Annotated in this window: 43 protein-coding genes (2 of these 43 running past the window's edge); 32 read left to right on the top strand and 11 right to left on the bottom strand. The window is 48.8% G+C overall.

Translation table 11 applies throughout. The features are described 5' to 3' along the window. The 8 genes from DWX33_RS06155 to DWX33_RS06120 all read left to right on the top strand — a co-directional run. Positions 1 to 2398: the 3' portion of a SusC/RagA family TonB-linked outer membrane protein gene (locus tag DWX33_RS06155; protein ID WP_122380024.1), read on the top strand. Its footprint begins 908 nt before the window's first position; only the last 2398 of its 3306 coding nucleotides appear in the window; its start codon lies beyond the left edge, outside the window; the stop codon is at positions 2396 to 2398. Between the two features lie 4 nt (positions 2399 to 2402). Then, positions 2403 to 3998, top strand: a complete 1596-nt coding sequence (locus DWX33_RS06150) for a SusD/RagB family nutrient-binding outer membrane lipoprotein (RefSeq protein ID WP_122380023.1) — start codon at positions 2403 to 2405, stop codon at positions 3996 to 3998. A 90-nt stretch (positions 3999 to 4088) separates the two neighbouring features. Continuing rightward, positions 4089 to 4490, top strand: a complete 402-nt coding sequence (gene nikR, locus DWX33_RS06145) for a nickel-responsive transcriptional regulator NikR (RefSeq protein WP_005857797.1) — start codon at positions 4089 to 4091, stop codon at positions 4488 to 4490. A 92-nt stretch (positions 4491 to 4582) separates the two neighbouring features. Further along, positions 4583 to 6454: a TonB-dependent siderophore receptor gene (locus tag DWX33_RS06140; protein ID WP_122380022.1), complete on the top strand. Its 1872-nt coding sequence runs from the start codon at positions 4583 to 4585 to the stop codon at positions 6452 to 6454. A 131-nt stretch (positions 6455 to 6585) separates the two neighbouring features. After that, positions 6586 to 6981 (top strand): response regulator, encoded by a 396-nt coding sequence (locus DWX33_RS06135; RefSeq protein ID WP_009275015.1) that lies wholly within the window; start codon positions 6586 to 6588, stop codon positions 6979 to 6981. Positions 6982 to 7104: 123 nt separating this feature from the next. Beyond that, positions 7105 to 9219: a KamA family radical SAM protein gene (locus DWX33_RS06130; protein WP_122380021.1), complete on the top strand. Its 2115-nt coding sequence runs from the start codon at positions 7105 to 7107 to the stop codon at positions 9217 to 9219. A 71-nt stretch (positions 9220 to 9290) separates the two neighbouring features. Then, entirely contained in the window at positions 9291 to 9833 is a 543-nt protein-coding gene (locus DWX33_RS06125; protein ID WP_057326475.1) for a ferredoxin domain-containing protein, read from the top strand. A 6-nt stretch (positions 9834 to 9839) separates the two neighbouring features. Then, positions 9840 to 10808: a hypothetical protein gene (locus tag DWX33_RS06120; RefSeq protein WP_122380020.1), complete on the top strand. Its 969-nt coding sequence runs from the start codon at positions 9840 to 9842 to the stop codon at positions 10806 to 10808. Between the two features lie 151 nt (positions 10809 to 10959). On the opposite strand, the gene DWX33_RS06115 is transcribed toward DWX33_RS06120, so the two are convergent. The 5 genes from DWX33_RS06115 to mfd all read right to left on the bottom strand — a co-directional run bounded on the left by DWX33_RS06115 (position 10960) and on the right by mfd (position 21589). Next, on the bottom strand, positions 10960 to 12255 hold the full coding sequence (locus DWX33_RS06115) for a Na+/H+ antiporter NhaC family protein (protein ID WP_005863068.1): 1296 nt from the start codon (positions 12253 to 12255) through the stop codon (positions 10960 to 10962). A 56-nt stretch (positions 12256 to 12311) separates the two neighbouring features. Continuing rightward, positions 12312 to 14900 (bottom strand): DUF5686 and carboxypeptidase-like regulatory domain-containing protein, encoded by a 2589-nt coding sequence (locus tag DWX33_RS06110; protein WP_122380019.1) that lies wholly within the window; start codon positions 14898 to 14900, stop codon positions 12312 to 12314. Between the two features lie 179 nt (positions 14901 to 15079). Next, positions 15080 to 15907: a DUF6261 family protein gene (locus DWX33_RS06105; RefSeq protein WP_122380018.1), complete on the bottom strand. Its 828-nt coding sequence runs from the start codon at positions 15905 to 15907 to the stop codon at positions 15080 to 15082. Between the two features lie 390 nt (positions 15908 to 16297). Then, the gene (locus DWX33_RS06100; protein WP_122380017.1) at positions 16298 to 18199 is read right to left on the bottom strand and encodes a long-chain fatty acid--CoA ligase; all 1902 of its coding nucleotides are present in this window, start codon (positions 18197 to 18199) and stop codon (positions 16298 to 16300) included. 27 nt (positions 18200 to 18226) lie between these two features. Continuing rightward, entirely contained in the window at positions 18227 to 21589 is a 3363-nt protein-coding gene (mfd, locus tag DWX33_RS06095) for a transcription-repair coupling factor (RefSeq protein WP_008779688.1), read from the bottom strand. Positions 21590 to 22070: 481 nt separating this feature from the next. Here mfd and DWX33_RS06080 point away from each other — a divergent pair, with 481 nt between their 5' ends. The 22 genes from DWX33_RS06080 to DWX33_RS05975 all read left to right on the top strand — a co-directional run bounded on the left by DWX33_RS06080 (position 22071) and on the right by DWX33_RS05975 (position 51275). Continuing rightward, positions 22071 to 22559, top strand: coding sequence for a Dps family protein (locus tag DWX33_RS06080; RefSeq protein ID WP_005863058.1), 489 nt, complete (start codon positions 22071 to 22073; stop codon positions 22557 to 22559). A gap of 135 nt (positions 22560 to 22694) precedes the next feature. Then, positions 22695 to 23378, top strand: a complete 684-nt coding sequence (locus DWX33_RS06075) for an outer membrane beta-barrel protein (protein ID WP_034531327.1) — start codon at positions 22695 to 22697, stop codon at positions 23376 to 23378. Positions 23379 to 23532: 154 nt separating this feature from the next. Next, the gene (locus tag DWX33_RS06070) at positions 23533 to 24021 is read left to right on the top strand and encodes a Dps family protein (protein WP_008772444.1); all 489 of its coding nucleotides are present in this window, start codon (positions 23533 to 23535) and stop codon (positions 24019 to 24021) included. A 165-nt stretch (positions 24022 to 24186) separates the two neighbouring features. Beyond that, positions 24187 to 24984, top strand: a complete 798-nt coding sequence (locus DWX33_RS06065) for an IclR family transcriptional regulator (RefSeq protein WP_122380016.1) — start codon at positions 24187 to 24189, stop codon at positions 24982 to 24984. 17 nt (positions 24985 to 25001) lie between these two features. Next, on the top strand, positions 25002 to 26777 hold the full coding sequence (locus DWX33_RS06060; RefSeq protein WP_122380015.1) for a YncE family protein: 1776 nt from the start codon (positions 25002 to 25004) through the stop codon (positions 26775 to 26777). A gap of 11 nt (positions 26778 to 26788) precedes the next feature. Next, positions 26789 to 27883, top strand: a complete 1095-nt coding sequence (locus tag DWX33_RS06055; protein ID WP_122144209.1) for an endoribonuclease L-PSP — start codon at positions 26789 to 26791, stop codon at positions 27881 to 27883. A 34-nt stretch (positions 27884 to 27917) separates the two neighbouring features. Further along, the gene (locus tag DWX33_RS06050; RefSeq protein ID WP_008779695.1) at positions 27918 to 28676 is read left to right on the top strand and encodes a hypothetical protein; all 759 of its coding nucleotides are present in this window, start codon (positions 27918 to 27920) and stop codon (positions 28674 to 28676) included. A 110-nt stretch (positions 28677 to 28786) separates the two neighbouring features. Continuing rightward, a complete protein-coding gene (locus DWX33_RS06045) occupies positions 28787 to 32773 on the top strand; it encodes an SUMF1/EgtB/PvdO family nonheme iron enzyme (protein WP_022192620.1) in 3987 nt (1328 codons plus the stop codon). Between the two features lie 116 nt (positions 32774 to 32889). Continuing rightward, the gene (gene ccsA, locus DWX33_RS06040) at positions 32890 to 35337 is read left to right on the top strand and encodes a cytochrome c biogenesis protein CcsA (RefSeq protein WP_022192621.1); all 2448 of its coding nucleotides are present in this window, start codon (positions 32890 to 32892) and stop codon (positions 35335 to 35337) included. Positions 35338 to 35355: 18 nt separating this feature from the next. After that, positions 35356 to 35670, top strand: a complete 315-nt coding sequence (locus DWX33_RS06035) for a hypothetical protein (protein ID WP_005857750.1) — start codon at positions 35356 to 35358, stop codon at positions 35668 to 35670. A gap of 41 nt (positions 35671 to 35711) precedes the next feature. Then, complete coding sequence (locus DWX33_RS06030; protein ID WP_122380014.1) at positions 35712 to 36728, top strand: dihydroxyacetone kinase subunit DhaK; 1017 nt, start codon at positions 35712 to 35714, stop codon at positions 36726 to 36728. Between the two features lie 9 nt (positions 36729 to 36737). Beyond that, the gene (locus DWX33_RS06025; protein ID WP_005863034.1) at positions 36738 to 37352 is read left to right on the top strand and encodes a DAK2 domain-containing protein; all 615 of its coding nucleotides are present in this window, start codon (positions 36738 to 36740) and stop codon (positions 37350 to 37352) included. Positions 37353 to 37421: 69 nt separating this feature from the next. Then, positions 37422 to 38294 (top strand): 3-hydroxy-5-phosphonooxypentane-2,4-dione thiolase, encoded by an 873-nt coding sequence (gene lsrF, locus DWX33_RS06020; RefSeq protein WP_005863031.1) that lies wholly within the window; start codon positions 37422 to 37424, stop codon positions 38292 to 38294. 147 nt (positions 38295 to 38441) lie between these two features. Then, positions 38442 to 39326: a hypothetical protein gene (locus DWX33_RS06015; RefSeq protein WP_008772435.1), complete on the top strand. Its 885-nt coding sequence runs from the start codon at positions 38442 to 38444 to the stop codon at positions 39324 to 39326. 52 nt (positions 39327 to 39378) lie between these two features. Next, positions 39379 to 40698 (top strand): MFS transporter, encoded by a 1320-nt coding sequence (locus tag DWX33_RS06010; protein ID WP_005863027.1) that lies wholly within the window; start codon positions 39379 to 39381, stop codon positions 40696 to 40698. A 19-nt stretch (positions 40699 to 40717) separates the two neighbouring features. Beyond that, positions 40718 to 41716 (top strand): glycoside hydrolase family 130 protein, encoded by a 999-nt coding sequence (locus DWX33_RS06005; RefSeq protein ID WP_048928218.1) that lies wholly within the window; start codon positions 40718 to 40720, stop codon positions 41714 to 41716. Between the two features lie 119 nt (positions 41717 to 41835). Further along, positions 41836 to 42177, top strand: a complete 342-nt coding sequence (locus DWX33_RS06000) for a hypothetical protein (RefSeq protein ID WP_005863025.1) — start codon at positions 41836 to 41838, stop codon at positions 42175 to 42177. A 149-nt stretch (positions 42178 to 42326) separates the two neighbouring features. Further along, positions 42327 to 44003 (top strand): sodium:alanine symporter family protein, encoded by a 1677-nt coding sequence (locus DWX33_RS05995; RefSeq protein WP_197735326.1) that lies wholly within the window; start codon positions 42327 to 42329, stop codon positions 44001 to 44003. Positions 44004 to 44139: 136 nt separating this feature from the next. Beyond that, on the top strand, positions 44140 to 45858 hold the full coding sequence (locus DWX33_RS05990; RefSeq protein WP_005863022.1) for a phosphoethanolamine transferase: 1719 nt from the start codon (positions 44140 to 44142) through the stop codon (positions 45856 to 45858). Between the two features lie 17 nt (positions 45859 to 45875). Then, positions 45876 to 48362: an ATP-binding protein gene (locus DWX33_RS05985; protein ID WP_022192628.1), complete on the top strand. Its 2487-nt coding sequence runs from the start codon at positions 45876 to 45878 to the stop codon at positions 48360 to 48362. A 370-nt stretch (positions 48363 to 48732) separates the two neighbouring features. Next, positions 48733 to 49905: a DUF418 domain-containing protein gene (locus tag DWX33_RS05980; protein ID WP_122380013.1), complete on the top strand. Its 1173-nt coding sequence runs from the start codon at positions 48733 to 48735 to the stop codon at positions 49903 to 49905. A gap of 50 nt (positions 49906 to 49955) precedes the next feature. Then, a complete protein-coding gene (locus DWX33_RS05975; protein ID WP_122380012.1) occupies positions 49956 to 51275 on the top strand; it encodes a sigma-54 dependent transcriptional regulator in 1320 nt (439 codons plus the stop codon). Positions 51276 to 51291: 16 nt separating this feature from the next. Here the strand turns inward: DWX33_RS05975 and DWX33_RS05970 are convergent, their stop codons facing one another. From DWX33_RS05970 to DWX33_RS05955, 5 genes are all read right to left on the bottom strand, one after another. Continuing rightward, complete coding sequence (locus tag DWX33_RS05970) at positions 51292 to 51735, bottom strand: N-acetylmuramoyl-L-alanine amidase (RefSeq protein WP_044545188.1); 444 nt, start codon at positions 51733 to 51735, stop codon at positions 51292 to 51294. Then, entirely contained in the window at positions 51729 to 51839 is a 111-nt protein-coding gene (locus DWX33_RS22350; RefSeq protein ID WP_153188314.1) for a smalltalk protein, read from the bottom strand. Before DWX33_RS22350 ends, DWX33_RS05970 begins: the two co-directional genes overlap by 7 nt. 49 nt (positions 51840 to 51888) lie before the next feature. Next, positions 51889 to 52335, bottom strand: a complete 447-nt coding sequence (locus tag DWX33_RS05965; protein WP_022192632.1) for a DNA-binding protein — start codon at positions 52333 to 52335, stop codon at positions 51889 to 51891. Between the two features lie 97 nt (positions 52336 to 52432). Then, positions 52433 to 52654 (bottom strand): DUF4248 domain-containing protein, encoded by a 222-nt coding sequence (locus DWX33_RS05960; RefSeq protein ID WP_022192633.1) that lies wholly within the window; start codon positions 52652 to 52654, stop codon positions 52433 to 52435. Positions 52655 to 53059: 405 nt separating this feature from the next. Next, positions 53060 to 55246 (bottom strand): VapE domain-containing protein, encoded by a 2187-nt coding sequence (locus tag DWX33_RS05955; protein WP_122380011.1) that lies wholly within the window; start codon positions 55244 to 55246, stop codon positions 53060 to 53062. 111 nt (positions 55247 to 55357) lie between these two features. On the opposite strand from DWX33_RS05955, the gene DWX33_RS22345 reads away from it, so the two are divergent. Continuing rightward, entirely contained in the window at positions 55358 to 55498 is a 141-nt protein-coding gene (locus tag DWX33_RS22345; RefSeq protein ID WP_154396232.1) for a hypothetical protein, read from the top strand. Here DWX33_RS22345 and DWX33_RS22760 read toward each other — a convergent pair. Beyond that, the gene (locus DWX33_RS22760; protein WP_227793754.1) at positions 55463 to 55741 is read right to left on the bottom strand and encodes a hypothetical protein; all 279 of its coding nucleotides are present in this window, start codon (positions 55739 to 55741) and stop codon (positions 55463 to 55465) included. The two genes, DWX33_RS22345 and DWX33_RS22760, sit on opposite strands and share 36 nt — an antisense overlap. 179 nt (positions 55742 to 55920) lie before the next feature. Between DWX33_RS22760 and DWX33_RS05945 the strand changes: the two genes are divergently transcribed. After that, positions 55921 to 57671 carry the 5' portion of an LruC domain-containing protein gene (locus tag DWX33_RS05945; protein ID WP_122380010.1) on the top strand. 502 nt of this gene lie beyond the right edge of the window, so only the first 1751 of its 2253 coding nucleotides appear in the window; the start codon lies at positions 55921 to 55923; its stop codon lies off the right edge, out of view.

Below are 57671 nucleotides of genomic sequence, written 5' to 3'. Positions count from 1 at the left end.
CTCTAATCTAAATCCTGATGATATAGAGAGTTTGAGTGTCTTGAAAGGGGCTTCGGCCTCTGCGTTGTATGGGGGACAAGCGGCGAACGGTGTGATCTTGATCAAAACGAAAAGAGGTAAGGCCGGGGTACGGAATATTCATTTCTCCTCGTCGCTGACTGTTGATCAAGCGATCAGTCTCCCCAAGTTTCAGAATGAGTTCGGACGGATGGAAGGGGCGGAAACTTGTTGGGGAGACCGGGCTTCTCTTCCGGTCTATGACCCTGTCGGCGATTTCTTCCGGACGGGTATTACCGCTATTAACTCATTGATATTTACGGCAGGGAATAGCCATGTGCAAAATTATTTTTCGTATGCCAATACGACCGCACGGGGCATCGTTCCTAAGAATAATTTAAGCAAGCATAATTTTAATCTCCGTGAAAGTTCTTCTTTCTTTGATGATCGTTTGATCTTGGAGGGGCAGGTAAACTTGATACTCCAAACAATCAAAGGAAAACCTACGGCCGGGGGATTTTATATGAACCCGTTACAAGGTTTATACACGTTTCCTAGAGGGATGGATATGGCACCTTATAAGGAGAACTTTGAGGTATATAACGAGAAACGGAATATGAACGTCCAGAACTGGTATACTACGATTACTGATTTTGAGCAAAATCCTTATTGGTTGGTCAACCGTACGGAAAACGAGGACAAACGTGCCCGTGTGTTGGCGTTGGCTTCCGCTAGTTTCAAGGTGACAGATTGGCTTACATTACAGGGCCGTGGAAATATCGATTATGTGAATGATAAGTATCAGCAGGAAATATACGCTTCTACCTCTCCGGGTATCGCCGGTGAGAACGGGCGTTACATTTATTACACCTACCAGACTACGTTGCTCTATGGGGATTTGATGGCCAAATTGAATAAAAGCTGGGGTGATTTCTCCTTGAACGCCGCTATCGGTACGAGCATAACGGACACACGCACCAGTGCGTTGAGGCTGGATTCGAAAACGGCTTCCTTGTATTATCCGAATGTCTTTACGATCGCTAATATTAACATGTCGTCCAGTGCCTACATCGAGGAGTCGGATGACGCACGCCGGCAAATGCAATCCTTTTTTGCTATGGCGCAGTTGGGATATAAGGAAAGCCTTTACTTAGATGTGACCGCACGTAATGACTGGTCATCTACCCTTGCGTTTACGGAACGTAAATCAAGAGGTTTTTTCTATCCTTCAGTCGGTCTTTCTTGGATTATCCCTAAATCCTTTTCGATGCCTTCCTTGATATCTTTTGGGAAAGTACGGGCTTCTTGGAGTAAGGTGGGTAATGATATACCCTTATTCGTTAGCAATACGGTAGGCCATATCGCCGCGGGCGGGATTCCCCAGCCGAATGATACGGCTCCGTTCGGTACCTTGAAGCCGGAGATGAGCAGTTCTTTTGAAATAGGTACCGAATGGAAATTCTTTGATTATCGTATGGACGTGGATATTACGTTCTATAAGACCAATACGAAAAATCAACTCTTCTCTTTACCTTCTTCCGCTGGAGCCGCATACAAGTATTATTTTGTGAATGCGGGAAATATACAGAATATGGGAGTGGAATTGACGTTCGGTGCGGTTCCTATCTTAACGAATCAGTTTAAATGGAATACGACACTCAACTTTTCCCGGAATAAAAATGAAGTAAAGAAACTACATGATGATTTGGCTAGCTTTATTCAAGGAGATGAAGGATTCTCCTCTAGCTATACGATGCGTTTGGTGGAAGGTGGCTCGTTTGGTGATATCTATGGGAAAGCTTTTGAGCGGGATAAATATGGTGCGATCGTGTATGGTCGGGACGGCTTGCCCCAAGAGATCGGCAGCGGGAATACGGCTAAGGTGGGGAATTGCAATCCGGCGTTCTTATTGGGTTGGGGAAATAGTTTCACGTATAAGGATTTCTCGTTCTATTTCTTGATTGACGGGCATTTTGGGGGAGATGTGCTGGCCCAGACTCAGGCTGTGCTTGACCAAACGGGAGTGAGTAAGGTTTCCGGAGAGGCCCGTACGATGGGGTATGTGGATTTGGAAGGGCATCATATTTATAACATAAAAGGATTTTATGAGCAGGTGGGAGGACGAAACGGTGTGACTGAATATTATATGTACGATGCTACCAATATCCGTTTGCGGGAGTTATCTTTGGGATATACGCTACCGAAGAGATTGCTGGGGAGAAAACAATTTCTCAAAAAGGCGGAACTGTCTTTTGTCGCCCGGAATCTATTCTTTATTTATAAAAAGGCTCCATTTGATCCGGATGCCGTGCTTTCGGCGAGCAATAGCAATCAAGGGATTGATATATTCGGGATACCGACTACGAGAAGTGTCGGCTTTAATGTGAAACTTTCATTCTAAGCGTATGAAGACGAGATTTCTGAATAAGATGGCAGCTCTGTTGGCTGTATTACTCCTTTTTTCCTGTACGGGTAAATTCGAGGAGTATAATACCGATAATACGGGTTTTACCGATGAGCAGAAAACGTATGATTATAATACGTTCGGTGTCTGGCTAAAGGTAGTCCAGATGGGGATTTATTTTAATTATGATTGGGGGAGTGGCAAGAACTGGCATTTCCAGACGATGCAAAATCTGAATGCGGATATGTTTTCCGGTTATATGCATGATTTTAAACCCTTCAACGCAGGATTGGGGAATACGGTCTATAATTTGCAGGATGGCTGGAATGGTACGATGTGGGATAATACGTATGGATATATCATGACGGAGATAAAGCAGACGGAAGATCATTCCCGTGATAAATATCCGGCTTTCTATGCGATCGCTAAAATACTGAAAGTAGAGATCATGCATCGGATCTCGGATTATTATGGCCCGATTGTGTATACAAAGTTTGGGGAGTCGGATGCCGGGGTAATGCCGGATTCCCAGAAAGACGCTTATTATGCTTTTTTCCAAGATTTGGGGGAGGCTATTCACCTGCTGTCTGAATATGATGGAGAAGAAACCTTTTCTCGTTTCGATATGATTATGCCGGAGAATTACAGGACGTTTGGGGAATGGATGCGTTTCGCCAACTCATTACGTTTGCGCTTGGCGATTCGTATCGCTATGGCCGACCCTGATAAGGCAAGGGATGAGGCGCATAAGTCGCTGACACATCCAGCCGGTTTGCTGGAGGAGGCTTATGAGGTCGTTGCGGTTTCTACCGCCGGAACCGGCTACTCGAATCCGCTGGGGGAGATCAATAAGGCGTGGGGAGAGGTTTTTATGAACGCTAATATGGAATCGATCCTTAAAGGATATAAAGACCCTCGATTATCCCGTTATTTTGAGCCTGCTACCGGACAGGGATATTCCGGGGAGTACCGGGGAATCCGGCAAGGGACAGGATTTAATCATTCCCGCTATAGTGAGCATTCGAGAAGCACGATTACCCAGAAAACGGACGCTATCTTAATGACGCCTGCGGAAGTTTGGTTCTTACGTGCGGAGGCAGCCTTGCGGGGCTGGTCCGGGGAGGACGCCGGGACTTGCTATGAGCAAGGCGTACGATCATCGTTCAATCAATGGAGGGTAGGAGAGGCGAACGCTTATTTACAAAGTGATCATGTAGCCGCCGATTTCGTGGATACGTTTACTCCCGACTATTCTGCGAAGGCGCTTTGCTTGGTGTCTCCGGCATGGGATGAAGAAGCCTCTAGGGAGACCAAGCTGGAGAAGATCATTACCCAAAAATGGATCGCTTGTTACCCCGAGGGCTGTGAGGCTTGGGCGGAGCAGAGGCGTACCGGTTATCCCCGTTTGTTCCCGGTTTTGGTGAATAAAAGCAATGGAAAGATCGATACGCGAACGATGATTCGTCGTTTGAATTTCCCGGTTAGCATTATTTCCGGTAACCCGGCTCAATATTCCGCCTTGTGTGAGTATTTGGGAGGTCCGGATACCGGAGGTACCCGCTTATGGTGGGATACCGGAGTGAATTTTCGTGATTAGCGACTGATTTTTCCTCTTCCTGCCAATATAATACCGAGATTCCCCTAAAAAATACTACCTTTGACATCGAAAATTATAAAAAAAGGGTTTATGTCTTTAAAACGTTTTGGTGTCTCTTTGGAAGACAATCTGTTGGAATCATTGGATCAATATGTGAATGAGAATGGCTTCGCCAATCGTTCACAGGCGATTCGTTTTCTGATAGAGAAGAATGTAGCCGAACGTAAATGGCAATGCAACCATATCGTAGCCGGGACGATCGTGATCATGTATGACCAAGTCAAGAAAGAGATCTCCTTGAAAATCACGGGTATCCAACAAAATTATAAGGATGTGATCTTGTCGTCTTCCCAGTATTATATCAATCAGAATTTTTGCTTGCATATAGTGACGGTGATGGGAACGGCTCACCGCTTGACAGAATTGTCGGATAAGTTGACGACAATCAAAGGCATTAAGCATGGTAAGTTGGTGATGAGCCGGGCGGATTAATGCTTTTTTTTGCAGGCTTGGTAACACGTTTTCTGGTGAACGTGCCACTACGGGATGTTTAAAATGATAAATATTATAGATGTAAGTAGTATATGAGAAAAGAACTTTTACTAGTTTCCGGACTGTTGATAGGCTCCATGGCGTTTGCGATAGATCCGGCAGAGATTGACAGTCTGATCAATTTGAAAGGGGTGGTGGTTTCCGCCAACAAGATCCATGTGAACCGGAACAGTGTGCCGTTATCTATCTCGGTCATCGAACGGGAAGAGATTGAGGCTAGCAGTGAATCGGCGTTGCTTCCCGTATTGTCGGAGCGAGTACCCGGGCTGTTTGTCACGGAAAAAGGGATTACAGGTTTTGGCGTCTCCGAGGGAGCGGCCGGGACGGTTAATATCCGGGGTGTCGGACAGAGTAATAAGGTCTTGATGTTGTTCGACGGACAGCCTCAATGGGCCGGTATATTCGGCCATTCGCTTCCGGATACCTATGTGGCTTCGGACGTGGAAAGGGTGGAGGTGATCCGTGGCCCGGGTTCCTTGTTATACGGCTCGAACGCTATGGGAGGTGTCGTGAATATCATTACCCGCCAGCATAATCGGCCGGGACGACGTACACAAGCCCGTATCATGTACGGCTCGTATAACACCCAGAAATATATGATTAATAATGGGTACAATATCGGTAACTTTAGTAGTTATATCTCATTGAATCATGACCGCACGGATGGACATCGTCCGGATTCGAAGTTCCATATCACGAATGGTTTCGCTAAGTTAGGATATAAGATTGATGATCATTATAAGGTGACGGGAGACGTAAGCTTAGCTAAGTTCAAGAACCAGAACCCGGGAGAGATAACAAATCCGCTTATCGATAATATAATGAATATCCTGCGAGGTACTACCTCCTTCGCTTTAGAAAATAATTACGGGAAGACAAGTGGTGCCCTTCGTGCTTTCTACAACTGGGGCCATCATAGGATTGATGATGGGTATAATCCGGGCGGGACGCCTAATCCTTATCTGTTTTATTCGGACGATCATAACGCCGGTTTCTTGCTTTATCAGTCTTTCCGCTTGGTGAAAGGGAATAGTTTTACGGTCGGCATCGATTATAAGAACTGGGGTGGTCACGCATGGCAGGATAGTATCAATGGTAACCAGAATGAGTTGGTGAATAAGACCGTGAACGAGGTAGCCGGATACGTTATCATGCAGCAGGATCTGTTTGACAAGGTAAGCTTGAACGCCGGGGTTCGTTATGAGCATAACAGTATCTTCGGCGGCGAGTGGATTCCGCAGGCCGGCTTCACGGTACGTCCGTTCGAGGGGAACGTGATAAAGGCTTCTTTGTCGAAAGGCTTCCGGAGTCCGAATATACGGGAGATGTACATGTTCCCGCCTCAGAACCCAGATTTGAAACCGGAGCGCATGATGAACTACGAGGTATCCATCGGGCAGACATTTTTGGACGGCAACTTGTTTACGGAGTTGACTGCCTTTTTTATCGACGGGCAGGATATGATCGAGACGACACGTATAGACGGACGGCCTAAGAATGTCAATACGGGTACTTTTACGAATAAAGGTATCGAGTTCGATTCCCGTTACCAGATTCTCAAGAATTTGAGCCTCGATATGAATTATAGCTATTTGCATACGAGCAAGGCCCTGCTGGCGGCTCCGGCACATAAATTTTTCGCTGGCGTGATGTATGCCCCGGGACGTTTCACTTTCAACGTGAACGTACAATCCATTTTCGACCTTTATATCGATACGGCGGACAAGGTGAAAGAGGATTACACGGTTTTGAACGCGAAGGCAGCCTACCGTTTCGGTACACGTGATAAAGGCTTGAATCTATTTGTCAAAGGAGAGAATTTAACGGCTACCCGTTATTCCATCAACGAAGGATTCCCGATGCCGAAGGCGATATTTATGGGAGGTATAGACGTAACTTTCTAGCATGGGTGGAAAAAGAACTTCCCCGAATACTCATATCTCCTTGAATTTTATGTCTACTTTCTAATATTTGTTTTATCTTTGCTTCATCAGAGTTTATTTGATTTTGATTAAAAGAATAAAACGTTATATATATGGATGTGAAAAATGATTTGGGTGGAGGAAAGCCCACGTTGCTAATCGCGGAGGATGAGGAAAGTAATTATTTACTTCTGAAGACCATTTTACATAAATATTGTAATTTGATCCGTGCTAAAACTGGTTTGGAAGCTTTGGCTCTCTTTAAGGAAAACGAGGTGGACTTGATCTTGATGGATATAAAGATGCCTGAGATGACGGGTATCGAGTCCTTGAAGGAAATCCGTAAGCTATCGAAAGATATCCCCGTAATCATGCAGTCGGCTTATGTATTCGACTCTGATATGGAAGCCGCTAAAGAAGCCGGGGCTTCCGGTTTTATCACGAAGCCGATCAATCTAAAGGTATTGAAAAATACGATATCGCAGTATTGTCCGTCGATCGTATGGTAAGGATTTATTAAGATGTTTTAGATTTGTATAAACGGCATTTTGCCGTATTTTTTGTTATTTTTGTAGAAAATCGTCAAGAGGGCGCTTTACAAATGTATTCTAATCTACAAAAATGACATGCTTATGATAAAAAAAGAACATCTTGTATCCGACATTTCTAAACTAAAAAAAGTATATAATCAGAGCTTCCCTTGGTTAGTGACCTTAGCGGAAGAAAGTGAGAACGCAAAGTATTTTAAGGATGCTTTGCGTTCTCTTATTTTATCCCGGCTCACGGAAAAGGAAAGTACCCAAGAAAACGTAGGAATGGCGGTGGCGAGACGTATCCTTCTTTTGATTGAGCATGATGATACTTTCGTGGACGAGCTGTCTACGGGCGAGCGTCTTCCGGTGCGGACGGTCACTTATCTTTGGCAGTTCCTGACCGGCCATTTGGAAAATGAGGTCTCTCCTGATTTATTCATTGACCTATACCATCAGTTTGATTTATTGGAATATCCGGTTGAGATCCTACCGGACCGGGCATTGGTGAAAAGGCAGATGAGCCGCTGGCCGACCGGGCTCGACCCGGAGGTAATCGCTATCCGTGAGAGGAACAAGGAGCGTATCATCTCTTGCTTGATCAAGAAGATAGAAAGACGCCATAGCCCTTCGTCACGTTTTCAGTTCGCCGAGGGCATCTCCTATGAGGAGAAAGAGGCCCGGGTACGTGAATGGTGGAATACCGCTCGTTTCCATTTGTCGATGGCGATCAAGAGTCCTACGGAATTGAACTTCTTTTTGGGATATTCCCTGTCGGACGAGACGATGAGCTTATTGGCCCGTGCCAAAAAGAAGGGGATGCCCTTTTTTGTGACTCCTTATTATCTTTCCCTATTAAATATAGAACATGAGGGGTATGACGACGCTACGGTGCGATCGTACATCATGTACTCGAACGAGCTGGTAGATACGTATGGAAGCATTAAGGCGTGGGAAAAGGAAGACATGGTCGTTGCCGATGAGCCGAACGCGGCGGGTTGGCTATTGCCGGAGGGACATAATATACACCGGAGGTATCCGGAGGTGGCGATCTTGATCCCCGATTCGATGGGGCGTGCCTGCGGTGGATTGTGCGCTTCTTGCCAGCGCATGTATGATTTCCAGAGCGAGCGGTTGAATTTCGATTTCGAGGCTCTGAAGCCTAAGGAGAGTTGGGACCGGAAGTTACGTCGTCTGATGCGTTATTTTGAGGAAGACGCCCAACTGAGGGATATCTTGATAACGGGCGGGGATGCCTTGATGAGCCAGAACGCTACCTTGCGTAAGATATTGGAGGCGGTATATAAGATGGCGGTGCGGAAACGGAAGGCGAACGAGAGCCGTCCGGAGGGCGAGAAGTACGCCGAGTTGCAACGGGTACGGCTAGGTTCCCGGTTGCTGGCTTATCTTCCGCTGCGTGTGACCGATGAGTTGGTCGGTATATTGAGGGAGTTCAAGGAGAAGGCTTCCGCTATCGGCGTGAGCCAGTTCTATATACAAACGCATTTCCAGTCTCCACTAGAGGTGACACCGGAGGCGAGGCACGCTATCGAGGCGATCTTGGCGGCGGGCTGGACGATCACGAATCAGTTGGTATATACGGTTTCGGCTTCCCGTAAGGGACATACGGCGAAATTACGGCAGACCTTAAACGCCCTTGGGGTGGTTTGCTATTATACGTTCTCCGTGAAAGGATTCCTGGAGAATTATGCGGTTTACACCCCGAATAGCCGCTCGTTGCAAGAGGCTCGTGAGGAGAAGATCTTCGGGCAGGTGCCGGAGGAGAAACAGGCGGAGTTGTATGATATGATCCGTAACCAACGTCCTTTAGGCAAGCGTTTGGTTCGTTTCCTGAAGGAAAACGGGTTGTTGTTCGCAGGTACGGATCGTAATGTATTGAACTTGCCCGCTATTGGTAAGAGCATGACTTTCCATACCATAGGCCTGACTTCCGAGGGAAAGCGGATTCTTAAGTTCGATCACGACGGGAGCCGTCGGCATAGCCCGATTATCGATCAAATGGGTGAGGTTTATATCGTGGAGAATAAATCCGTGGCCGCTTACCTTAGGCAATTGAAGGAGATGGGCGAGGATGTCAATGAGTACCGTACGATCTGGAATTATTGCGAGGGAGAGACGGAGCCTCGCTTCAGTATTTATGAATACCCGGCTTATCCCTTTAAGGCCACGGACCGAATGACTAATCTTGAATTATGAATTCTATCCTCATATGTTTGCCTTGGTTTCGTATATTTTGCTTAATTTTGTTTCACTGAATTTAGAAGGATATGATACAGAACGAAAGAGAAATCAGGCATGAGCTTGTGTTACAGGCCGCACGCCGTATGATGACAGCCGCTCGCACGGCTCCTAAAGGCAAGGGTATTGATATCATAGAGATAGCGATGGTGACGGATGGGGATATCTTGCGCTTGTCCGATGAGATGATCCAGATAGCGGCCGAGACCGGATTCAAGTTCCTGCTCCGTGACGCCGAGAATATAAAGAGTGCCGATGCCGTGGTGATTATCGGTACCTCCCAGAAAGTACAAGGCTTGAACTGCGCCCATTGTGGTTTCGATACCTGCGTGGAGAAGCCGGACTTGGTTCCGTGCGCTATTAATTCCGTCGATCTGGGTATCGCTATCGGCTCGGCTTGCGCTACGGCGGCGGACCTGCGTGTGGATACTCGTGTCATGTTCAGCGCCGGCTTGGCGGCCCAACGACTGGGGCTGTTGGGAGACTGTAAATGCGTGATGGCGATACCGGTCAGCGCCTCGTCGAAGAACCCGTTTTTTGATCGTAAACCGAAAGAAGAACCGAAAAACTAGAAACAAATGAGTGACTCTATTCTAAAATTCGCGAATAAGCTGGAGATACGTTATTCCTTTAATAATAAATCCAATTATATGGATGCCATGACCAAGCACCGGTGTGAGAAGGAGATTCTTACGCTGATACGTTCCTTGGCGGATATGCTGGACGTGAAGCTGACGGTTTACAACGAGCCTTACGATAAGGAGGGTGGTTTCCGTGAGAAGCTGGGCGTGGCTGGGGAGAGTAGCCGCTCTATCTCTATCGTGTTGAACTTGGTGATGCAGATATTGACCCGTCCTTCTTTGTCGGTGGGTGGACAGCCGCTGATGGATCGTACGCCGGCGGACGAGGAGGAGATGCAGCGTGAGCTGTTCAAGTTACGCCGTGAACTACGGCTGAAGACTGCGGGGGCTACGCCTTCACACCGCTTGATCGACCTGTTGAACGCCTCGCCCCGTTTCTGTAAGTGTAAGTCTAATTTCTACGAGGCTTTGAAAGGGTATCCGAAGGTGACGAAAATCTCGGTACGTGAGTTGAACGAGAAGGATCGTAACCGTTCCGGTTCGCTGGAGGTGAAACGGGACCAGTTCGATTATTTTATCTTGCGTAGCGACGATCTGCCTACGGTCAAGGATAATAAGGCCACGATAGAGATCATCTCGCCGGTACTGAAAGATAGTAAGTATCGGTGGAAAGGTATCTACAACAAGGGAGGCGAGACGATCGATTTCTATATGCAAGATGAGGATTTCAAGAAACAGATGTTCGAGGACAAGATCTCGTTCACGAGCGGCATGTGCATCGATTGCGTCTTGGAGATCGCCCGCCGTCTGTCGGAGCTAGGAGAGGTGGTCAACGTGAGCTATACCGTGACTACGGTGATACGTACCCGTTTCGATAAGATGGAGATCGTCACCCCTCAAGGCAAGCGGCATCTTCGTAAACTGGAAGCCGCGAAGAAGCAGCTTACGCTGGATTTGTTCGGCTAATCCGACAGCGGTATTCCCATCGCTCCCAAACACTACCGTGTTCCCACCTGAACACAGTAGTATTCATCAGCGAACACAATAGTATTCAATCCCGGACACAATAGTCTTTTTGCTTTGAATACTATTGTGTTTTTTCGTAAGGACGGGCAGCCTATACGAGTGTATATTTCCTCGGGTAATTGAATAAGATCGCCAATAAGGCGCCTGCTCCCAATAGATACGGGTAGTAAAGATATTGCATGATCTCGATAGGGGAGACATGCCCGAGTCCGGCGGCCATCAACATCTGGGCGCCGTAGGGGATGATTCCCTGTACGAAGCAAGAGAAGATATCCAATAGGCTGGCGCTGCGGCGGGGATCTATCTTGAACCGGTCCGCTATATCTTTGGCGATCGGGCCGGCCATGATGAGGGCGATCGTATTGTTGGCCGTGCAGAGGTTGGCGAAACTTACCAAGGCCGCTATGCTCATCTCGGCCCCCTTGGAGGAATGGATGCGGGAGGTAAGCTTGCGGATGATCCAGTCGATACCCCCGTTATAACGGATCATCTCCAACATGCCTCCTGCCAGAAGCGTCACGATAATCAGCTCGCCCATATTCGTGATACCTAGTCCCATGGAGGCGTTCCAGCCCCAGATATCGAAGCTACCGGTCCACAGACCTACTATACCGGACAGGACGATCCCGATGAATAGCACCAGCATGACATTGATCCCGCAAACGGCGGTTACCAATACCACTAGATAAGGGATCACCTTGACCCATTCGATCGGGGCCGGAGCGTAAGCGTTCTCCACGCCGCTTCCCACCAGCACGTATATCAATCCGGTCAGGATCGCTATCGGGAGGGCGATACGGATATTCACCTTGAACTTATCGGACATCTGGCAACCCTGCGTGCGGGTAGCTACGATAGTCGTATCGGATATGAACGACAGGTTATCGCCGAACATGGCGCCGCTCACCACGACACCCAGCATAAGGGCGTCCGGCATCCCCGTCTTGTCCGCTATACCGACGGCTACCGGGGCCAAGGCCACGATCGTGCCCACCGACGTACCTACCGAGATGGATATGAAGCAAGCGGCTAGGAAGATTCCGGCCGCCAACAGGTTACCGGGCAGGATGGACATCGCCAGATTCACGGTAGCGTCTACGGCACCCATCGCCTTGGCGGTCTGCGCGAAGGCCCCGGCGAGGATGAAGATCAATACCATCAGCATGATATTACTGTTGGCCGCCCCCCGGCAGAACTGCTCGATGCGGTTGCTTAATTTGCCTCCCTTGGAGATCGCTATCGCTACGATCGAGGAGATGACGAAGGCTACCGTTATTGGCATCTTATAGAAATCTCCCGCCACGATAGATACCACCAAATAAGTCAATAAGAATACCACCAGCGGTGTCAACGCCCAAGCGTTCGGTCTGCGTTCCAACTCCCCCATTTTTTCTTATCTCTCTTAAATTAACTGTCAACTGTCAATTCTCTACGTCCTTTCTCTTAGAAGGAGAACCGCAGCGCTATACGCACGCCCCCCTTCTTGATATTCGGTTGGTCCAGATACGTCAACCGGCGGTAATAATCGATCCGTAATATCTTGAAGATGTTCTCCAGACCTACGCTGGCCTCCAGGTAAGGCGTACGGCCCATCGGCGAGGTTCCCTCGGGGAAGCGGTATAGTCCCGTCGGGTCCAAGGCCGGGTTATTCTTATCGGTCAGTCCTCCGTAGAAACCGCTGAACGATATCACCTCACGCAAACGTAGCCACTTCACGCCGGGAATACGGTTTAAGATCCATCCCTTCATATAATACGTGAAGTAGAACGAAACATACTGGTCGCTTACGAACTCCAGCGCACGCATCATGTTGAAGGCTTGCGGCTGGATCGTGATGGACTGGTTGGTATTCGGCATGATGAGCAAGGGGAAAGGAACCTTGTCCCATACCTTGCCCGCCGTCACCAAGGCGTCGATATGTCCGAAGGAAGAGAGCCAGATCCGTTTCTCGGCGCTGATCTCCGTATGGTTGTAGTTGAAGTCGCCCCCCAACACGTTCTTCAATCCCATTTGATGGGATAGCTTGAATACGGGAGCGTCTTTCGAGAGGTTGAAAAGCGAGTTCTTACCCTCTCGTCCGTTATAGGCACGCTCGCCCGGGGCGAAACGAAGCTGGGTCCCTAGCTCCGTGTTGGTGAAACTCTTTAGGTTCGTCAATGTCCCGTCGGCGTCGTAACGGTCGTAGCGGAGCGTTCCGGCCGCCTCGTTGTTCTCGTTCCGCGCCCAAGTGGTAAGGGTCAGGCCATTCAGCCATTCCTTCTGGTACTGGAGCATGGTCTTGCGGATGTATTGCATCATGGTGACGGGCTCGCCCACCTTCCATGCCACGAACATATTATCCTTGCTGGTGAAGAGGAAGTCCTGACCAGGCGTATATACGTCGTACTCTTGGATCGCGGAGATGTTGTTCACCGGGCTTTCTCCCTCGTGATATTTCTTCTTGTTCACGCTATACGTCAGCTTGGCGTTATACTTTAGCTTACGGTCGTTTACGCCATAGGCCAGATAACCGCTACCGAACCAGTGCGGGTTGAGGTTTGCCGTCGTCATACCTCCCACACGCATGCGGAAGCCCTCCAGATGGTTGGCGCTGAAAGTGGTATTCATCGGTCCGAAATCGAACTTGCTCTTATCCTTGTCCGCCGTAGTCGGGATATAACCGGTGATCAATATCTCGGCGGTCTTGATGATCACGTTGAAAGCCGGTACCTTGCGGAGTTGCGCCAGCAAGTCATCCAAGGCGCTCTCTTTCTCTTTCAAGGGGACATGGCGGTTGTGTATCCAGAAGGTGTCGGTCTGGGCGGTGGCGTCGGGCAACTCATGGATCGGGCCGAGAAGGCCGAAGATCGAGTCGGCGTTCTGCACGTCGAACTGATACTTATCGAAATTCCTTAGCTGGTGGGCATAGAGCTGTTGCGCCCCTTTTACGATATAGAAATTAACGTAGGTATTCTCGTTGGCGAGCACCCAAGTGCTATCCGGCATCCGCTTGAACTCTTGCTCGATCCGGAGCTTGTCCACCCAGTTGAGGTTGATGTTCGCCGGGGTGTTCAAGAGGAATTTCTTGACGGCGTAATTACCGTCCAGCGTGATGTACAAGCGGCCCGTGAAGCCGTAACTCTGGCTGTTTACGGGCACGAAGGCGAGATCCACACATTTATCTCCGGCAACGTCCACCGTATCCATGATATAATATTTGTAATAGGAGACGGCCAGCGTGGAAGACAGCGGGCTCACGAAACGGTTCAACAAGATATTGATATTGTTGTCGAAGATATTGACGCCCTTGAATATCTCCTCAAGGTTGGCGGTGATGGCGCCTCCATCGTCCAAGGTCTTGTCGATACCCTGCTGGCGCTTGGCCTTGGTGATCGTCTTCTCCGCCTTGGGATGTTTGCGGTAGTATTGGTCGGAGATCGTCTCACGGACGGAGATCGTCAGGATCGGTTTCCCGTTGAACTCCGAGGTATCCAGATAGTTCTTGATGAACTTGAATTTCTTCAGGAACTTATTCTTCTCGAGATTGGGGTTGAAGTCGTCCAGCGACATGCTGAGCTTCTCGTACACCTCGCTTTGGTACTCGTCCTTCGCCTCGATGCGGTTGTCGTTCTTATGCTCTATGACTTTCTTGATCAGTTCCACGGCGGGGTTGTCCTTGCGGGAATATTTCTCACGTTTAGGCTTGACGACTACCTCGGCAATCTCGAACGAGGTAGGCCGGAGGAGCACGTTGAGGGCGTTGTTCTTTTGCCCCGCCTTTAGGTTTACGACCTTATTGTCATATCCAAGCGAGGATACGACCAGCCGGGTAAGCCCTTTGTCATTCTGGAGGCTGAAAGCCCCGTCATCGTCGGTCATCGCCCCGATCGTCGAGTTCTCGAACATGACGGATACGTAGGATAGGGGTTCCCCGCTTACGGAGTCTCTCACGATTCCGGACGCGGAAGTTATGCTCTGGGCGTATAGGACGGAAATGCCGGTCACGAATTGTAACAGGACTAGCAAAGTGATATAGCGAATAGATCTTATCATGTAAATGTCTCGTTATTCCTTCACGGATAATACTGTTGGCAAAGGTATGTTTTTTTCGTGGGAGGGAGGGGGGAGAGGCTATTAATAATCATTAATCACCGGGTTTCCCACCGCTCGATGGGAAACCCGGCGGTAGAAAACGCGAGCTTCATTATTTAACGAAAAAGATCTTCATTATTTTATATCTCTGATGGCGAGTCGCTGTCGGTAGCGGGCTTGTCGCCTTCTTGTTTCTTGGCGGCTGCGGCCCTCGCCTGCGCTATGCGTTGGTTGTAGAGGGCGTTCATCTCGTCGACCAGCGCGTTGAGGCGGCTGATGAAGGCGGCGGTCTCTTGAGTGGGCTTCACCACGCTTTGCGCAAAGGCGTAGGTGGACATCTCGTCGTATTCCTCGTCCATGCGTAGGCGGATTTTCTTGGCGCTCTCTAGGGGGTCGTCCGCCTTGGCGTTGGCGCGTTGCTCGGTGAGCGTGGCGTATTGCTTGTTCTTTTCTTTCAGCGCTGCTACTACTTCGGTGAGGTTGATCGCCGCCAGCGCCTCGGGCATCCCGGCCTTGTCGAGGTCTACTAGCAAGCCCTCGATGGCGGCCGTCTCCTGCAAGTTGGCGAGGCGTGCGGCTCCGATGTAGGGCTTCACGGGAAGGTATAGCTTCTCGGCCGCCGTGCGTTGCGCCGCCAGCGGGCTTTTCGTCATTTGGGTAATAGTGGAAGTAATGAAGATCAAGAGATCATCCCTCTCCTTGTCGAGGGCGGACATCTGCGCGGTCTCCTCGCTGGCCGAGGATTGGTTCACGGCGTCGGTCAACAGGGCGAAATCGGTGGCGAAGGCCGTACGAAGTTCTTGGGGGATGCCCAGCGGGTCGTTCGGGTCGAAGCTGATCTCGTCGGGAGATTCCGAGTCGCCTCCGCCACCTGCGAGCAGGTTCCCGTAGCGGGCCATGAAGGTTCGGTACTCGGCGTTGTTCAATTTCGTGATGTTAATGTCTTTTACTTTTGTAATCTTTTCCATTTTCTTGTTGATTTAGATCCATGATCAGGTTTAATACTGGCTAAAGGTAAGACAAATCGGTGGATATAGCTCTGGAAACTACCGTATTTTTCGCGGATTCGACCTCGCGGCAGGTGAAAAGTCGAATCTTGGGAAAATACGGGGCTTACATCGGGCGCGAAACGGAATCTTGGGGAAATGCGAGACCTCGCGGCGGGTGCACGGTCGAATCTTGGAAAAATACGGGGGGTACATCGGGTGCGCGGTCGAATCTTGGGGAAATGCGGCACCTCGCGGCAGGTGCGCGGTGGAATCTTTAGAAAATACGAGGCCCAACCTTGGTGGCCGGGCCTCGCGATAAATAGGGAGCCTTACCCGGGGGCGCATGGAGTAGGCGAGCACGCCGCGTCTCTACAACGCCTCCTTGTTCCACTTGTTCAGCGGGTTCTTCCCCTCGGGGGTATAGAGCTGGGCGATACGGGCGGCGTAGGCTTTCTCTACCTTGCCCCGGACGATCTTCATGGTGCTGTTTACCATGCCGTTTTGCTCGGTGAAAGGCTCGGGGAGGATGGCGAAGGTGGTCGGCAACCAACGATCCGGGAACATACTAGACAGGTCGCCTCCCTTGCGGAAACGGTCGATCTGGCGCTGGATGATACGGATGGCCTCTTCCCGGCCTTGATCGCTCGTAAGGTCCAGATTCTGGTGGGCCAGATGCTTCCTCAACCGTTCTTTGTTAGGGACCAACAGGGCGGTCGTGTACGGACTCTGGTTATTGTACAGGATCAGCTGGTCGATGCAAGAGGAATGCTCTACCAAGGCTTCCTCTATACCCTCCGGACTGTATTTCTCCCCGTCGCTTCCGATCAGCAGGCTCTTGAAACGCCCCAACACATAAAGAAGCCCGTCACGCATATATCCCATATCCCCGGTGTACAGCCAACCTTCCTTTACGGTATCGGCCGTCGATACCGGGTTCTTCCAGTAGCCGGCCATCACGTTCTCTCCCCGGATGACGATCTCGCCTTTCTCCCCCGGAGGAAGTACGTTGCCGTCCATGTCGCAGATCTTTAGGTCGAGGGGCCGCACCAATACGCCGCTACTGCCGAAGGTATGGCGGCGGGGGCCGTTGGTCGAGATGATCGGTGTCGCCTCGCTCAGCCCGTATCCTTGGTACATCGGGATTCCCAAGGCGTAATAGAACTTCTGCAAGTCCTTATCCAGCAAGGCGCCCCCTCCGATAAAGAACTTCAGTTCGCCCCCGAAGTTCTCACGGACTTTCGCGAACAATAGCTTGTCGAACAAACGGACCAGTGGCTTCAAGAGGACGCGGAAGCCTTTTCCTTCCTCCTCGTCGCTATCCCCGTTATAGATATAACCGATCCGTAAGGCTAGGTTGAAAAGGCGGGCGGCGTTCTTGCCTCGCGCCCGGATACCCTGCTCGATATTCTTCTTGAAGTTCTTCGCCAAGGCGGGGACGCTCAGTATCAGGTACGGCTTGAACTCCTTTATATTGATAGGGATATTCTTCAAGGTCTCCATACCGGTACGCCCTACCTGCACGGTAGCTACCGAGGCTCCCTTCGACATGAAGATGTAGAATCCTACCACGTGGGCGAAGCAATGGTCCAGCGGGAGTATCACCAACGTACGCCACGTATCGTCTATATCCACGCAAGTGAGCGCTTGCTCCACGTTCGCCGTATAGTTGCGGTGGGTGAGGATCACGCCTTTCGGATCGGCGGTCGTGCCGGAGGTATAGGTGATGGTGGCGTAATCATCGTTGCCCAGCGATTGCCCGATCGCCAAGAACTCCTCTAGCGGATGAATACCCAGATAGACCTTCCCCATCCGGCGTATCTCGGACAGCGGCATCTCACGGTCTTGGTATTCCGCTTGCTCGTCGAGTACGATGATCTTCCGTACGGCGGGGAGCTTATCCTTGATCGCCCGGATTTTCTTGAGTTGCTGGCCCGATACCATGATATATTTCACGTCGGCGTGGACGAGACGGAACAGGAGGTCGTTCGCCTCCTCCAGCTTGATCGATAGGGGCACGTTCGTCGCCCCGGCGTAGAACATGGCCAGCTCGCCGATGATCCACGCGTTGCGCCCTTCGCTCAGTAAAGCCATATTATCCCCCTTTCGCACACCCAGCGATATGAGGCCGGCGCCTTCCTCATAGACGAGGTCGCGAACCTCGGCGTAAGTGGTTGGCTCGAATCGCTTGCCCGTCTTCTCCCATAAAAAAGGATTACTCGGGAATCGCTTGGCTGAACTCTCAAAAAGGTCTATAATCGTTTTCTTTTCCATATCTTTTCGTGTTTGTAAGAGGATGTGTCAAAAGTTGGTTGAGTTTATTTTTTCCATCTCTTGCAGGTAGCCGCATGCCGCTTCCACCGTAGGGACGTTCTTGATCACGATACTTCGCTTGCCATTCTGCTCCCGGAGGTTGCATTCACGGGGATGCTTTTGGATGAAGCCCAGCAGCTTGCCGAACGCCTCGCTTTGGTAATACGGGCTGTCCGGGTTATTCACCAAGAAGAGGCTCATCTGCCCTTTCTTCAGGATCACCTTCTCCATACCCAGTTTCTTGGCCATGCGACGGAGGCGCACGATCCGGATCAACTCCTTGCCCTCCTTCGGTATCTTGCCGAAGCGGTCTTTCAGGCGCTCCGTAAAGGCGAGGATGTCACGTTCCTCCTCCATATTATCCAACTCCCGGTATAGGGAAATACGTTCCGAGTCGTTGGGGATGTAGGTGGGAGGGAACATCAATTCCAGATCGCTCTCGATATAGGTCTCCCGGACGTACTCGCTACCCGTATCCCGATGCCCTTCGGTGTTATCGGCGTAAAGATCGGCGAATTCCTCGCTTTTCAACTCGTCTACCGCCTCCTCCAAGATCTTCTGGTACGTCTCGTAACCCAGATCCGCTATGAAACCGCTTTGCTCGGCCCCCAACATATTGCCGGCCCCCCGGATATCGAGGTCTTGCATGGCGATATGGATACCGCTACCCAGCTCGGAGAAGTTCTCGATCGCTTGCAACCTGCGCCGTGCCTCCTGCGTCAGCGAGGTGAGGGGCGGGGAAAGGAGGTAGCAGAAGGCTTTCCGGTTGCTTCGTCCTACCCGTCCGCGTAGCTGATGGAGGTCGCTAAGCCCGAATTGCTGGGCGTTGTTGATGATGATCGTATTGGCGTTAGGCACGTCGATGCCGCTCTCCACGATACTGGTGGCTATCAATACGTCATACTCATAATTCACGAAATCGAGGATGATCTTCTCCAGCTTCTCCGGCTCCATCTGCCCGTGCCCCACGGCTACCCGTGCGTCGGGGACTTCCCGCCGTACCAAGGCTTCCATCTCGTAAATGTTCTGGATACGGTTGTTGATGAAGAACACCTGCCCGTTCCGGCTCATCTCGAAATTGATCGCTTCCCGGATGATATCGGGATTGAAACGCTCCACCTCCGTCTGCACGGGATAACGGTTGGGCGGTGGCGTGGTGATGCTGGAAAGATCCCGGGCCCCCATCAAGGAGAACTGTAGGGTACGGGGGATCGGGGTGGCCGTCATTGTCAAGGTGTCCACGTTCACCTTCAGCTGCCGAAGCTTCTCCTTGACGGATACCCCGAACTTCTGCTCCTCGTCGATGATAAGCAAGCCCAGATCCTTGAAACGTACATCCTTGCCGACGATCCGGTGGGTGCCGATCAAGATATTCACCTCGCCCTCTTTCAGCTCTTTCAAGGTAGCCTTGATTTGCGCGGCCGTACGGGCCCGGCTGATATAATCGATCTTGCAAGGGAAATCCTTCAAGCGCTCACAAAACGTCTGGTAATGCTGGAAAGCCAGTACGGTGGTGGGTACCAACACGGCCACCTGCTTATTGTCCGATACCGCCTTGAATGCCGCGCGGATAGCCACCTCGGTCTTTCCGAAACCAACGTCTCCACAAATCAACCGATCCATCGGACGGGTACTTTCCATATCCGCCTTGACCTCGGCGGTAGCCTTCATCTGGTCCGGCGTGTCCTCATAGATGAAGCTGGCTTCCAGCTCATGCTGCATGAAGCTGTCCGGCGTGTAGGCGAAACCCGTCTCTTGCTTGCGTTTGGAATAGAGGAGGATCAAGTCCCGGGCGATATCCTTCACCTTCGCCTTGGTACGTTCCTTCATCTTTTCCCAAGCGCCTGTGCCGAGCTTACTCAACTTAGGCGGCTCGCCGCTCTCTTTCCCCTTGTATTTCGATAATTTATGCAGGGAATGGATGCTGACGAATATAATATCGTTATTCTGATAAATCAATTTGATGGCCTCTTGCATCTTACCGTTCACCTCGGTGCGTACCAAGCCTCCGAACTGTCCTACGCCATGGTCGATATGTACGATATAATCCCCTTGCGAGAACTGGTTCAGCTCCTTGAGCGAAAGGGTAATCTTTCCGCTTCGTGCCTTATCGCTCTTCAAGTTGAACTTGTGGAAGCGGTCGAACAATTGATGGTCGGTGAAAAAGCAGATGCGTAGCGTATCGTCGGCGAATCCCTCGTGTATCGTGCGGTTTACGGCGGTGAAAGGGATATTGTCGCCCCTATCCTCGAAAATCATCCGGATACGGTTGGCTTGTTTCTCTTGATCGCTCAATATATATAATGTATAGCCCTCGTCGAGGTATTTATGGAACGACTCGCTCACCCGGTCGAAATTCTTATGATAGATCGGCTGCGTTTGCGTAGAGAAATGGATGGTAGCGTCCGCCGTTCCCATCGGCCGTGCCCCGAAATGAATGCGACGGAAATCCAAGACCTCCCGTAGGAAGTCCTCGCCCCGGACTAATTTCTTCCGCATCTGGTCGATATCGGCGAAGGATTCCTCGTCGGCTACCACCGGATCGTCGTTCCATACGCTTCCGATGCGCTCCTTGCACCATGCGAGATCTCTCGCCGCTATGCAGGTGTTCCGGGGAAGGGAGCCTAGCAAGGAAGTACTATCCTTGGCGTTCTTGCTCATCTCCGGTACGATATAGATGCTGTCCAGTTTCTCCTTGCTGAGTTGCGTCTCCACGTCGAACGTACGGATGGTCTCCACCTCGTCGCCGAAAAAGTCGATACGGTAGGGAAACTCGTTGGAGAAAGAGAAAACGTCGAGGATACTGCCACGGAGGGCGTACTGCCCCGGCTCATATACATAATCGACCTGCTCGAAGCCATACTCGTCCAGCACGTCGGAGACAAACATATTATCCAGCTTCTCGCCCACGCTGATCTTTAAGGTATTCTCCTTCAATACCTCCCGGGCCACGACTCGTTCCGCCAAGGCGTCCGGATACGTGACGATCACGAAAGAGGCGTCCGGGTCTTGCAACCGGCTGAGTACCTCGGTGCGCAGGATCTCGTTCGCCGGATCGACATGCCCGTACTTGATGGCCCTCCGGTAAGCGGATGGGAAGAAGTATACCTCATTGCTGGCGGTAAGTTGCATCAAGTCGTGATAGAAATAGCCGGCTTCCTCTTGGTCGTTCAACACGCACACATAACTTCCCCTTCCTTTCGTAAAAAGAGAGGCGATCGTCATTGCCGGACCCGAGCCATTCAGTCCCTTTAGGAATATATTGCGGGACGTATCGTTTTTCAGTAAGGTGTCCAGCGCCGTCACTTGCGGGTGAGCGGCATATAGTTTCAATAATTCTTGTACTTCCAAAGCGAAATCTTGTTTCCGCAAAGGTAACCTTTTTGCTTAAGTTTTTATAGGTGTTCGTCCGGTTTCTTTCTTTATCAAGTAACTTTTACGGCTCTCTAAAACCACAGCGATAATTCGAGTAGGGGATTTTGGGGGAAATGCTTTTGGGCCCCCTGAAAAAGGGAGACTTATCGTATATTTTTATGTATGTTCTAGTTCCTTGCCGTATGATTCTGTAAAAAGTCGTACGTGTTTCCCGAAAAACATGTACGACTTTTCAAAAAAACACGTACGTGTTTTTCGAAAATGATAATCGTCTTTTTAAAATGTTAGTATCCAATTATTTATGTATTCATGTCATTTGCATACTTATTGTATGGAATAGTTTAATAAATTTCCTCTATCTTGATATAAAAATTATCTGTTTGACAGCTACTTATACTTGCCGTATCTTTGTGGTACAAGAAAAGCAAAAAGTATAACAAATTAAAAAGTAGCAATTATGAGAACATTAGATTATATCCACTTAGACGCATCAGCGGTAAGTAACGTAGTAGCAAGCTTGAAACAATTATTGGCGGATTACCAAGTATTCTATACGAACCTTCGTGGTTTCCACTGGAATATCAAGGGACACGGTTTCTTCGTTCTTCATGGTAAATTCGAGGATATGTACAACAACGCTGCCGAGAAGGTTGACGAGTTGGCGGAACGTATCCTGATGTTGGGAGGCGAGCCGGAGAACAAGTTCAGCGAGTACCTGAAAGTAGCCCGTGTAAAAGAGGTATCAGGCGTATCCTGTGGTGACGAGGCGTTAAAGAATATTCTTGATACGTATGGTCATTTGATCGATGAGGAACGTAAACTTCTTTCCTTGGCATCCGGGGCGGGAGATGAGGCTACGGTCGCTTTGATGAGCGATTATCTGAAAGAACAAGAGAAGTTGGTTTGGATGTTAGTAGCATATTCAACTTGCGATTGCAAGAAGTAAAAAAGGTGATTCATTGCGTTTGGAGAAGGTCGGAAGTGATTCCGGCCTTTTTCTGTTGGTGCCAATAGGGGTTTTTTATTGTTTCATGTCTTATTCATATATGTCGTTCGATTATTTTATCAAAATAAAAAGTATATGAAAAGAGTTGTATTATTTGCGATGGTGTTAATGTTGGGTGTAATATCGGTACAAGCCCAGTGGTCGGTAGTTCCGGAAGCGGGTATGACAGTGATGAAGGCGGGTCCAATGGTTGATTGGAAACCGAGTTGGAAGATTGGGGTAGGAGTGGAATATCAGTTGAAGCCGGAATTTCTCTCTCTGAAGTCAGGTTTGTATTATACGCAAAGGGGATATAGTAATGACAAATTTCCCGGATATGGATATGGGTGTTATTGGTGGGCAGTGCCGGGACCTACTTATGATCCGTATGGATATGCGTATGATTACTCAAATAAGGTGACACGAAATTTCTTGCAATTACCGATTATGGCTAATTTCTCATTCAAATTAGCTGAGGATATTCGTTTGAATGTTGGAGTAGGCCCTTATATAGCCGTAAGCGTATTGGATAAAGGAATGTTCGGGGGATGGTCTGTCGCTTCGGAAGAATCCGCTAAGTTTTATACCCATGATCCCTGTGAAGGGCTTCGTGCTTTTGATTGGGGGATAAGTGCCACTGTAGGTGTGGAAATAAAACAATGCTTTATCAATTTTGGCTATGATGTATCGTTAGGTAAAGAGTATAAGGGAGGATCGATCGAGGCGAATTACCATACTTTGGCTCTTACCGCAGGATATAAGTTTAAATTGGGTAAATAGAAACCCAAGTTCTATCGCAAGTCTTCTTGCTGATCGTTTAAATATAGATTTTATCTATATATGTATAGGAATTATCTGTTTGACAGTTGTTTATATTTGCCATATCTTTGCAATATAAGAAAAACGAAAAGTATAACAATTAAAAAATAGCAGTATGAAAACATTAGATTATCTTCATTTAGACGCGTCAGCGGTAAGTAACGTAGTAGCAAGCTTGAAACAATTATTGGCGGATTACCAAGTATTCTATACGAACCTTCGTGGTTTCCACTGGAATATTAAGGGACATGGTTTCTTCGTTCTTCATGGTAAATTCGAGGATATGTACAACAACGCTGCCGAGAAGGTTGACGAGTTGGCGGAACGTATCCTGATGTTGGGAGGCGAGCCGGAGAACAAGTTCAGCGAGTATTTGAAAGTAGCCCGTGTAAAAGAGGTATCAGGCGTATCTTGTGGTGACGAGGCGTTAAAGAATATTCTTGATACATACGGTCATCTGATCGGTGAGGAGCGTAAACTTCTTTCCTTGGCATCTGAGGCAGGCGATGAGGCTACGGTCGCTTTGATGAGCGATTATCTGAAAGAACAGGAGAAGTTGGTCTGGATGTTAGTAGCCTACTCAACTTGCGATTGCAAGAAATAATAATAGTAGATTCATTGCGTTTAAAGAAGGCCGGAAGAGATTCCGGCTTTTTTGTTCTATGATATTTATGCTCTGCAACATACTTAACACCTTTTTACATATTTCGTATCTTGTTTAAATTCATCACTGCTATATTTGATTCAAATCTGAAACGCAATTTCAAATATGGAAAACACGCTACCAAATATGGAAAAAGTGGATGAGAACTATAAAGTGCCTAATTTAGAGAAGGGCATTGCAGTTCTTGAGTACCTTTCCTTGCGGTCGGCGGGGGAAACATTGCAAGATATTAAGTCGGCGCTCGATATATCGCAGACCACGGCTTACCGTATTTTGAATACATTGGTGCGGCTGGAATATCTTAATTTTAGTGAAGACACGAAACGCTATAAACTTTCCCGAAAATTATTGACTCTTGGTTTCAGATCCTTGAATGAACACAATCTTTTAGAGACCGTCTTGCCACATTTGCGTGATTTACGTGATCAAGTGAAAGAGACCGCTTGCTTTGGTGTCTTGGGAGATGAGAAAGGGATTTTTATCGAACAAGCGCAAGGACATCATACGTTCCGCTTCGTCCTGTCGCCGGGAAAGCCGTTTGAGTTGCATTGTTCGGCTCCCGGAAAGGCGATTATGGCTTATTTGCCGAAGACGGTGCGAGATCGCTACCTGTCCTACATGACGTTTACACGGTATAATTCCCGGACGATCACTTCTCGTGAGGCCTATTTGGAGGAATTGGAGAAGGTTGGTAAACAGGGATATGCCATGGATAATGAAGAGGAGCTGAGCGGCGTGATCTGCGTAGGCGCCCCGATCTTTAATTATACGGGATATCCTTGTGGAGCGATTTGGATCTCCGGCCCGAAAGACCGCTTATCGAAAGAGGTGGTGAAAAATACGGTGAAGGTGATCAAGGAGGTTGCCGGGGTGATCTCGAACGAACTAGGATTTAGAAAATAAGGAATACAAAATATACCATGAACACACGAAAATACTTGATAAAAAACTCATTGGTGGCTTGTCTTGTCGGCTGTTGCGTTTCTCTCGCTTCAGCCGGCAACCCACCTTTCTTTACTACGGATGCCGTATTAAACGCGAAGGGGGAGCTATTAATGACACAGAAAGGAACGAGACATCTGGATATCTTTTCAGCGGACGGTAAGAGCTTGCTTCATTCGTTTCCGTTTGATGAGATCCCGACCGGATTGCTTCCGGATGGGGATAAGGTGTATGTGACGACCTTCGAGAAGACTGGCCGTTTACAAGTGCTTTCCTTGGAATCGGGTAGGGTGGAATCGGCCATACCGACAGGATCGGGAGCCTGCCATCCGATGTTCGGACCGGATAAGAAACATATATATGTATGTAATCAGTTCGATAATTCGGTGGTCGAGGTGGATCCGGTGATGCGCAAGGTAGTCCGGAGCGTGAAAGTGTTGCGTGAGCCTAAATCGGCGGTATTCAGCAAGGATGGTAAATACATGTTTGTCACGAATTTCTTGCCCTCGCAGCGGGCGGACGTAGATGTGGTGGCCGCTTGCGTATCGGTAATCGAGATGGATGGGTTTACGAAAGTGAAAGATATCCAATTGGCGAATGGTAGCAATGCCTTACGGGGGATGTGTATCACGCCGGATGGGAAATATATATACGTGTCTCATAACTTGGGACGATTCACGGTACCTACTTCCCAACTTCAACAAGGTTGGATGAACACGAGTGCTTTCAGCGTGATCGATGTGGCGAAGCAGGAATTCGTTGGGGCGGTATTGGTGGACGAGCCGGATCGTGGCGCTGCCGGTATCTGGAGTATCGCTTGCGATGACAAGCATATCTTTATCACGCATAGCGGTACGCATGAGGTAAGCGTGATCGATCATCCGGCGATGTTGGCGAAGTTTGAGTCTTATAAGGATAAGAGCCGTCTGGATTACGACTTGAATTTCTTGTATGGACTTCGTGAGCGAGTTCCCTTACAAGGAAACGGTCCTCGAAATTTTATATTTTCGGGAGATAAGTTGATAATCCCTACTTATTTCGCCGATATTTTGAATATCGTCGATATAAATACATTGGAGGTAACGGCTACCGACATGAATCCGGGTCGTACGGAAACGCCGGAGAACAAGGGCGAGAAATATTTTAACGATGCGAATCATTGTTATCAAGGCTGGCAGAGTTGTAATGGTTGCCATCCGGGGGATGCCCGTACGGACGGGATGAACTGGGACTTGATGAATGATGGAGTTGGTAACTCGAAGAATTGTAAGAGCATGTTGTATTCGCATGTGACTCCCCCAAGCATGATCTCGGGTGTTCGTGAGAGTGCGGAATATGCGGTACGTGCCGGTTTTAAGTTCATCCAGTTTTTTGAGCCAGAAGAGGAAATGGCGAAATGTGTGGACGCTTATATGAAATCCTTGCGTCCGGTGCCTAGTCCGTATTTAGTAAATGGGGAATTATCGGATAAGGCGAAAGAGGGAAGAAAGGTGTTTGAGAAACTGAAATGTGGCGAGTGTCATAGCGGTCCTTATTATACGGATATGAAGATGCACCGTATCGGCGAGGATATCGAATTTGAGAAAGGGTGGGACACTCCTACTTTGATTGAGGTTTGGCGTACGGCTCCTTATCTGTTTGATGGGCGTGCGGCTACCATGGAAGAGGTGTTCGAGGTCCATAAGCATGGTATCGATAAAAAGGTCTCCAAGAAAGATGTCGAGGCATTAACGGAATATGTAAACTCCCTGTAAAATAAAAGGATATGAATTATTGTGAGAAAATACATTATACGATATTAAACACTGAGCCGGCTGAGTTTGCGGTTATGGTGGACGATCTATTGTCTCAATTACCTCAAAACGAGGTGATCATGAGACTGGCCTTTTTCGGTACTCCGGGTACGAATGAGGAATACGTGGCACGCCGGGTTTTGCTGCGGGAGAAAATCCGTCGGTATTATGGGGATTGCGAACCGGCTTTGAGCTATGTCTCCCAACCGCCGCTGAACGCTCCTTTGCTGATGGAGGTACATAGCTATGTGCCCGATGCGCAGGATCGGATTACTTTCCGTCATTATCAAGGTGTTCCTTATGTCTTGTTGGAGAATGTCTCGGGACGTTTCCTTTTTGCCGGCGGTTTTCAAGGGGATGTACTCCATTTTGGTATAGAGCCTCAGTCGGTGGAAGCTTTCCGGTTATTGGGGGATGTGCTCCGTCGGGAGGGTTTTCCGTTGAATAGCATTATCCGTCAGTGGAATTATATCGAGCGTATAACAGCTTTCGACGGTCAGGATCAGCATTATCAAGCGTTTAATAACGCCCGGTCTGATTTTTATAGTAAAACGGAATGGACGAATGGTTATCCTGCCGCTACGGGTATCGGGGCGAATCTGGGAGGTATCTTGATTGATGTGGATGCTGCCGTATTTACTACGCCGGACGCTTTCGCTACGCCGATCGATAATAAGTTGCAGGTGGCTGCCCATGCGTATTCGGAACAAGTACTGGAAGTTGCCCGACAAAAGAAGACGACCCCTAAGTTCGAGCGTGCCAAGAGTATGTCTTTTCAGGATCGTAAATTGATTTATATCTCCGGTACAGCCGCTATCCGTGGTGAGGAGAGCTTGAAGGGAGTAGGTCTGGAACGTCAGCTACGGATCACGATGGAAAATATAGCGGAACTGATCGCTGACGCTAAATTGGTTAAGTTACGAGTCTACTTGAAGAATAAATCCGACTACGAGGAGGCTGAGCGTTTGATGAATACCTACGGATTAAATATCCCGATCTCTTATATGTGGGCCGACGTTTGCCGGGATGAGTTATTGATCGAGATCGAGGGAATAGCGATACGTTGAAACAAATAGTACTAACAAATATACACAGAAACAAATGAGAAAAGGTTTGAACATGAAAATGGCGGCTATGGGATTGGCGTTGGCATCTATGGTCGCATGTACGGGAAAGACAACGACAGACGCTACTTGTTGCGCCGCTAACGGGGAGGGTAATTGTCCGGAAGGAACTTGCCGCAAAGAATGCACGAACGCATGTAATACTAACAATCAAAAAAATAAAACAATGGCTTATTCAAAGAAGTACACGAACGCCGATTTTTATAAAGACGGCAAGTTCCAACAAGATGTCGCTATGGAAGCGATGAAAGATATGTTTGCTTTCTACGATGTTCCTTTCACGGAGTTGATGGCGAAAGATATGTGGGTGACAGACTTTGGTTTGGGTGATTTCGAGAATGTAGGTATGGGGGGTATTTTCTGGATCAACGATCCGGAGTATAAGTATTTCGCTCACGCTATCTATTTGTTGCCGGGCCAGATGATTCCGGAACATGCTCACGTAAAGACTGACTTCCCGGCTAAACATGAGTCTTGGATGGTAGAGAAGGGTTGGGTATACAACTTCTCTGAGGTAGGTGACGAGACTCCGAACGCACCGGCTATCCCTGCTGGACACGGACCGATCAAGAGCAAGAATTTCGTGGTTCAGAAGGTCGGCGACGTATTACGTCTGAAGAAATTGGAGACATTCCACTTTATGATGGCAGGTCCGGAAGGCGCTATCGTAGATGAGTGGGCATGCTATCACGACAACGCTGGCTTACGTTTCACGAACCAGAAGGCCGCTTTATAAAAACCTCTAGGGTTATGCTTCGTAATTCTAAGGGTTGCCGATCGTGATCCTTAGGGTTTCAATAAACAACCTTCTAAATTTAAATTTAATACATGAATAAATACTATATAATGGTATCACTCTTGTTGTCGACCTCTCTTCTTGTTTCGGCAGGTCCGAAGCAAAAGAAGGTGGATAACTGGATTGACGCCTCAGTAAAACAAAAGTCTGAGCTTCGTGCCTCTTTGGTGAAGGCGAACATGCCGATCATGTCGGCTTGGATCAAGGCGAAGCAGAAGGCTGTCCCGATGTCCGCCGATTTGACGGGGCTGGATCAGTTGGTGCTTGTTACGGCCGCCGGACCGGATGGTACGGATTGGGATTGGGGTACATGGGCGAACGCCCGTTTAATCAAGGCGGACGGTAGTTCGGTTTGGTTGGATGAGTTAGATCCTGATTATTGGGTTTCTGGCTCGGGCAGTATCCGCAAGAATACGGATTTATACGGGAATCCTTTGTTGATCGGCGGTAAGAAATACGATCATAGTGTATTATGCCATGCCAATGGCGTGATGGTGTACAATATCAATAAGGAATATGTACGCTTCGAGGCTGAGGTGGGTTTGGCCGATCAGTCGACGGTAGGTAGTGTATTCTTCCGTATCATGAATGTTTTCCCGAAGGAGGAGGCCGCACGTTTGCTAGCCGCTTATCCGAAGGAATTGGGGGCCTTAAACGCTAATATCGATGGGTTGGAGAACTGGTTGACTGCCAGTGACGCTTCCGCCGAGCGTGATATTGTCTTGAATCTGGCTTCTCGTCTGAAAGACGCTGCGTATGTAAAGAACGCTGTTAAGCAGATCGAGACGGAAAAAGATATTGATACTCAGATCCGTGAGTATTTGAAACTTTATGAGAAAACTCAACGTATCTGTAATTTGCAGAGCGACTTGAGTTGGTTGAATATGGAGGCGATTCGTTTGGCTTTCAACGATATGAAAAAGTTGAAAGGCTTCGACGCCACTAAATATCAACCGGTTCTGGATGAGTTGGAACAGCAGGTAAAGAAAGGTTTCGATGGCATTTATAGTGGTGATGAGGCCGCTTTGGTTAATGCCGAGAAAGCGATCGCGAATAAACGTACGATCTTGCTGGCGAACCCGTTCTTGGATGGTGATAAAGTCTTGGCTGCCCGCTTTAAATTAGGTGTAAACGCTCATAAGGCAATGGCTCCGGATTTGGGTACGCAGGGTAATAACTGGAGTAACCAAGAGTCCGCCCGCCGTATGGGCTTCGACGCCGATATCGTGGAGTTGAGTAATTTACGCGGGGAGGATGTACAGGTACGGTCGATCTATAAACCGGAAAACGGTTCCTCTGTCGCCGACTTGCGGATGCATTGGGATGGCGATCGTGCTATGTTTACCCAGACGATGCCCGATAAGCGTTGGAACGTATTCGAGGTGAAATTGGATGGCTCGGGCTTTAAGCAATTAATACATAACGAGGAGCCGGATCTGGAGTTTTATGATGGAACCTACTTACCTGACGGACGTATCATCGCCAACTCGAATATCGGTTATCAAGGCGTGCCTTGTGTAAGCGGTGATGACCCTGTCGGTAATATGGTACTTTATACGCCGGATACGAAGAACTTGCGCCGTCTGACTTTCGATCAAGACGCAAACTGGAACCCGGTAGTGATGAATAACGGTCGTGTGATGTACACTCGTTGGGAGTACACGGACTTGACGCACTATTATTCCCGTATCGTGATGAACATGAATCCGGATGGTACGGAGCAGAAAGCGCTGTATGGTAGCGGATCGATGTTCCCGAACAGTACGTTCGATATTCAGCCGTTGCCGGGCCACGGTTCCGCTTTCGTGGGAATTATCTCCGGTCACCATGGTATTGCCCGTTCCGGTCGTTTGATCGTGTTCGATCCGGCGAAAGCCCGTAAAGGCGCCGCTGGTATGGTACAGGAGATCCCGTATCGTAACCGGCCGATCGTGGAGGAGATTAAGGATGAGTTGGTAAATGGCGTATGGCCGCAGTTTATCAAACCGACTCCGCTGAATGATAAATATTTCTTGGTGGCCGCTAAATTAGATCCACAGGATTTATGGGGTATCTATTTGGTGGACGTATTCGATAACGTGACTTGTTTGCGTAAGGTAGAGGGTGAGGGCTATATCAGTCCGGTTGCCGTACGTAAGACACAGACTCCTCCGGCTATTCCGGACCGTGTGAAATTGAATGACAAAGAGGCTACGGTCTTTATTCAGGATATTTACGAGGGAGAGGGTTTGAGAGGCATTCCTCGGGGTACGGTTAAGTCTCTTCGTCTGCACGCTTATGAGTATGCTTACGTGAAGACTACCTCCGATCATAACTGGCATGGAATCCAGTCCGGTTGGGACATCAAGCGTATGTTGGGTACAGTACCGGTAGAAGAGGATGGCTCCGCTATCTTCAAGATCCCGGCGAATACGCCGATCTCTATCCAGCCGTTAGACAAAGACGGAGTGGCTATCCAGTGGATGCGTAGCTGGTTGACCGGTCAGCCGGGCGAGGTGGTATCTTGTATCGGTTGCCATGAGGACCAGAACCAGATTCCTATCCCGAAACGTGTGATGGCTTCGCAGAAAGCCCCGCATGCGTTGACTCCGCCGGAAGGGGGGACCCGTTCGTTCACGTTCGATCTGGAGATCCAACCGATCTTGGATCGCGCTTGTATCGCTTGCCATAATGGTGAGGGTAAGGCTTTCGACTTGCGTGGGGGCAAGAAGGATAAATTAGGTTATGGCACTTCTTACTTGAATCTGCATCCGTATGTACACCGTCAAGGTGGCGAGGGTGATATGGTGGTTCTTCAACCGTATGAATATCATCCGAACACGAGTGAACTGGTTCGTATGTTGAAGAAAGGGCACTTTAACGTGCAACTGACGGATAAAGAGTGGAAAACCCTTTATAACTGGATTGATTACAACGCTCCGGATAAGGGTTATTTCAATGCGAATGTGCTTTCGAAGGATATCATCCCGTATCAAGGCTTCGACCAGATCAAGCGTCGTAAAGAGTTGACGGATAAGTATGCGAATGGCGCAGGCGTGGATTGGAAGAAAGAGATCTCCGATTATGCCGCTTACTTGAAGGGTAAAGGTGAGATCAAACCGGAGATGCCGGAGAAATTGGCTCCTGTCAAGGAAAAAGAGTTGAAGGTGAAAGGTTGGCCATTCGATGCGGACCGGATCAAGGCTATGTTGGCCGACGAGAAGGAAACCCGTAAGGAGATTGAGTTGGCTCCGGGTATCAAGATGACATTTGTTCGCGTTCCGGCCGGACAATTCGTGATGGGTAGCTATCGTGGGCAATCCGATACTCGTCCGACGGCGAAAGTGAAGATTGACAAAGCTTTCTGGATGGGTGAGTTGGAGGTTACGAATCAGCAATTCAACGTGATTTTCCCGGATCACGACAGCCGTTTCGTGGATCAGCAATGGAAGGATCACGTGGTTCAAGGATATCCCGCTAATAAGCCAGAGCAACCGGTAATCCGTGTAAGTTACAATGACGCGATGGATTATTGTAAGAAGCTGAGTGAGAAAACAGGCTTGAACATCACGCTTCCGACCGAGGCGCAATGGGAATGGGCTTGTCGTGCCGGCAGCGATCAAGATTTCTGGTATGGCGATATGAATGCGGACTTCGGCAAAAAGGATAACCTAGCCGACGTAACCACGCTTCTGCTTGCCGTAAGCGGTATAGACCCGCAACCGATGCCTAAGACTTCTTATTGGTACAAGTACTATACTTACTTACCGAAAGAGGAAGGCGTGGATGATGGCAATTTGGTTCAGGTGGGTGGTAAGCAATATGAAGCGAATCCGTTCGGTTTGTATTGCATGCACGGTAACGTGGCGGAATGGACTCGTTCAGATTACTTGCCTTATCCTTACAACGAGAAATCGAAAGAGGTTTCCGAGTATAAGGTGGTTCGTGGCGGTTCTTATATCGAGCGACCGAAATTCTCGACGGCTTATACCCGTAAAGGATATTATCCGTACCAACGTGTATTCAACGTAGGCTTCCGGGTAATTATTGAGGATTAATAGACAAGGTCTATTTATAGATAGATAACATGGATGCGGCAAATTAATCGCCGATTCTTTCAAAAATGATTAATCTGCGTACATTTGTCGCATCAGTGTTATTAATAAATGAGCAAATGAAAACTCTAGAAAGATTTATCTCTTCTTCTGTGACGACTATCGTCCTACTATTGATCTACGCCTTTGGCTTGGCTATCGCTACTTTTATAGAGAAGTATCATGGTACTGCCGCCGCTAAAGCGATGATTTACTATTCTCCTGTATTTTTCTTACTCCAATTCTTATTGGTAGCCAATTTCGTGGCTATCGTTATCAAGCACCAGTTACTTAAGCGGCGTAGATGGGGATTGATGGTCACCCATGCCGCCTTTATTGTCATCCTTCTGGGTGCCCTTATTTCCCACCTTTTCGGCGAGGAAGGAATCCTTCACCTGCGTGAGGGAGAGGCTAGCGATCGTATCATGATCCGTACCTCGGACCAGACTCTCTATCATACGCTTCCTTTTAGCGTAGAACTCGTGAAATTTACCTTAACCCGCTATCCCGGCTCTGCCAGTCCCTCTGCTTATGAGAGTGAGTTGCTGGTACATGTAGATGGACAGACTCGCCATGCCCGGGTATATATGAATAATGTATTAGACGTGAAAGGCTATCGCTTCTTCCAAGCCTCCTATGACCCGGATGAGCAAGGAACGGTACTTTCCGTGAACCGAGATGTGGCCGGAAGGAATATTACGTATACCGGCTACGTGATTTTAGTGATCGGCTTTATACTTTGCTTGGTAGGTAAAAACTCCCGTTTCATGAAATTAAGCCGACAGTTGAAAGATTTAAGATCGGGCGCTCGTAAAACGACCCTGTTAGTAGCGATTCTTCTTTCCGTAGGGGGCTTGCGGGCGCAAGGTGCGGCCGCTCCCGAGATGAAGGAGGCCATACAGAAATATGCGATAAGTCCGGAACATGCCGCTAAGTTCGGTGCGTTGCCGATCCAATCGGTAAGCGGACGTATGTTGCCGATCAATACATTTTCTTCCGAGGTACTGCGAAAGTTGCATAAATCGGATCAGTTCGGTTCCTTGAACTCTGATCAGTTCTTGTTGAGTGTCTTGGCTATGCCGGATATGTGGGTCCGGGTGCCGTTTATCGCCTTGTCTAATAGTGAGCTGGCTAATTATTACGACCTTACGGATAAGGATTGCGCCTATATAGAGGTATTCGATAGTAACGGACGCTATAAATTGCAAGAGAAGCTGGAAGAGGCCTACAATAAAATGCCAGCGGAGCGTACCCGCTTCGATAAAGACTTGATCAAGCTGGATGAGCAGGTAAATATCTTCCATCAATTGATCAATTACCAGATGTTAAACCTTTTCCCGAAAGAGGACGACCCGGATCACAAATGGTATGCGCCGGGCGATGATTTATCGGCGTTTTCCGGAAAGGACTCCATGTTCGTTACCCACATTATGGGCTGGTATTTATCGGAGGTACAGGAAGGATTGAAGAGTGGTGATTGGGAGAAAGCGGACGAGGTAATCGGAATGATCCATACGTATCAGCAAGCCAAGAATAAGACGGTAGACATTCGCCCTGAGAAAATACAGGCCGAGATTAAATATAATCAAATGGATGTATTCCGGCAATGTAAGAAAGGGTACTTGATTTTGGGAGGCTTGTTGCTGGTCTTCGCTTTCGTGGCCTTATTCAAGAAGGAAAAATGGGTTACCTATATGACTTGGTTATTGAGTCTGGGCATTTTGGCCGTATTCGTTTTCCATATGTATGGGATGGGAATGCGGTGGTATATCGCAGGTTACGCCCCTTGGAGCAATTCGTACGAGACGATGATTTATGTGGCTTGGGCTACGGTGTTCGCCGGGTTGTTGTTCGTACGCAAGAGTACGCTTACGTTTGCGTTGGCTACTTTATTCGGGGGGATCATCTTGTTCGTGTCCGGCTTGAGTTGGATGGACCCGCAGATCAATCCGCTGGTTCCGGTCTTGAAATCCCCATGGTTGATGTTCCATGTGGCGGTTATCGTGGGAGCTTACGGTTTCTTCGGTATTAGCTGTCTGATCGGCTTGACGAATCTGGTGATGATGAGCGTAAGCGGGGAGAAGAACAGCGTGATGCTCAAAGAACGGGTACGAGAATTGAGTATCGTGAACGAGATGTCACTTTGGATCGGATTGGCCCTGATGACGATCGGTACTTTCTTGGGAGCGGTCTGGGCGAATGAGTCGTGGGGACGTTATTGGGGCTGGGACCCGAAGGAGACGTGGGCGTTGATTACGATGGTGATATATGCGATCGTGACGCATCTCCGCTTGATACCGAAATGCAATAACCTGTGGTTGTTTAATTTTACGTCTATCTTGGCCTTCTATTCGGTGTTGATGACCTTCTTCGGCGTGAATTATTTCTTGAGTGGCATGCACTCTTATGGCCAGAATGACAACGTGAACGGGATATTTATTTATCTTTATCTGTCGATCATCCTAGTATTGGGGGCTGGCTTTATATCCTATCGGAAGAGAACGAATTTTAATAATATAATTGTCTAACTATAAATTGAATAGATCATGAGAACATTTAATCACGTAGGAATTGTCACTACGGAAAGTAAAGAAGGGGCGGTTTATAACGAAGGCCTGAGTGTATGGTTGACGGATTACAGCAAGAGTCCGAACCGGATCGAGTTCTTGAAATTCGAGAAAGGCAGCTGCTTACCGGAGTTGGTACAGACCAATGGCCATATCGCTTATACGGTTCCTTGTTTGGAAAAAGAGTTGGAAGGTAAGAAGGTAATCTTCGGCCCGGCTGTTTGCGACGAGCACTTGACGATCGCTTTCATCGAGGAAGAAGGTATCGCTATCGAGATCATGGAACTAAAATAATTCGTAAATCAAAATTCATAAATCTAAAGGAGGATAATACCATGTCAGACATCAAGACAAAATTCATAAATGATCCTGAGAATATTACGGCTGAGTTATTGGAAGGTTATGCGTTAGCGTATCCGAATCAAGTAAAGTTGGCGGCTGAGAATATCGTCGTACGTGCTAACCCGAAAGGCAATGATAAGGTAGCGATCGTTACCTTAGGCGGTTCCGGTCATGAGCCTGCCTTGAGCGGTTTCGTAGGAGAGGGCATGTTGGATTGCTCCGTCGTGGGTGACGTATTCGCCGCTCCGGGTGCCCAACGTTTGTTTCAGGCACTGCAATTGATGGATCGTGAGGCCGGGATCTTGCTGGTCGTATTGAACCATTCCGGCGACGTGATGAGCGCTAATATGGCTTGCCAGTTGGCTGCTCGTAAGGGTATCAAGGTGAAGAAATTACTTACGCATGATGATATCAGCGCAGGTATCGGGGCGAATGTAGATGATCGCCGTGGCTTGGCCGGTTGTGTTCCTTTGTATAAGATATTAGGTGCCGCCGCCGAGGAAGGGAAGTCTTTAGACGAGTTGATTGAGATAGGTGAACGCTATAATAAGAACGTGGCTACCTTGGCTGTCGCTATGCGTTCTTGTACGCATCCCCAGAACGGAGGTACGATCACGAATCTTCCCGATGGAATCATGGAGATCGGTATGGGCCAGCATGGCGAAGGCGGTGGTGGACAGAAACCGTTGGTATCCGCCGATGATACGGCAGCGGAGATGGTAGGCCTACTTTGCCAGCAGTTACAGCCAAAAGCCGGTGATAAGATGTTATTGATCATTAACGGCGTAGGCGCTACTACCCATATGGAATTGAATATCATCTTCCGCAAGGCTTATAAGGAATTAGAGGCTCGTGGCTTGCAGGTGGTGGTAAGCCGTATCCAAGAGATCTTGACCGTACAGGAGCAAGCCGGATTCCAGATGATCATGGCGATCTTGGATGAGGATCATATCGATTATTTGAATAACAAACGTGCGGACGCACCTTATTGGACAACCCTAGGTAAATAAATAATATACATGAAACAACTTACTATCGAGGCCTTCAAGGCCATGTTAGACAATGCGCTGAAACAGATCAAGGCACGTGAGGAGGAATTTTCTAAATTGGATGCCGTAATCGGGGATGGAGATCATGGTACCGCTATCGTTGCCGCTATGACTGCCGTGAATAAAAGCGCTCAGTCTGGAACGGAGTTCAAGCAAATGCTTGGTGATATGGGTATGGACGTGATGATGGAAGTGAGCGGATCGACAAGTACCTTGCTCGGCGCTTTCTTCTTGGGCATGAGCGATCATGCAGAGGGAACCGAGTTGGATGCCGCAGGCGTGAAAGCTATGTTCGCCGGTGGCTTGGCGAATGTGCAACAACAAACCCAAGCGAAACGAGGCGACAAGACGATGATGGATGCCTTGATCCCGGCGGTGGAGGCTATGCAGGCTTGTACGTCGGATGATATCAAGGAAGTCTTGAATGCTGGCGCTAAAGCGGCGCTTGAGGGAGCGGAGGCTACGGTACCGATGAAAGCTAACTTTGGCCGTGCCCGTAACTATGGCGAGCGTTCGATTGGTTTCGCTGATAGCGGGGCTACTTCTTGGAGCTGTATGTTCGCTTCTTTTGCTGAGGCGCTATAAAATAATACACAGCGTGAGACGGGGCGTGCCCCGTCTCTATAAAATATAATAATATAACGAATAATAAATATGGCAGATTTAGATGATTTAAGAGAAGGTGCGGACTTCGGTTTAGGCATCAATTGTGAGAACCAGAGTTTCCATGTGAAGGGAGCCGAGAACTTACCTTGGGGTATGAAAGACCGTTTATCCCGTATCTTCAACCCGAAGACAGGCAAGGCGGTTATGCTTGCTTTTGACCATGGTTTCATCATGGGGCCGACTTCCGGTCTGGAGCGTATCGACTTGAATATCGTTCCTTTGATTGAATATGCGGATTGCTTGATGTGTACCCGTGGTATCCTGCAATCTACGATCCCTGCGAATACGACGAAACCGATTTGTCTTCGTTCGGACGCTGGAACGTCTATCCTTACGGATTTGAATGATAATGTATTGATCGATATAGAGGACGCTATCCGTATGAACGTCTCCGCCATGGCGGTTATGTTGGCTATCGGCGACGAGGCGCATGAGGCTAAGACTGTGGCTAACTTATATAAGGCGGTCGATAAGGCTAGCCGTTACAATATCCCGGTAATGGGTGTTACCGCCGTTGGTAAGCAAATGGCTCGAGACGCTCGTTATTTCGGTCTGGCTTCCCGTATCTGTGCGGAGAATGGCGCTAATATCGTGAAGACCTACTATTGTGAGGGCTTCGAGAAGGTAGCCGCCGCTTGCCCGGTTCCCGTGGTAATCGCCGGTGGTAAGAAATTACCGGAGAAGGAGGCGTTGGAATTATGTTATAATGCGATTAACGACGGTGCGGCCGGCGTGGATATGGGACGTAATGTATTCCAGAGTACTTCTCCTGTCGCCATGATCCAGGCGGTTCATGCGGTCGTGCATCAAGGTATCACGCCTGATCAGGGATATGAGTTGTTCCGTGACTTAGCGAAATAAAGAAGAATGAACCAATGTGTCGTTTCGCTAAATGTGTCAATATGCCAATGCGAATACAACACACATGATCTTTTTTTGCAGGGTGGATCCCATGTGTCCATCCTGCTATAATTGGCATATTATCTAATTAGTACATTATTATATACCATGAAAATCTATACTTTTATATTATCCGCATGCCTGCTACTCGTATGTTCCGCATGTCATGAGGCATCGCATCATCTTTTATTAGGCGGTTCCGGCTGGGACAAGATCGCCATCGTAAACAAGAACACGAAAGAAATTGAATGGGAGCATCCCTTGGAAAAAGGATGGGAATGTAATTCCGTAGCTGTTACTCCCGATCGGAATATCCTTTTTTCCTATTCGAAAGGGGCAAAGCTAATCACCCGGGATCATGAGGAGGTCTGGAATATCTCCGCTCCGGAAGGGTGTGAGATGCAGACAGCCCGTGTACTTTCCAACGGTAATTATTTATTGGCGTGGTGTGGAAACCCGGCTACGATCATGGAAGTGAACGCAAAAGGAGAGATCCTGTCGAAAACAGATTTCGATACCCGAATTGAGCAACCCCATGCACAATTCCGTCAAGTAAACAAGAATAAGCGGGGCAATTATCTAGTGCCCTTGTTCGCTACCTCCGAGATCCGGGAAATATCCCCGTCCGGTCAATTGCTGAAAAGCGTGAAAGTAGACGGTAACCCGTTTAGCGTGGCTGCGTTGGATAACGGTAATTATCTGGTCGCTTGCGGTGATGCCCATTGCTTCATAGAGCTGAATTTCGAGACCGGAGATATCGTTCGCAAGGTGAATGCGAACGATATCGAGGGAGCCCAGCTTTTCTTTGTTGCCCAGTTGCTCCCTAAACGGGACGGTGGTTTGTATATCTGTAACTGGCAAGGCCATGACGGAGAGGCTGCGAAAGGACATTACCCGCAGTTGATCGAGATAAACGGAGCCGGAAAGATGGTCTGGGATTTGAATGATAACGCTACCTTCGGGATGATCTCCTCTATTTGTCCGATCGATTAAAGATATATCCGGATTATTAATTATATTTGTACACCTAAATTCTAAATAAAGCATGGAAGAGAAAAACACGAATGCTACTAAACGTCGAAACCCTGTGACTTGGGTCCCTAGTGTCTATTTTGCTATGGGATTGCCTTTTGTAGTGCTGAACATGGTTACCGTACTCATGTTTAAGGGATTGGATATATCGGATGCCCAGATTGCGTTATGGACCTCGGTTATCATGTTACCTTGGACCTTAAAGCCTTTATGGAGCCCGTTTTTGGAAATGTATCGTACTAAGAAATTCTTTGTCGTATTGACCCAGTTGTTATCCGGTTGCTTATTCGGTTTAGTGGCCTTGGCGTTAAACTTGCCGAGTTTCTTTGCTCTATCTATCGCATTATTAGGTATTATAGCGCTTAGCGGGGCTACGCATGACGTGGCAACGGATGGCGTTTATATGAAAGAGCTCTCGCCGGAGGATCAAGCCAAATATATCGGTTGGCAAGGTGCGTTTTACAATTTGGCGAAGATCGTAGCCACGGGTGGTCTGGTTTATCTGGCGGGTTATATGATGCAATATTTTACCGGGATAGGATTGGAGAAAGAGGCCGTGATATACGCTTGGATGATCGTTATGCTGCTTTGCGGTACGATCATGATCCTGCTTGGTTTTTATCATATGAAGATGTTGCCTTCGGGTGGGAAAGCCGCTACCAGAGAACATTCGTTGAAGGAAAGTATGGCTGAGTTATGGCTGGTCTTCAAGGAGTTCTTCACGAAGAAGTATATCGTGTGGTATATCTGTTTCATCATATTGTATCGTTTTGCCGAGGGTTTCGTGATAAAGATCGTACCTTTGTTCTTGAAAGCTCCGATAGCTGATCAAGGATTAGGACTAACGGAGCAAGAAATTGGTTTGTATTATGGTACGTTTGGGGCGGCGGCGTTCGTGCTGGGTTCTTTGCTTGGTGGATATTATATCTCGGCCAAGGGATTGCGAAAGGTATTGTTTACGCTTTGTTGTTGTTTCAATATACCGTTTTTGGTATACACGTTCTTGGCGTGTTTCCAGCCTGATAATGGTCTCATTATCGCTTCCGCCATCGTATTCGAGTATTTTGGCTATGGATTCGGTTTCGTGGGCTTGATGCTGTTTATGATGCAACAGGTAGCTCCGGGCAAGCATCAGATGGCGCATTATGCGTTCGCTTCAGGTATCATGAACCTTGGCGTAATGCTTCCGGGAATGATGAGCGGTTTCGTGAGCGACTGGCTAGGTTATAAGTATTTCTTTATCGTGACCTTGCTGGCGATGATCCCTTCATTCTTGGTAGCCTATTTCGTACCGTTCACGTATGACGATAAAGGTAATAAGTTAGTACAGTAATATTTTAATAGGATTAGTTATGGATAATTTGAAAATCGTAGGCGCTCCGCTGCCTAATATGCCTTGGGAAGATCGTCCCGAGGGTAGCAAAGAAGTATTGTGGAGATATTCGAAGAACCCGGTGATTCCTCGTGATATCCTTCCGACATCGAACAGCGTGTTCAACAGTGCTGTTGTCCCTTTCAAAGGTGGTTATGCCGGTGTGTTCCGTTGCGACGATACGAATCGCCGGATGCGTTTGCACGTAGGTTTTAGCGCAGATGCCATTCATTGGAGTATCTCCGAGACAAAACTCGAGTTTGAGTGCGACGACAAGGAGATCGGCGAGTTTGTTTACGCCTACGACCCCCGTGTATGTTTTATCGAGGATCGTTATTATGTGACTTGGTGTAACGGTTATCATGGCCCGACGATCGGCGTGGCTTACACGTTCGATTTCGAGACCTTCCATCAGCTGGAGAACGCTTATCTGCCTTTCAACCGTAATGGCGTGATGTTCCCTCGTAAGATTAACGGAAACTTCGCCATGTTAAGCCGTCCGAGCGACAACGGTCATACTCCGTTCGGCGATATATTCTATAGCGAGTCTCCGGATATGTGTTTCTGGGGTAAACATCGCCACGTGATGTCTCCGGCTGCGTTCGAGGATAGCGCTTGGCAGTGTACGAAGATCGGTGCGGGCCCTATCCCTATCGAGACTTCCGAGGGCTGGTTATTGATTTACCACGGCGTGCTTCGTTCTTGCAACGGGTATGTGTATAGCTTCGGTTCCGCTATCTTGGATTTGGAGCAACCTTGGAAAGTGAAATTCCGCTCCGGACCTTATTTGTTGTCCCCGCAAAAGGATTACGAGTGCATGGGAGACGTTCCGAACGTAGTCTTTCCCTGTGCCGCCTTGCATGATCCGGAGACGAAACGTATCGCTATCTATTACGGCTGCGCGGATACGGTAACAGGATTGGCTTTTGGCTATATTGATGAGATTTTGGACTTTACGAAGAAGAATTCTATCATTTAACAGACTCGAGAAGAACAATATACTTTTGTTGTCGAAACAATATACTTTTACACACGAAAGTATATTGTTTTAGAACAAAAAGTATATTGTTTTTTTTATTAGGTAAAAGAGTAAGAGTTATGACAAAGATACAACAGTTTTTGGCAGATCTGCCCGAGGAGAAGAAATCCTTGTTTGTCCCTGTTTTCGGGAGCATGGAGAAATTTTATACGGTAGTTTACTTGATCGCCCGGAATGAGCACGTCACTGATCAGGAGAAGCCAGATCGTTATGAGGATCGTTTACAGGTGATTCGCCAGATACGTAACCGGGTGGAGAAACTAGTTTCCTCGTATGGCTTGGACGGAGGGGAGATCGTAGCCGATATCGCCAGCGACTATTTTGAGGATTATGTCAATTACAAAGAGCCGGAGCTAGACATTACGAATGATGAGTTTATCGCTATCCTCCAGAAAATATAGGAGATAAATATAATTTTATTGTGTGATAGTATCTTTTTGATTGTGAAAAAGCAATCTTGTAAGTCTAAAATGAAAAACAAAAGCTTGTAAGGTTGCTTTTTGTTTTATTATTCTTAACTTGCGGCATCATTATTTAAAAATGTAGGCAGATGATGCAAGAGTTGAATAACTTACTATCCCTTATTGACGCTCATTTTGGAGGATCACAATGGTTTGTTTTTCTATTACTGGGAACCGGATTGTTCTTTACGGTCTATCTTCGGTTTCCGCAATTGCGCTTTTTCGGGCATGCGATCAAGGTCGTGCGGGGGAAGTACGACAATAAGCAAGACATAGGAGATACCTCCCATTTCCAAGCGTTGGCAACTGCTCTTTCGGGCACGGTGGGGACCGGTAATATCGCCGGTGTCGCTCTGGCCATACATCTAGGTGGTCCTTCTGCCTTGTTTTGGATGTTGATGACGGCGTTCTTGGGTATGACTACCAAGATGGTAGAGGTCACCCTTTCCCATAAGTATCGTGAGCAGACGGAAGATGGTACGATTTCCGGCGGTCCGATGTATTATATGAAGCATCGTTTGCATATGCGTTGGTTGGCGGGACTTTTTGCGGTCGCTACTATTTTCTCCTCTTTCGGTACGGGTAGTCTGCCACAGGTAAATAGCATCTCGAACGCCATGTTTTCGGCGTTCGGTATTCAGCAATATATTACCGGGGCGGTTTTATCGGTCTTGCTGGGATTGATCGTGATCGGGGGAATCAAGCGTATAGCGCAGGTTACCGAGAAGTTGGTACCTTTTATGGCGGTCGTCTATCTGCTCGGTGCCTTCAGCATATTGGCCTATAATTACCAGCATATCCTACCTTCGTTTATCTCTGTTTTCTCGAATATCTTTTCCGGTACGGCGGCTACGGGTGGTTTCTTAGGAGCGACGGTTGTCTGGGCTTTTAACCGAGGTGTGAACCGTGGATTATTCTCGAATGAGGCGGGGCAAGGTTCCGCTCCGATCGCTCATGCGGCAGCCAAGACGGAAGAGCCGGTATCCGAGGGTATGGTCGCTTTATTGGAGCCGTTCATCGATACGATCGTGATTTGTTCGATAACCGGCTTGGTTCTATTGTCATCCGGTACTTGGCTGAAAAAGTTTGAGAATAAGTTTCAGCAGGCGGATACGGTAGTCTTGTCCGGTGCTTATCATGAATCGGACCCGGACGGTAAATCCGCAGTGTCGGAGCATGTACTAGGGAATAAGCCCCTGCCTTTTTATACAGGCTCCTTGGAGGTCCGGAACGGACAGATCCTAAATACGGATATAACGTTACTACACGCACGTTCCTTTGCGGATAGCGTGCGGGTCAAGGAAGGGAAGGAGGTGTTGTTTAGTGGTACGCTCTCTGTACGTGACGGACGTATCGAATTACCTATGAATAAAGAGCGTGCGGTGTATTTAACCGGTAAGTCGCTGCTTCATTCCGCCCCCTTGTCTACGGAGGCGTTTAAGAAAGGTTTTTTAGGGGATTGGGGGCAGTTTATTATTCCGTTTTCCCTGTTGTTGTTTGCGTTTTCTACAACGATAGCATGGTCTTACTACGGTGATCGGGCGGTGACCTACCTTTGGGGAACGAAATATGTCCGTATTTACCACGTAATCTATATTGTCGGATTTTTCTTGGCCTCGTTCACGGATACTACTATTGTTTGGACATTATCCGGTATCACCGTGGCTTTGATGACGCTCCCGAACTTGATTGGTATCTTGCTGTTACATAAGGAAGTGAAAAGCTCTGTCAATGAGTATTGGCGACGGATGAAAGAGAAGTTATGAATGTCAATAACATTTTTTGTGTATAATACGCTTTGTATGTGTTTAATAACGCCTATCTTTGCCAATTGCCGGAATTTCAGGTTCTGGGTATTAGTTGAGAAGAGTAATGATTGAGAGTTGGCAAAGTTTTGATTGAATGAAGTATTTTACAAGGTTAATACGCTGGATATCTTCACAGGAGCATTTATATTTCTTATTTGCCCTGTTATTTATCATCCCAAACTGTGTGTTCTTTTTTACGGAACCGCTTCCCGTCACGGTCGGTATCGCCTCGTTGCTGATACCTTTGGCCTTTTGGATGTGTGTTTTATTAGTGGCCCGTAAACCGGGGATCGTGGTTTGGTGCCTGTTGCCGAAGGTTATATTAGATGGGGGGCAGTTGGTGCTTCTGTATCTTTTCGGACAGTCCGTGATAGCGGTTGATATGTATTTGAACCTTACCAGCTCGAACGCTTCCGAGGCTAGTGAGTTATTGGGGAATATCATTCTGGTGATCGGTTGCGTATTCTTTTTCTATACATTACCTACGCTGGTGCTCGCTTGTCGTTCGATACGGCAGAAAGAGAAACTGCGAAATCCTTTCCGGAAGAAATGGGCCAAGATCAGCCTAGGCATGTTTGTCGTGGGTTTGCTCCTTTGCTTCCTGTCTCCTTCGCAAGATCACCGGTTCTCATGGAAGGACGATGTATATCCGGCTAACGCCCTATACAATTTATATTTCGCCATAAATAAGGCGGAGAGGAACAGCAAGTATCATATTACTTCCGCCGACTTTAAGTTCGACGCCACTAAGCCGGAGCAAGCGGAGGGAAAACGGGAGATCTACGTCTTGGTAGTGGGAGAGACCTCCCGTGCTATGGAATGGAGCCTTTACGGATACGAGCGCAAGACGACTCCCCGTATGGAGGCTTTAGACGGATTGGTGCATTTCACGGATGTGGTGACGCAATCGAATAATACGCATAAAAGTGTCCCCATTATCCTGTCCGCTGCCAGCGCCGAGAATTATGGAGTCCTTTACGACGAGAAAAGTATCGTGACCGCTTTCAAAGAGGCTGGTTTCCGTACGCTCGTGATCGCCAACCAGAAACTAACGACCTCGATGATCGGCGCTTTTTACCGGGAGGCAGATACCTTTATCGATATGAGCGCATTTAATACGGGTTCTACGCTAACCTCCTTGCACGATGCGGCGATCCTGCCTTATCTAAAGAAGGAACTGGATAAAGAGGACGGTAATCTTTTCGTAGTACTGCATACTTATGGCTCGCATTTTAATTACCATGAACGTTATCCGAAGGAGTTCCGTTTCTATAGGCCGGATAAGGCGGAGGGAATTCGTGCCTCGTATAAAAAGGAGTTACGGAACGCTTATGATAATTCCATCCACTATACAGATTACGTGCTGGGGGAAATCGTGGATATGTTGGCGAAGACAAATGCTCCGGCATCCATGCTTTACTTAAGCGATCATGGAGAGGATATCTTCGATGATTCCAGAGCCCGTTATCTGCATGCTTCTCCGATACCGACCTATTACCAGTTGCATATCCCGTATGTGATCTGGTTCTCGAAGGCTTACCGGGAGTCATATCCCCAGAAATATCTGGAAGCGCAGGCACACGAGACTTATCCGGTTAGCACGAACAGCGTATTCCATACGATGCTTGATATAGCTGGCGTGCGGACTCCGGTGGCCGATTCCACGTTTGCCTTAACGAATCGTGCCTTCAAGGTACGTGACCGTATGTATCTGGGAGACCATGACGACCCGATCCCATTTTGGAAAGTCGGCTTAAAAAAGCAGGATTTTGAGATGATGGATAAATGGGATATCGCTTATGATAGGAATTAGACTGATCTCAACCGTATATGAAAGAGCAAAGCGGACATATTACTAGCAAGGTGATATTAGGCTATATTTTGCTGATTACCATTGCGGTCTGCTCGGTCGCTTACATTTATAATATAGTAGAGAAAGTGGCCGAGGAGGACGAGCCGGATCATCAGGCACGCCGGAAGGTGTACTTGGTCACCAATACGCTCTCCCTGCTCTATGAAAGCGAGGCGTTGGGGCAGTTGGTAGGCATGCCCCAGAACGAGTTCCGCCACTTCAATCGTACGTTGAATAAGGCCCATAATAACATGGATTCGTTGAGGACCTTGGTGACGGACTCCATGCAACTCCTGAAAATAGATACGATCGACATACTGCTGGAGCGTAAGCGATGGAATACCCGTCGTTTGCTTGAGACTTGGCAGGAAGCGAACACGGAGCGTCTTTATACGGAGAATATCGAGAAAATAATTGCCGTCCGGGATACGATCGTAAACGAGGTGCAGGTACAAGAGCGGGTAGAGGTCAAGCAAGATACGGTGGTAGTTCCCCGTAAGAAGCGGGGATTCTTCAAGCGTCTGGCCGACGTGTTCTCTCCCGGCAAGGAAGATACCAGCATCGTGGTGAACACGACCCGGGAGATCGTTACTGATACGTTGGTGAACGCTTATAATCCGACCGATACGATTGTCAGCGTGCTGAAAAGCATCCAAGACAGTGTGGCTTGGCAACGGCAACAACTGATGGATCAGTTGTTGGAAAGGGCCTCTAACTTACGGTATAACAATAGCGTGATTACCCGGGAGATCAACCAGATGCTCCGTAATATAGAGGAGGAGGAGATGGAGGCGTCGCTGGAAAGGGTCTATAAGAAGCAGGTACTATTAAGGGAGACCTCCCATTTGATCGCCGGAATCGCGATCGTCTCCGTGGTAATCGCCTTTCTGTTCCTCTTCTTTATCTCACGGGATATCTCACGAAGTAAATATTACCGTATGCAACTGGAAAAGGCGAAACAGGTCGCCGAGAGCTTATTGCGAAGCCGTGAGAAGCTGATGTTGACGATCAGCCACGATATACGGGCTCCGCTCTCTTCCATCATCGGATATATCGAGCTTTTGCTACGCCGCCATCCAGACGAGCGTCAGCAATATTATCTGGAGAACATGAAAGGTTCCTCGGATCATATCCTTTCCTTGGTGAACGACCTGTTGGATTTCCAGCGGTTGGAGTCCGGCGAGATGGAGGTGCATAGCGTTCCCTTCCGTGTCCCAGTCTTGTTCGATGAGATCTATACCAGCTTCCAGCCGATAGCGGAGGCGAAAGGCTTACGGTTTGTCTTGAACCTGAAACCGGAGGAGACTGGGCAAGTCTATATGGGCGACCCGATCCGTATCCGGCAGGTCGTAGGAAACCTCTTATCCAACGCTATCAAGTTCACGGAAGCGGGACGAGTCGTTTTGCTTGTCTCCCTCCAAAAACTTTCAATTATCAATTATCAATTATCTATTACCGTCAGCGATTCCGGTCCGGGCATCCCGAAAGAGGAACAAGAGCGGATATTCGGGGAGTTTACCCGCCTTGCCGATACGGAAGAGGCGGAAGGTTTCGGTCTGGGCCTCTCCATCACCCGTAAGCTTCTGTCCTTGATGAACGGTACGCTTGCTTTGGATAGTACCCCGGGAAAAGGCAGTGATTTCACGATCTTGCTACCTCTTCCCTTGGCTGATAACCAATCTTTGCCGGACGTAATGGCGGAGGCTCCGGATGCTGGTGAAGCCGAGGCTTTACCCTTGTTTGAGGGGCAAGATGTCTATTGTCTTCTGGTAGATGACGATCCTCTACAACTGGCCTTGACGGAGGAACTCTTGAAGCAGAGTCACGTGCAGGTGGTAGGTTGTACGAATCCGCATAACGTCCTCGAGCTATTGCGGAACACCGTATTCAACGCCATTATCACCGATATACAGATGCCGACGCTGGATGGCTATCATTTACTGGAGCGGATACGTACGTCCGGTATCCCCGGAACGGATGAGATCCCGGTGATCGCCCTATCTGCCAGTATCGCCAAGGAGCACGAGCATTATCTGGAGGCTGGTTTCACGGGTTTCTTGAACAAGCCGTTTACCGCCGCCCAATTAATCTCCTTGCTGAATGAGTTGCTGACACTCCATCTGGAGGCAAGGAGCGAGTTGAATTTCTCTTCGTTGACCGCTTTTGCCGGAGAGGATCCGGAGGCCTCAGCCTCTATACTGAAAACCTTCTCGGAGGAAACCCGCAAGAGCATCGACTTACTTCGGGATGCGTTAGAGGGAAAAGACCGGGAGGAAGCCTCCCGGATATCTCATAAGTTGATTCCCCTGTTCACGATGCTGGGGGCCAATTCATTGGTACAACACCTGCGGATCTTGGAGAAGAATGATGAGGAACTGACCGATTCCGGCTGGTACCACCTGCTGGGCGAGGTAATCGAGCAAGCGCTTGCTATCGTGAAGGATGCGGAGTCTGCCATCGGGTAATCTTGTGGAATCCGGTGTGGAATAAATACCCATCCGTGGAATGCCTTTCCCCATGCTTTTGAAATAAAATTCTACTTTATAGAAACAAAATTTATCTATTACTTGTTAAAGGATAAGTAGTTAGATATTCATTATCGTGCGTTTCGCTGGCTTTGGCACGATATTCGCTATCTATTTAATGAAATCGCAAGTGGGCGTTTCTACATTTAAACCGTTAAAAACGAAAGTCATGAATTTATTCATGGCGAAAGATTAAGTCCTGAGTATTCAATTTAAGTCTGCAAAAGAAAAAGGCATCCTTTCGAGGATGCTTTTTCTATTTAGTTTCGTTACTTTTGCCACGAAATAATAAAATCTACTGAATCATATCATGGAACACGCACTACAAGCCCGGCCCCGTATCGAGGTGGTCGACGCATTACGAGGATTTGCTGTTATGGCTATTATCCTATTGCATAATATCGAGCATTTTAACTTGTATAATTTTCCGGAGGCTACTACCGATTTTATGAAAGCCTTGGATAAAGGGGTATGGGATACCTTGTTCTTCCTCTTTTCCGGGAAGGCATACGCTATTTTCGCCCTGCTGTTCGGTTTTAGTTTTTTCATCCAGTTTGATAACCAAGCGAGGAAAGGGAAGGACTTCCGGCTTCGTTTCTTCTGGCGGTTGGTGCTCCTATTCTTTATCGGTTGCTTCAACGCATCGTTCTTCCCGGGGGAGATCTTGGTGCTTTATTCGATCTTGGGTATTGTGTTGATACCGGTTTGCAAGTTGAGTAATAAGGTGGTCTTGGCGATCGCCGTGGTCTTGATGCTACAGCCTATGGAGTGGGGTAAATTCATGTATGCCCTGATGCATCCGGAATATGTGGCATCCAAGGAACAATGGCTGGTGCACTGTATGCGGATCTATCCGTATATGGAAGGTACCAGCTTTTGGGAAATGGTCAAGTCCAATCTGTGGGACGGGCAGCTGTATAGCCTTCTCTGGGCTTGGAGCTATGGACGTTTCTTCCAGACATCGGCTCTCTTTATGCTGGGCATGTTGTTGGGGCGCAAGGGATTGTTTGTCGATCCGGAGAAGCACCGGACGTTTTGGACAAGGACCTTTGTTATCGGGGTAGTTTGTTTCATTCCCCTCTATTATCTGTCCCTTTCCCTACCCGGTTTGCTGGAGCGTACCGAAGAGCTTCGCCCGATGAGCACGATCGTGTCTTCCTTGCGTAATTTCTCGTTCATGTGCGTATTGGTATCCTCCTTTATCTTCTTGTGGCAGTGGAAGGCGCCGCATAAGGTGCTTCACGGGCTTGTGCCTTACGGGAAAATGAGCTTGACGAATTACCTCACGCAATCGATGGTAGGCTCTTTCATCTATTTCGGATACGGTTTATCCCTGTATGACGATCTGGGGACGACCGCCAGCTTCGCCGTAGGAATCCTTCTTTTCATTCTCCAGCTAGGTTTTTGCCACTGGTGGTTAGCCCATCATAAACAAGGTCCTTTCGAGGGAGTATGGCGTAAAGCTACGTGGATGTTTTCTTGATTCGTTTTATTTATTTACCTTTGTGGTTACTATAAATAATCTGAGTGGGTATGTTGTCGATTCTAATCGTTGAAGATGATATAACTTTTTCCTTGATGCTTACCACATGGCTGGGTAAGAAAGGGTTTGTCGTAAGATCCTCGTCCTCTGTTTCCGATGCTAAACGGAGGCTGGGGGAGGAAGCGTTCGATTTGGTTATATCGGATTTACGCCTGCCGGATAGTGACGGGATCGACTTATTGAAATGGCTGAAAAGCACTCATCCTTCCTTACCCCTTATCATGATGACCAGTTATGCGGAGATACAAACGGCGGTTCAGGCGATGAAGCTGGGAGCGGCGGATTATATTGCCAAGCCGCTGAACCCGGATGAGTTGCTGGGAAAGATCAAGGAACTTGTGCGCGTGGAGGAGAAGGCTCCGGCGAGAGTCCCGGTTTCTTCGGCCCCGGATCTTTATATCGAGGGGCAGAGCCAAGCGGCCCGCCAGCTTTATGAGCATGTGCGTTTGGTGGCTCCGACGGATATGTCGGTATTGGTGACCGGCGCTAGCGGTACCGGTAAGGAGTACATCGCCCGTCGGATTCACGAGCAAAGTAATCGTAGCAAGGCTCCGTTTGTCGCCGTGGATTGCGGCGCTATCCCCAAGGAATTGGCGGCTTCCGAGTTCTTCGGCCACGTGAAAGGTTCTTTTACGGGGGCGATCGAGAACAAGACTGGGGCGTTTGTGGCGGCCCAAGGCGGTACGATATTTTTGGATGAGATCGGGAACCTGACGTATGAGGTGCAGGTCCAGCTTTTGCGTGCCCTGCAGGAGCGCAAGGTAAAGCCGATCGGGAGCAATCAGGAGGTCGCTATCAACGTGCGCTTGATATCCGCGACGAACGAGAACTTGCGGCAGGCGATCGAGAAAGGAGATTTCCGTGAGGACCTGTACCATCGTATCAATGAGTTCACGATCCGTATCCCGGACTTGAAAGAGCGAAAAGAGGATTTGCTCTTGTTCGCCAATCATTTTCTCGATCTGGCGAATAGCGAGCTCCAGAAAGATATCATCGGTTTCGACATCGATACCATGCAATTGTTCCAATCCTATCCTTGGCCGGGCAACCTGCGGCAGATGAAGAACGTCATCAAGTACGCCACCTTATTGGCGACCGGCCGCTACATCACCCGCAAGGAACTCCCGGAGGAATTGACGGAGAACCTCCCGTCGCACGCCAACATCCAGCTAAAGAACGAGGAGCACGAACGAGACCTTATCCGTAAGGCCCTTCAGGAGTGCGGCAACAATAAGACCCGTGCGGCCCAGTTATTGGGCATCGACCGGAAGACGCTTTACAATAAGCTGAAGATTTATCAGTTGGATTGATAACCCCTTCCTCCCCTTATAACTCAGCGTATTCGCTACGTGCGTCGAAGCAAGGGCAGGCTTTCCGGATGTAGGGGCTTAATTGGTAATGGCCTAGGATCTTAGCCTTCGGATAATCCCTCCTCAATTGGCGGAGCAGGTCCATGAGGGCGCATTTTTGGGCGTAGGTACGGGTGTCGGTGGGTTGGAGGCTCTCGTCCAGCCCCCCCTCGTAGCAGATACCGACGCTTTGGTCGTTCCAGCCGGCGGCGTGCGCCCCGATCTGGTTCAGTGGACGGCAGCGGTGTATCTCGCCGTCGCGGGTGACGTAGAAATGATAGCCGATGTCGGCGAATCCCCGGGCCTTGTGGGAGGCCCTAAGGGCTTCCACCGGGAAATCACGGTCGTAACGAGTGGCGCTGCAATGGATTACAAGGAGGCGCACCTCCCTGTAATTCTGGTAAAAACACGAGGCTACCATACTCCGCAGGCGGTTAAGCCCAACGTTCCCGCCAAGGCGGTGGCTACGGCTATGATTACCTTGATGATAACTCCCCATACAGACTTTTTCTTCTCTTGTTCCATATTATAAATAATGAATGATTAATACCCCGTTTTTTCAATTCCCGATTCCTCAGATCTCATCCGGGCTCTCGCTATCGCTTCCCTTATTCTCGCTTGCCCCATACTCGGTGAGTTCCCTGATTTTCACGTCGAGTTTCAGCGTCGTGGGAGTAAGGTTGCCGGTAGCCCTCGCCCGGAGGCGTACGCCGGTGATGTTGGTGTTGGCGTTGAAATCATCGGCGGTAGGGGCCCCCGTGGTATGCAGGCCTACGGAGAAGATGGCGAGGTCGTCGATCTTTACGTTCTTGCCGTCCAGCAGCAACTCCTTGGTGCAGTTTACCATGTCCTTCAGCATGCCGTGGATGGCGCCTGTGGAGTAAGGGGTGTTGTGGCTGGCCATGTGTGCGGCTAGCCCCTTGATGTCTACGGTCTCGTCGCACACGGCACGTGCGTACCATTTCCCGAAGGCCGTCTGGTTCTTCTCGTTCTTGTTCTGGAATTTCATGAATCTGATCATAACCTATTGTTTTTGATGATGTCACAAAGATACGTCGCTGCCGTATCGAGTTGCGACTTATGGGGAGTTCGAGGGAATAGGGGGAGGTTAAAGGGAATTAAGGCTCACCCAGCGCCTCTACGATGGCCCGTACCATGGCGGGGGAGTAGAGGCGCTCGGTGGGCCGGTAGCCCATGTCGTGGAGGCGATCTGCCAGCCCGGGATAGATCGCTATCCAGTGTTGTAACTTGCGGTGAGCCGCCTTGGGAGTCATGGCGGGCAGGTAGGCTTGCGCCAGTTCCATCCGTCCGTAGGGCCGTATCCTGAATGTTGTTTCCATACCCCTAAGATACGGAATTATTATTGAAATACAAAGGGTTTTGCCGGATATCGCATGCCCTTTCTCTGGGGGTGGGGCGAGGCATATATAACCCTAAGGCTTACGAGTCGTTACCCTTGGGTTCGCGGGGCGTAAACCTTGGGTTCGCGGGGGGGATCCGTAAGCCTCGATGGTAGGGTACGATTCGGTACGGTTACGGATTTTCCTGAAAAACACAAATCCTTGTATATGAGCGATCAGGCTTTCTTACGGTACGATGGTACGATTAGATCCAAGCGCTCACCGCATAAAAACGGGTATGTATAATATTGTTTATCAGTCTATTATTATCAAAAACCTAAAAATTTTAATAAGATATTGAATCGAATCGTACCATCGTACCCCGGCCACGCCTCGGACCGCTTGTCAGCGGGCTTTCAATTTACGCTCGGCCTCGATGAAGGTGGAGGTTTTCTCGATCACCAGATAACCGGTTTGCTTGCCGTTTCCCCTCCTGACGCACCTGAATCCCTGCTTCGTCATCACCTTGCCCAGCTGCCGGAGGCTGAGCGGCCTGCGAATGGCGCCCCAGACGGTCAGCTTGGCGCCGATCTCGGCTAGGGTGAGGAAGATGGCGTTGCCGGCCTCTTCCTGCCCGGGCGTAGGCACGGCGAAGTAAACGGGGATCAACTGCCCCTCGCTGGTCTCCTCCATGAAGCCCTCCACGTGCTCCTCGAGGCCCTTTATCTCGTCGAGATCGAACCAATGCCGGAAGCCTTCTTTCGAGAGCTGGTAGGCTTGGGCGTATATCCCGGCGTAGGGGAGGGGATGCTCGAAGGGCGAGTCGATGCTCTCGATCTCGAAAGGGAGCCAGCGGCGGTTGCCCGAGGTATCGGTGAGGAATTGCTCCTTATTGCCGCTGGCGGCGTAGGAGGCGAGGCGTATGCGACGCTCCTTGTTCGTGGCGTAGACGGCCCGTACGATGATGTCGTCCGAGGTGATGAGCGACTTCAGGGTATTCACCTCACGATCCGGCATGCTGTCGATCTCGTCCATGTTGATCAGCCCGAACTCGCAGAAACGTAGCATCTCATCCTTGTCCAGCCGTCCGGTGGCGCTCTGCTTGCTACGGTAACGGACGAGGTGAGGGGGCATCAGCCGGTCGATCCACGTGGTCTTGTAGATACCTTGCCGGCCGATGAGCACCAGTATCTCATGGTTCGTCACCTCGTCGGCCATCCATGAGGCTACCATGGCCACGAACCATTTCTTGAAGCAGGAGGCCCAGAGGGACTGCTTGGCGGGGTCTTTCACGTGCACCATGTCGCCCACTTGGGAGATATAGTCCGTCTGCCCGTCCCAAGGCGGCAGCTCCTCGATGAACTCGCGCAGCGGGTGTACCTCGCGGATGATGTCGCTGCTCAGCACGGCACGGAAGGTGGGCTGGTTGATGTTCTGGGAGGTCGTCCGGCAACACTCGCAGTAGAGCGAGTTGGTGTCGCGGTCTGTCATATCCTTCCAATTCGCGTTGGGGGAGGATTCCGTGTCGCGCTGCGTCTTCTGGCTGATGATATCGTATCGCAGGGGCTTGTCCCGCAGGAATTGCTCCACGATCTCGGTACGTGTCATTTTCCTCTTCCCGTCATCCGTCTCGCCCTCGTCGGCCGCCCGTGCCTTCCTCCCCCCGGAGGTCTTGGTGTCCTTGGCCTTCCGGGCGGAAGGGTGGCGGGAAGGGCGCTCACGGCACCCGAAGCTGGCCGTGGCCCGTTGGTAGACGGAGCGGACGAGGAGGGCGGGGTTCTCGTCGTGATAGTCGGCGTAGTTCATGGCGATCCACATCTCGGTATCGCTTTCGGACACGCCGTAGTCGTTCAGCAAGTAGCAGAGGCGCACGAGGTGGTTATGTCGTTGCCCCTGCATGAATGGCATCCGTCGCTCCACCAGCTCCCGTGCGTGGCGGCAGATCTCGTCGGAGGTCAAGGGCGTCGTCCCGCCGGTGTTCCCCACGGTCTCGGGAGACATGCCGGAGGTAGTCCGCACCGGCTCGGGACGTTCGCCATGCCCGTCGGGAACGAAAACCGTAGCCGAGAGGTTGAGATAAGCCTCCGGGTCGTGGCATAACGAGCTGAGATGCACGATCGGCTCGCACGACGGGTCGTAGGGAAGCGACGCCTGCTCGGCGAAATATTGGTTGCCTTGCCGGAAGGCCTGCCGGTAATCGCCCTCGTAGCGGTAGAGCAGGTGGAGGCCGTTGCCCATCGAGCGATAGAGGAGAAGGGTCTCGGGCAAGGCCTTGAGACGGAGCGCCACCTCATGCGTCCGCTCTGCGGGCACCTTGTCGAAGTCTACTTGGCAAAGCCCCGTATATCGCGTTACGCACTCCTTTCGCCGGAATCCGGCGCATACGCAGGCGGGCATCAAGGCGGGAAATGCCGTCCGCTTCATCCTCGCCGTCACTTCGGGGTCGCCTTTCCGCATGGCACGCCTGTACTCCTCGGTCGTCGGTCGCAGCTCCTCGCCCACGATCCGGTTGTATATCTCAAGGATTGTCTCCATTCTTGGCTCCTCTTTCGACACGCAAGAGGCGTAAACAGGTAATTGTAGTTGTTCCATATGAAAATAAATTATTAATTTTGCTCAAATTAAGGCCTTTCCGCTTGCTTGGCCAAGAAAGTGTCCCTGCAGGGGACATAATATGCTAAAACATTCAAAAAAGAATTCTACATGGAAAAAACCGGAACATCCCAAACCTCCCGTGCGCTAACCGTACGTGTACTCACTTATCTGGACCGCCTTTATCCCCGCATGCGGCATACCTTCGAGCGGGAACTACATATCCGTCACGGCGTTTTCGCGCGGGCATGAATGGATCAACTCCAGCCCAACGAGGCGCTGTCCCTCGAGCAACTCATCATCGCCCACCGCCATATCCTCCGCTATTACGACGAGAAGATCGCCAAGGGCCTTATCCCTTCCGACACCGACCGCCTTCGCCGTGAACGGGAGTCTTGGCGTAAGGAGTTGCTTGAGTGGCTGGAGTAGGGGGGTAAAAGTGTGTTTTTTATTCTTTTTTAATACGGCATGAGATAAATATTGTCTATTTATCAATGGCTTTTTATTGGATATGTTGTTAATTATAGTTAATAGGTGTAATAATATTTGCCTGTTGAAAGACTTCGCGTCATAATAAAGTCTATCTTTGTCGTTGATAATATTCAACAAGTTGATTGAAATATACAACTTTTTTTCTTAACGGTGTTATAGGGTAATATTTAATGATTAAGCATATGAAGAGATGTGTTTTTACGAAAGTGAAATTTATGGTGCCGCTCTTGTTCGCGGCGCTGATGGCCGCTTGTACGGCGGATGTGTACGAACCTAAGCCGGATCCGGTTCCACCTACTCCGGAAAAACCAGATCCATCTTTGCCTGATGATTTCAATCAGTCTACCGCCACTATTCACCAAGTGACTTTAACCGTAGAAGTGAATGATGAGTACAATAGTCAGTATGATTATCAAGTATGGGTATATGACGTGAATCCTTTCTATACTGATGACGCTGAACCATTATATGGTGGTGTGGCTAACGGGAATAAGCCGTATGTTCGCAAGATGACATTGCCTCGAGCTTTGGAAACGATTTACATTATGCAAATCGATCCCCAAAAAGGAAAATCGGTGAAGAACGTATTAGTAGATCCCTCAATGAAGGATTTGGCTTGCGATTTTAAACCGGGTTCTGCCGTTGGTACGACAACTAAATCTTTATTGAGAAGTTCGGAAGATAATTATAATTCAGGAAAAGCTAAACTGATCACTGCCGAGGACTTTTTTAATATGGCTCTGAAGGGCCGGGGTGATGTTACTTTGTCTGATGGAGTGTATAAGTTTGCTGCTGGAAATGATACTTATGATGCGAGCACTCTAACCTTGACAGGAAATGTGACATTATATGTAGAAGGAACATTGTCAGTCTCGATTCTTAAAGGAAGTAGTGGAGCTACTATTGTTTTGGAAAAGAGTGGTAGGTTGAATATCCTTGAGGCTGATGGAAAAACAGATGGTAACAACGCTAAGCTAGTCGTGAAAAGTGGAGCGAAGTTCGGTGAGCCGGATGATCTTTTCAAACCCGCTTACAAATTAGTTGATTATAATCTAGAAAACTATGGAGAGGTAATTCTTTCGGGATATGAATCGAAAAAGCATGCTGTTGAACTAATAAATTATGGTACGATTAAGGCTACTAATATTAATATGACAGCCGAAAGTTATGGTAATGGCGGACGGATAGAGAATCATTGTAAGATTAATGTTGAAGCCGGACTTTCGCTTTACAATGTTAGTATGTCCTTGGCTGAGTCCACTCTGCTTGAAGCAAGGTATATGGACGCGAAAGAAATTGAGTGTGAAATGGGAAAATACTCGATTTTCAGAATTACGGATCTAGGTGATGCGGCAGGAAACTATTTGGCATCTTTTAAAAGTTGGAATAAGATAGTGTGTAAGGATTCAGATTATGCGTTATTAGATTTCACGCAAACTAAATTATTGGAAGGTACGCTTTCGTTGGATGGGAATTTGGAGTTGTTGGGGAATTTATGGGAAGGGAATGAATTTTCGAAAAATCTAACGTTGTCTGGTGGAAGTAAGCAGGTTGATAAAAACGCTTCAATCGCAATTCCTGCGGGCGATTGCACGGGGGCTGGTAATCAAGGCTCGACAAATCCTCCTTCCAACCCGGATTATCCGATAGTGGTTCCCAATGGCACTTACTATACGTTCGCTATGGAAGATAACTGGCCCGCTTTTGGTGATTATGATATGAATGATTTGGTTTTGGGGATTAGTAGCCAACTTGAACTGGGAAGATCTGGGAACGTAGATAAAATGGTTTTAGTTGTTGATCTTATTGCGGTAGGGGCGACAAAGACATTAGGGGCCGGTATTCAATTTGATAAATTATCTGCCACTAATTTCAGCGGGGTTTCCGCTCCGGTAAGTTTGTTTGTCAATAATAATTATTTTGAATCAGCCGG

Origin of the sequence: Parabacteroides sp. AF19-14, from assembly GCF_003635485.1 — a bacterium.
Lineage (GTDB): Bacteria > Bacteroidota > Bacteroidia > Bacteroidales > Tannerellaceae > Parabacteroides > Parabacteroides distasonis.
Note: the sequence above shows the minus strand (reverse complement) of the source record. Positions and strands in the feature narration are given on the sequence as shown.

Excerpts from the sequence above, each read along its gene's own strand:
- DWX33_RS06150 (WP_122380023.1), top strand. The coding sequence starts at position 2,403 with ATGAAGACGAGATTTCTGAATAAGATGGCAGCTCTGTTGGCTGTATTA.
- nikR (WP_005857797.1), top strand. The coding sequence starts at position 4,089 with ATGTCTTTAAAACGTTTTGGTGTCTCTTTGGAAGACAATCTGTTGGAA.
- DWX33_RS06140 (WP_122380022.1), top strand. The coding sequence starts at position 4,583 with ATGAGAAAAGAACTTTTACTAGTTTCCGGACTGTTGATAGGCTCCATG.
- DWX33_RS06135 (WP_009275015.1), top strand. The coding sequence starts at position 6,586 with ATGGATGTGAAAAATGATTTGGGTGGAGGAAAGCCCACGTTGCTAATC.
- DWX33_RS06130 (WP_122380021.1), top strand. The coding sequence starts at position 7,105 with ATGATAAAAAAAGAACATCTTGTATCCGACATTTCTAAACTAAAAAAA.
- DWX33_RS06125 (WP_057326475.1), top strand. The coding sequence starts at position 9,291 with ATGATACAGAACGAAAGAGAAATCAGGCATGAGCTTGTGTTACAGGCC.
- DWX33_RS06120 (WP_122380020.1), top strand. The coding sequence starts at position 9,840 with ATGAGTGACTCTATTCTAAAATTCGCGAATAAGCTGGAGATACGTTAT.
- DWX33_RS06115 (WP_005863068.1), bottom strand. The coding sequence starts at position 12,255 with ATGGGGGAGTTGGAACGCAGACCGAACGCTTGGGCGTTGACACCGCTG.
- DWX33_RS06110 (WP_122380019.1), bottom strand. The coding sequence starts at position 14,900 with ATGATAAGATCTATTCGCTATATCACTTTGCTAGTCCTGTTACAATTC.
- DWX33_RS06105 (WP_122380018.1), bottom strand. The coding sequence starts at position 15,907 with ATGGAAAAGATTACAAAAGTAAAAGACATTAACATCACGAAATTGAAC.
- DWX33_RS06100 (WP_122380017.1), bottom strand. The coding sequence starts at position 18,199 with ATGGAAAAGAAAACGATTATAGACCTTTTTGAGAGTTCAGCCAAGCGA.
- DWX33_RS06080 (WP_005863058.1), top strand. The coding sequence starts at position 22,071 with ATGAGAACATTAGATTATATCCACTTAGACGCATCAGCGGTAAGTAAC.
- DWX33_RS06075 (WP_034531327.1), top strand. The coding sequence starts at position 22,695 with ATGAAAAGAGTTGTATTATTTGCGATGGTGTTAATGTTGGGTGTAATA.
- DWX33_RS06070 (WP_008772444.1), top strand. The coding sequence starts at position 23,533 with ATGAAAACATTAGATTATCTTCATTTAGACGCGTCAGCGGTAAGTAAC.
- DWX33_RS06065 (WP_122380016.1), top strand. The coding sequence starts at position 24,187 with ATGGAAAACACGCTACCAAATATGGAAAAAGTGGATGAGAACTATAAA.
- DWX33_RS06060 (WP_122380015.1), top strand. The coding sequence starts at position 25,002 with ATGAACACACGAAAATACTTGATAAAAAACTCATTGGTGGCTTGTCTT.
- DWX33_RS06055 (WP_122144209.1), top strand. The coding sequence starts at position 26,789 with ATGAATTATTGTGAGAAAATACATTATACGATATTAAACACTGAGCCG.
- DWX33_RS06050 (WP_008779695.1), top strand. The coding sequence starts at position 27,918 with ATGAGAAAAGGTTTGAACATGAAAATGGCGGCTATGGGATTGGCGTTG.
- DWX33_RS06045 (WP_022192620.1), top strand. The coding sequence starts at position 28,787 with ATGGTATCACTCTTGTTGTCGACCTCTCTTCTTGTTTCGGCAGGTCCG.
- ccsA (WP_022192621.1), top strand. The coding sequence starts at position 32,890 with ATGAAAACTCTAGAAAGATTTATCTCTTCTTCTGTGACGACTATCGTC.
- DWX33_RS06035 (WP_005857750.1), top strand. The coding sequence starts at position 35,356 with ATGAGAACATTTAATCACGTAGGAATTGTCACTACGGAAAGTAAAGAA.
- DWX33_RS06030 (WP_122380014.1), top strand. The coding sequence starts at position 35,712 with ATGTCAGACATCAAGACAAAATTCATAAATGATCCTGAGAATATTACG.
- DWX33_RS06025 (WP_005863034.1), top strand. The coding sequence starts at position 36,738 with ATGAAACAACTTACTATCGAGGCCTTCAAGGCCATGTTAGACAATGCG.
- lsrF (WP_005863031.1), top strand. The coding sequence starts at position 37,422 with ATGGCAGATTTAGATGATTTAAGAGAAGGTGCGGACTTCGGTTTAGGC.
- DWX33_RS06015 (WP_008772435.1), top strand. The coding sequence starts at position 38,442 with ATGAAAATCTATACTTTTATATTATCCGCATGCCTGCTACTCGTATGT.
- DWX33_RS06010 (WP_005863027.1), top strand. The coding sequence starts at position 39,379 with ATGGAAGAGAAAAACACGAATGCTACTAAACGTCGAAACCCTGTGACT.
- DWX33_RS06005 (WP_048928218.1), top strand. The coding sequence starts at position 40,718 with ATGGATAATTTGAAAATCGTAGGCGCTCCGCTGCCTAATATGCCTTGG.
- DWX33_RS06000 (WP_005863025.1), top strand. The coding sequence starts at position 41,836 with ATGACAAAGATACAACAGTTTTTGGCAGATCTGCCCGAGGAGAAGAAA.
- DWX33_RS05995 (WP_197735326.1), top strand. The coding sequence starts at position 42,327 with ATGATGCAAGAGTTGAATAACTTACTATCCCTTATTGACGCTCATTTT.
- DWX33_RS05990 (WP_005863022.1), top strand. The coding sequence starts at position 44,140 with ATGAAGTATTTTACAAGGTTAATACGCTGGATATCTTCACAGGAGCAT.
- DWX33_RS05985 (WP_022192628.1), top strand. The coding sequence starts at position 45,876 with ATGAAAGAGCAAAGCGGACATATTACTAGCAAGGTGATATTAGGCTAT.
- DWX33_RS05980 (WP_122380013.1), top strand. The coding sequence starts at position 48,733 with ATGGAACACGCACTACAAGCCCGGCCCCGTATCGAGGTGGTCGACGCA.
- DWX33_RS05975 (WP_122380012.1), top strand. The coding sequence starts at position 49,956 with ATGTTGTCGATTCTAATCGTTGAAGATGATATAACTTTTTCCTTGATG.
- DWX33_RS05970 (WP_044545188.1), bottom strand. The coding sequence starts at position 51,735 with ATGGTAGCCTCGTGTTTTTACCAGAATTACAGGGAGGTGCGCCTCCTT.
- DWX33_RS22350 (WP_153188314.1), bottom strand. The coding sequence starts at position 51,839 with ATGGAACAAGAGAAGAAAAAGTCTGTATGGGGAGTTATCATCAAGGTA.
- DWX33_RS05965 (WP_022192632.1), bottom strand. The coding sequence starts at position 52,335 with ATGATCAGATTCATGAAATTCCAGAACAAGAACGAGAAGAACCAGACG.
- DWX33_RS05960 (WP_022192633.1), bottom strand. The coding sequence starts at position 52,654 with ATGGAAACAACATTCAGGATACGGCCCTACGGACGGATGGAACTGGCG.
- DWX33_RS05955 (WP_122380011.1), bottom strand. The coding sequence starts at position 55,246 with ATGGAACAACTACAATTACCTGTTTACGCCTCTTGCGTGTCGAAAGAG.
- DWX33_RS22345 (WP_154396232.1), top strand. The coding sequence starts at position 55,358 with ATGGAAAAAACCGGAACATCCCAAACCTCCCGTGCGCTAACCGTACGT.